This is a genomic window from Planctobacterium sp. R6, assembly GCF_055755215.1.
This window is the reverse complement of record NZ_JBVTQY010000010.1, coordinates 57,672-115,342: the sequence shown is the minus strand read 5'-3', so window position 1 is coordinate 115,342 and position 57,671 is coordinate 57,672. Positions and strand designations below refer to the sequence as shown.

Sequence of the window (57,671 nt, the reverse complement as noted above, 5' to 3'; positions counted from 1 at the left end):
GCCAATGCTGGCTCAGAAATCGCACTGATGCAGGAACTGGAAATTGTTGGAGATACAGTAACGCTTGAAGCGCTAACAGCTCAGGGTATCACGCCATTTCTGTCAGGTGACCGATTTTTGGAGGCAGATAACTGTTTCGTTTTCATGGAAGGTAACGTGCAAATCAGATTGATAAAAAAACCGGAGCACGACTGGCAAGTTGAATGGCTACAGGATGATCATGCACACGATACACAAGCTCAAAACGACCTCAATACAGCGGCACACTTTTGCCAGCATGGCAGCAACTGGAAACCCGTAACGGGTGACCCGCATTAAACGGTCCGCAACCTTAGAGAAATTATGAAACACAAGCTTCTGATATTATTGCTTTGTTTTTTCTGTCGCCAGGGTTTAGCACAAGAAGACTCAGAGAAATTAACCATTGGGGTGAGTTTACACCCCTACTATTCTTATGTTGCAAACGTTGTAGCAGATAAAGCCACCGTATTGCCGCTGATAAAAACCGGATTCAACCCGCACAATTACGCCCTCAACCCGGCGGACATTGCCCGGCTGAATACGCTTGATGCGCTAGTGGTGAACGGTATTGGTCACGATGATTTTGCGATAGAAGCGGTAGAGCGAATCAATCCGCCTGATTTAACGGTGGTATATGCCAACAAAGACGTTCCGTTGTTGGGTAATGAATCAAAATCAAATCCGCATACATTTGTGTCGATAGATGCGGCAATTCGACAAGTCTACAGTATCGCCAAAGCGCTGGGTGATTTGTCGCCCCAAAATGCAAAGTATTTCAGTAAAAACGCCTTTCTGTACGCCAGAAAGCTCAGGAATTTAAAACAGCCATTGCAACAATTGTTGCTGACCGGAGATGTCAGCAATCTGAAAATCGCGAGTACCCATAACGCTTATGGCTACTTGTTGCAGGAGTTTGGTCTGACCGTTTCCGCTGTCGTGGAGCCTGCTCATGGCGTCAAACCCACCGCATCACAATTGCAACAAACCATTGATGAAATTCGAAAAACAGACATAGATGTGTTGTTCACCGAGTTAAACATGAGCAATGACTACATTGATGTCATTGAAAAAGAAACCGGCATCAAAGTGTTCCACTTTTCCCATATGACGCACGGCGAATACACCACAGAGATGGTGGAAAATGAAATGCGCCACAATATAGAAAGTTTGACGGCGGCCATAGAATTCGCGCGCGCAAAGGTACGGTAATCGCCATGAATATTCCGGTATCTGCAAAAGCTATAACACAAAAAGAAACCACGACACCGCACATTGCCTTTGACAAGGTAAGTGTCAAAGTCAATCAGAGTGTTTTGTTGTCAGATGTCTCTCTGACTATCGATCCTGGCACCTGGGTTGGCGTTGTTGGCCCCAATGGCGGCGGTAAATCAACGCTGATCAAAGCGCTATTGGGAATAGTGCCACACCGGGGCACCATCAGTTATACCTGGCCCGGAAAGCACAAAGGAAACATCGGCTACGTGCCACAATTAGCGCCATTTGAATCAACGCTGCCGGTGACTGTGCTGGATTATTTACGCATGGTTTTGGAAGACCGTCCGGTGTGGTGGCGGCGCAAACCCAACCAGCGCATCCAGCAAGGCATGGAAAATTTTGATATCCGAGATTTTGCCGACAAACGACTGGGCACCCTGTCTACCGGAGAACGACAACGGGTTTTGATCTGTGGCGCCCTGCTGCAATCACCTGATGTTTTGTTGCTGGATGAGCCTCTGGCCGGTGTGGACAAGTCAGGTCAACAACGCTTGTTGGAAATTCTGAAGCAGTACCACGCACAGGGCAATACCATCATCATGGTGGAGCATCACTGGCACATTGTCGAACAATATTGTCAACGCGCAGCGTTAATTGACGGCACACTCGTCGCTGTCGATACGCCACAGAAAGTGCTGCTATCACTGCAGGAACACGCCGATCCGTTGACTTTATCCTACAGGCAGTAACTTCTATGCTGGATTTGATTCATACACTATTTTCGCAACTGGTTACGGCTGGTTGGTTACCAGAAATGTTCTCCTACGGGTTTTTAATTAACGCCTTTCTTGCCACCCTGATGATAGGACCACTATTGGGAGCACTCGGCACTTTGGTGGTGGTTAAGCGACTGGCCTTTTTATCTGAAGCCGTGGGACACTCGGCACTGACCGGGGTTTCCATCGGTATTCTTTTGGGAGAACCAATATCCGCCCCCTGGATAAGTCTGTTTGCCTTTTCAATTCTATTCGCAATGACTTTACAGTGGGTTAAAGGCCGAACTGCCGTGCCATATGACGCATTGATTGGCGTGTTTCTCTCATTTGCGCTGGCCGTAGGCGCCGCACTTTTGATGTTTGTGGCAAAACAGGTCAATGCCCACCTCGTAGAGCAGGTGTTATTTGGTTCTATTTTAACCGCCAATGAGCAGGATATCGTGATCCTGGCGGTAATGTTTATGCTTACACTGGGCTTGGCACTGCGTTTTTCTAACAAAGCTTTTCTGGCTGCACTTTCACCCGAAATTGCCCATAGTTTAAGAGTGAAAACCAAATTGCATGACTATGTTTTTGTGCTGCTCATCGCCTTAATGACCGTCGCGGCTGTAAAAATAATCGGTGCAGTACTGGTAGGAGCCTTGTTGCTTATTCCCGCAGCCAGTGCCCGCCTGCTGGCAACGAATCTGCAAACCATGTTGCTCTGGTCAATCTTGATTGCTACAAGCAGTGCACTTGCCGGGGTATTGTTACCCATGTATCTGCAATGGGCTGTACCCACCGGGCCGGCCATTATTCTGTGTGCTTGTCTGTGGTTTATTGTGGCCATTACCCGGTTTTCACTTTCCAAAGCAGCGGTGAGGTAGATTTATGAACAAGTGTGCATTTAACAGCCGATTTTTCGGATTGGTAATTACCTTGCTGTATTGTGCAACAAGCTATGCTCAAGAAATCAAAATTGCCACAGTGACCCCAATTAGTCATAGCATGACACAGGCGTTGGTGGCTAACACCCCTATCGCAGTCGCCTATTTGCCGCCTAAACGTCTGCCAATAAATCGAATCGCAAGTTGGCTGGAAAAGCATAGAAGCGACTCTTTTGGTGTGTATCAGGCGGTTGTTAATATTAGTTCTGTCATGCCGGAACTGGACATCTATGCAACGTTGCGAACCGACAACATACGCATCGTCCCGATAGACATTGCCCGCGCGATTATGCCTGCTGGTGAGAAAGTCGTATTGGCAAATACAACTGAATATTTTTGGTTAAATACTAACAATAGCCTGGTAATGCTGGGCATTTTACGTCGTGATTTAGTGGCATTGTGGCCACAATTTGCGAGCGTCATAAACGCAAACTATCAGTCTGTTAGCAATGAAATCCGCAAGTCTAATATGGGCATTGACGAATTACTGATGAATGCAGAGATTTTTATCATCACAACTTCAAACGATGCCCTGTCGCCGATGATTGCCAGCTTATCTACAGACTGGACATCACCGGAAGAAGCCAGTGAGTTGGGTCTGAAATCGATTGCCATGACAAACCGGAAATCCAAAGCCTTGTCTACTGAATGGTTAATTGATGATTTTTCACGCCCCGGCAATCAGACTTTTACGCAACGCCTTATCCAGCAACGACTCAATCTGGAACAGGCGTTGCAACAACTGAAAGCCCCTTAAACTATGATCAGAATAACCACATGGTCAAAGCAATGGTTGTGGGTGCAATGAGTAAATTTTATATCATGGCGAGACTTTAACTATGCGTTTTTCGCTGGGTACAGCCCGACAATGGCACTGGATCAGTGCTGCCGTTTCCATGGTAGGCATGTTGTTATTTGCCGTTACTGGCATTACCTTAAACCACGCCTCGCAGATCCCGGGCAATACACACGTACACACTATTGAAAGTGAATTTCCGCAGCACTTCGTGACACCTATTCAAACATTGCCCGCAGAGCAAGCCATCCTGCCTGATACAGTGCGCCACTGGTTAATGGAAACGCACTTTATTGAGATCCCAGGCAATGTTTCCGGCAACTTTGACGGTAGCGAATACTATATTGCCTGGCCGGGTCCCGGCATAGATCGCTGGTTGGCAATGGATATCGAGATGGCAGAGTTTGTTTACGAGTCCACAGACAGAGGCTGGGTTGCCTACTTTAATGATTTACACAAAGGACGACATACAGGCACGGTCTGGGCCGGATTTATCGATGTTATCGCAGTAGCTATTGTGGTTTTTACCTTAACCGGGCTTTGGCTGCTGATAAAGCAAGCATCGTACAAGCCTTCTACCTGGCCAGCTACTGCGCTGGGCTTTTTGGTACCGGTTGTCATTGTATTAATTTTTATTCACTAATTGATTGAATTACAGCGTATTTTATGACCAATCATGAGCAGTTAATATTAGCGATTTCTCTGAGTGCAGGTTACTGTGTTTGGATAGTTTGCCTGGCCATCAGGCAGTGGAGCAAAAAACAACAGCAAAATCATATTCCGGAAAACGGATATCTTATTGCCTATGCCAGCCAAACCGGCACGGCAAAACAACTGGCGGAGCAACAGGCACATCAACTTGCTGATAAATATCCCATAAAACTGGCTTCCCTGGATGAAATCAGTTTGGACATTTTAAGCAAGGTAACGCAGGCTATGTTTATTGTCAGTACCTATGGCAACGGAGAGCCCCCGGACAATGGCCGCCGCTTTAGCCTTGCCTTAAAACGCTTTCTGCAGGACAAAAAAGACCACCTACTCACTTCCCTGTCTTATCGTGTTATTGCACTCGGGGATAGCCAGTATCCGCAGTTTTGCCAATTTGGCGATGAATTAAACACCACGCTTCATGCGCTCGGTGCAAGACGGGTGCAAAGGTTACAACGCATCGACCGCGCCGACTCCCAGGCACTTATTCGCAGTGCCGCTGAACATTCTGAGCAACAGCGCAGCCCATCTGTTTGGCGTGTTATTGCACGAAAACAGCTCAACCAGGGTCAGGGCAGAGAGTTAGTGGAAGTCACACTTGCCGCAGAGCACTCGCTACCGCACTGGCAGGCAGGCGACATTCTGGACGTGCAGCCTCATAACTCACGTCAGGCTATCGCCGACTGGCTGAAAAGCCATCAGATAGCCCCTCACACGCCTATTGTCATAAACGGCATGCCACAACCTATTGAACAGGTGTTGCAGGTCAGAAAACTTGATAAATTAGCAGATTCTCAGGGCCTGTCAGACCAGGTCCGAAATCTACCTTTGCTGCCACTGCGCAGCTATAGCGTTGCCTCTGTTCCGGCAGAAAACGCACTAAAACTGATTGTCAGAAAACAATATTCCGGGCACGGCACCCCAGGGCTGGGTTCGGGTTGGCTTACAACCTTTGCACAAAGTGATGACCTGTTTTGTGGTTACCTCAAAGACAACCCCTCCTGTCATATTACAGCAAATGAAACCCCTTTATTGCTCATCGGTGCAGGCAGTGGACTGGCTGGCTTACGAGCACAAATTTTACAGCGCATCAGCAGAAACAGTGACGCCGATATCTGGCTAATCTTTGGCGAACAAACATCGCAAAGCGATGATGTGCTGGCTTCGAGCATGGCTGACTGGCCCAGTACATCACTGCAGCTAACCATCAATAAAGCCTTTTCGCGTACCGAGCAAGGCCAGTATGTGCAGCACATTCTGACTGAACAGGCCGATCATATCCGCAACTTCGTCGACAGAGGCGCGCAAATATACGTGTGCGGCAGCTTTAAGGGGATGGGCGAAGCCGTGCACAGCACCTTGCAACAGGTACTGGGAGAAGATTTGTTCGATGACCTTTTAGCGCAACACCGATACCATCGCGATACCTATTAGCCATTATTGCTGAGCCAGCAAAATCCGCTTTAATCCGTTGATATTGTGTTGTATGTCTTTGTTGTGTGGGTCCAGTTTGCTCAAAGCAACGAGATTTTCCAATGCCGCGTCATAATTCAGTTGCGCCAGAAAAGTTTGTGCCAACCCCAGATAACCTTGCTGTTTAACCGTATCTAAAACCGTGGCTCTGGCGTAATAGTGTTCGGCAGCAGTGTAATTTTTGTCTTCCAAATACACACCGGCTAATTCCAGAAGCGCTTTGCCATTTGCCGGATCAGCCTGCAATGCTGCAGTTAATGCCTGGGTGACCTGTTTGGGTTGGTTGTTGATTTTTGCTAACTGCGCCTGATACAAATGAAAACGACTTTTCTCAATCCCGACCAACTGCTCCAATTCCGGCTGATAGCTTTGCAATAATGTTTCCAGCAATTGCCATTGTTCAAACCTGACTAGCATAGGTAGCAGTTGTACTATCTGCTGTTGCTCAAACCGGACACTTCCCGATAACAAGTCGTTGGCGCGTGTAAAGTTGCCCTTTTGCAAATGAAATTGTGCGGTCATGATGTAGTTGCCAGGTTCTTTATCTCCCAACCGAATCGCCGTTTCCAGACTGGATAAAGCCATGTTGATATCATCCATGCTGAGCGCGAGGTTGGCGCGTTGTAACCACAATCCGGTGTTTTCTGGTTCAAGTTCCAGCAGACTGGCAATTAAATTCAGTGCACTGTGTGTTTGTCCGGTTTTCACCAATGCTGATAACAGTCCAAAACGCAGCGACGTGCTATCCGGATCTAACATCAACGCATGTTGAAAGGCAGACAAGGCACTCCAGGCATCATTCGCCTGTAAATTGATATAGGCTAATTGCGTATAGGCATCGATATCATTGAGCCCCAGTTGGATGGCTTTGGTGAGAGCATGTTGTGCTGCTTCATAGCGTTTTTGCAACAGCAGGATAATCGCCCTGCCCTGATGAGCCTGCATTAACTCTGGCATCTCTTTGAGTACGTCGTCATAAGTTGCCAGCGCTTCGGCAAATTGATTTTGTTGAGCTAACAACTGGGCTTTAACCAGCGACAATGCCGGACTGAGTTCTGCGCGTTGGCTAAGCAGTTCCAATGCCTGATTGTAGCGGCTGTCATCCAGTAACGGTCGTAACGCTTGTGCCAGTGCAAACTCCTGCGGCGTCGGTTTTGCTTCGGTGGCCTGCAAAGCGGCAGAAACCGGCGGCAATGTGATCACGTCAGGCGGGAGTGTTACCGTTGCCTGAGACGACAAAGCCGCGGTGCTACACAGCGCGCTTAAACAAAAGGCCAGTTTCACACTGCCAGCGATACGTTTTAAAATCATTTTGAAAACTCCAAAGGCCAGATAAATGCCGCCCGCACGGCTACGCCATCTTTTAGCGGTGCGGTAAAGCGTGCTTTTTTTATCAGGGATTTAAGTGGCGCAATAATCTCTGTTGGCGGCGTGCCTAAAATCTGACGCAAAATCACATTTCCGGATTCGTCAATCATCACATCCACCTCCAGGTTGACTTTGTTTACCCCCCTACGAGACAACGCGCTGGGATATTCAATATTGAGGTTGCTCAGTAACCTCGGTGCTGAATCCAGTTGTTCTAAGCCAACCGTATTCCAATCTGGTTGCAGCAGATTATCCCAATTGGGCGTCAATGTGGGTGGCTCAGGCGGAGCTAATTCTTCTATAGCGGTAACACCTTTAATTTCGATATGAGTGGTCATTAATGTTGGCCCATCGCCGCTTAACGCAATATCCAATGCCGGAGCTTCAGCTGTCGGTTGGCTGGTAGTCGGCGGTGGCGGAGGTGGTGGTGGCGGAATGGCGAATTGAACCTGCCGCACCAACAACTTCTCCGGTTGCAACAACTCGCTGTCCGAGATCAATATCAACAGAGCCAATAACCCTGAGGCCATCAGAACGGCACCACTGACAGGCCGCCACTTTTTTTGCCACTGGCTACCAGGCCATTCAAAACTCAATAGCATGTTTGTTATTACCTCAGGGGCTTGTCGTAGCGATGCTCACCTGCTCGGCACCGGCGAGTTTAGCCTGATCTAACACCTTAACCAGCAGGTCTGTGGGAACACTTTTATCAGCCTGGATCACAACTGGTTTCGCTTGCTGGCGCAACAACTGCGCTACCGTTGAGCGCACGCCCACAACGCCAATATTGTTGCTATCGTACATCACTTCGCCCTGGTCAGTGATTGCGATCAACACCACATTGCGCTCCAGATCCTGAGTTGAAACGGCCTGAGGTTTATTTACATCTACACCACTTTCCCGAACAAACACTGTGGTAACAATGAAAAAAATCAACAGAATAAAAACCACATCTAACAAGGGTGACAAATCAATATCGCGGCCTTGTTGTTGTTCGAAGCGCTGTTCAAGGTTACGCCGCATCGGCGGGCCCCTGCATATCGATGATGGCTTTGTGCACCTGTCTGGCACTCACGGTTTTGCGTTGCTGAAACAACAACAGCCAACCTGGGATAACCATTAACAGACCAATTTCAGTGGTAAACATGGCATCAGCAATACCTGAACTCATAAGTTCCGCCTGATTACCCACTCCCTGCGCCATCGCTGAGAAGGTTTGTAGTAAACCAATGATAGTGCCCAGCAATCCCAATAACGGTAAGCTGTTTAACAGCGATTGCGTCTGGTCCAGTTGCACCAAGCGCAGGGTTGAATCTGACTCGGAGGCTTGTTGCGATATCCCGGAAAACAGGTTGCTGTAACAGAGTATTGCTACAGCAACAATTGCCCAGACAACTGGATTGATAAGTAACGACAGAGTATCTGGCATCAGGCGGCCTGCTCTTTGTAAGTTTGCGGAGTTGTAGCGTTAACCTGTATCTGGCTGAGTTGCGTAGCCTGGGCTTCCAGCGTCAGACACCGGCTTTTTACCCGGCGATTGAGAATGGCATGCACGATGAGTGCAGGAATTGCCACGATCAACCCTAACTCAGTAGTTACAAGCGCTTCTGAAATTCCACCAGAGACAGCAGCGGCATCACCTGCGCCAAACAAAGTCATCATTCTGAAGGTTTTGATCATGCCGGAAACGGTACCCAATAACCCCAGCAAAGGTGAAATAGAGGCCACCAGGGCTATGGCACCGATACCTCTTTCCAGACGATGTCGATAGGCCAGCAAATAAGCGAATAATTGATCATCACGTTGCTGGGAGACATCATGCTTTAAGATGATGTTCAACAAATCGCGCTGAGCTTCTTTCACCTGCTGTTGTACCCCGGCAACATCCGCCGGAGTGGCACCTTTTTGGTCAATTAACGCCAGGCGCTCGCTGAACGCCGGTAAAAGGCGTGGCAAACGCAGCAGCATCAACGCTTTAAACAAACCAATAAGCAGTGCCAGCAAGGCAAACATTAAAATAGGAATGGCCCAGGTTCCGCCTTTTTGCAGGTGCTGCAATATACTCTCGCTGCTTTGTGTTTGTTTCAGCAGTTTTTCCATCGTAGGGTCAAACAAAAGCGCGCCCCGCTGACTGACAAACACCTCGCGGACTTGTTTGTGTTGTGACCCGGTATACTGGATTTGGGCAGTGGGTATGGCCGTTGTGCTGTCTAACAGACCAGAGATTTCCTGCGACGGTAAGTAAAACCAGGCCAGTGGACCTAAACGCAGGGTTTGGGCATTAACCACTTCTCCATCCAACAAGACCACCTCTTGCGCAGACACCGCAGGCTGTAACGCAGATCGTTGCACAAGTACATATTCATTGAGCCGCGCGAGTCCCGAGTCAAAGGCAGTTTCATTGGCACTTTGCTGTGGATTCGCTGACACCATTATTTGTTGCAAGTCTTGTAAAATCTGATGTTGATAATTGGACTGTGTTCGCCACTCTTTGAGCCGCGCATTAAGCTGTTGTAAATCCAGTAATTGTTCGTCACGCAATCGGGTGGCATTGGCGGCAGACTCTCGCAGTTCTTTTATTTCACTAACCTGTTGGTGGACCTTACCCACCAATGACGACTGTTGTCGCTGTAACTGCGCCTGCTCCTGCTCCAGGTTTTTCTGCGCTTGCTGAATGTCACGCACCAGGGAGGCCGTCACATCGTCTAATGTGGTATTGCTCAGACCTACCGTTGGTATGCACGACAATAACAAAAAGGTAAAAATTTTGATGTTCATTGACGGCCGCCTGGTACAGATGAAATATCAACGGGTAAGCTGATCCATTCAGCGCGCGACGGCTGCTCCAGCGAATCAACCAGGGCTGATAAGGTGTCAGCTAACACGCTGTCGGTATTTTGTAATACCTCCCAATGCCAGCCACTGGGAGTCGTTTGGCCTTTGCCCCAATACTGTTGGTCATTGCTGATATACCAACCTGTGGCAGCGCCGAGAAACACCTGCTGCACCTGAATCGATTTTTCACCATCATTTGTGGGAAGTTGCATGACGGTTTGATGCAGAACGATTCGGCTATTAAAACTGTGTAGTTTTTTCAATGCTTCTGCAATGTGGTTGAGCATTTCACTGGCAGGTAAATCCGCCTCATTAAGTTTTTCTACATGAGTTTGCCAACTGTTTTGCAATACCGGGGGCAACTGACTATTAATGGCCAAAATCTGCCCGGTAGCCCGGTTTAACTCAGATAGCAGGCTTGCTTGTTGCGCTTCTAATTCCGACTGTTGCAGCAACAGGCTTTTCCGCTCTGTCGCAGCTTCACTGCTGGCAAGATGTTTTTGTTCAAGCAATTCGGTTAAGGTAGCGCGCTCATCAGCCAGCAACTGCAATTGTTGTTCGAGCAGTTGCTGGCGCAATTGCCAGTTACCTTTGATTTGGGTACGTTGAGCTTCAATTTGCTGCCATTGCAATAACAGGTTATCAATACTCTGGGCTTTACTATCAGCAAAAGTGACAGACATTGGTGTCATTGCCAACAACAGAATCCAGCGACAAGATGCCAGTATGGAGGGCTTTTTATTGAGGACAGTGTTATTCATGAGATCCGGAAAAGATACTTTTCGTAATGTTAATGCAAACCATTTCTATTTGCAATTTATAGCACAGTGTCCCTACCGTGCTATATAAGCGTTACTGATTTAGAAGGTATAAGTCAGATAAGCACTAAACGAGCGACCAGGTTGGGAATAGCGTTGATAGCCATCACCCACAACACTGATGGCAAAACCACCTGTGCCACCCGAGTTATTGACGCTATTAACGGATTCCCAAAGGTAATACTCTTTGTCTGTCAGATTATAAATAGCCCCGGTTAATTTGAGATTCTCGGTAAACTCGTAGTATGCGGTTAAATCCAGCACGGTAAATGAATCCGGGAAGTGAATAATGCCGCCGCGATTCGCCAGGTCAAAACTGGTTTGCCCCTGCACCAACACATTGCCTTCGTCATCATAGACGCTGCCGCGATTGTCAACGTCTGCCCGGTGAATAGCGTACAATTCAACGCCCCAATTCCCGGCGTCTGGACGGTAAGACAGGCCAACTGTCGTGGTATCTGGCGCTGCGGTAACCAGGTCATCACCAATGTCATTGATTGAAGAAGCCGTTTGATACTCACCGTCAATGGCAGAATAGCTCATACGACCGGTAATATTCGCAGTAAAATCGTAGCTGGCTTCAAATTCAAATCCGGTAATTTCAATCTCACCGACATTTTCGGGCTGTTGATAGGTGTCCTCTGTTACGATTTTTGTACCTGAATCATCACAGACATCAAAGAATCCACAAGCTACCGTGACATCGGCACCATAGGGGTTGCTCAGCGTAGAATCCTGAATTAAATCAGTGTAATCGGTTCTGAACACGGCAAGTTTTACAGCGCCCTTATCGAACTGAGCCTGATAAGAAAGTTCGTAGTTGGTGGACCGTTCTGCGTCCAACTCAGGGTTTGCCACTTTGCTCAGGTCTTCGTAAACCAACCCTGTTACCAGGTCGGTGATATCGCCACCTGAGTTAGTGCTGAGATAAACATCTTGCAATGTCGGCGCCTGATAACCTTGTGCGATTTTGGCCATTAAAGTATGGCCGCTGGCAAATTCATAACTCAGACCAACTTCGCCCACTACAGCAGAAAAGTCAGCATCCGAGACACTTTTACCGGTAGGATCTTCAAAGGTGTCATCGATGGTGGGATCATATTCGGTATTGTCATAACGCACACCAACATTCGCATTTAGTTGGTCGTTAATTTGAATCAAGTCTGCAACATAAACGCTGAATGCGGTTTTGTCTGATTCTGGAATGAATGCCGGATCACGGATCGGATAACCTTGACGAAATCCGGAGCTGGTTGAGGTATCGTTGTAGCGAATATCATACATAACATTGAGAAACGACGATGATTGGTAACTGGCACCGTAAAGTAGCTCATGGTTGTCAATGGTTTTACCAAAATCAATAGAAAAGCTGGTAGTTTCCTGGGTCAGTTCGCGATCTTCAACACGTAAAAATGGCGCAGAACCACCGGCACTATATGAAAATGCGGTGACACCGGAGGTATACAACTCCTGATAATTCAACGCAACATCAACTGAATCATAAAAGCCGTTGCTGGCATTTTGTTGTTTGTAAAACAAACCGTAACGTTCTTTATCGTTATTATCTATGGAATAAAAATCAAAGTAGGTTGCACTGCCTTCACGAGACAATGGTGTGCCATTATTTTCCCGATCGCTTTTTTCAAAAACCACACCCAGTTGTGCGTCTGGCGACAGATTATAAGCGACTTTAGCCAAAACAGATTTTGCGGATTTATCCATCAAATCAGCCTGACCGCGCCCTGCCCCCAGGATATCTGCGCCATTGTCGTGAGCTTCGGTTTCATTGCCGTCTCTTTGGGTGTACTGAATTAGTGTTTCCCAGTTACCACTGCGATTGGCCAACGCTGTGCTGATCAGCCATTCATCCGAACGGGTATCAAATCCGGTTTTTACCCGACCGCCAAAAGCATCCCCGGAGGCAGGTAAAAAGTCAGCCGCGTCATTAGTAACATACGCAACCGAACCCGCCAGCGCATTAGCACCGGAGGTAACACTGCTGGGCCCCTTTAAAATAGTGACGGTTTTAACATGTTCTATTTCGGCCTGCCCGCGGCTGGAACCGTACATACCATAAGCTGCAAATGTAGAAGGATTCAGTGTCTCCCCTTGTGAAACACCGTCAACTGTCACAGCAACCGCATCACCACCCAATCCTCGAATGTTAAAACCATCGTCCCCAAATCGCGTACCGGCGTTGTTTACCTGTACACCGGAAATATATCGCGTTGTATCTTCAATGTTGGTAATCGACTGATTGGTAAGCGCGTCGCTATCCAATACCACTGCATTTTGCTGAGATTTTTCACTTTCTTCGTTGTTTACTTTAGTGGCTTCCAGACGTGTTTGCTGTGCATAAGCGTTAGCGCTCAATACACTGGTTAAAGCAATACATATTAGCGAGTACTTGAAGTTCATGTTCTTACCTTATTCGTTGAGTGAACCTTGCATTAGATATTAATGATAATCATTATCAATTGAAATTTGAGGAGCACATACTATTGATAATGATTTGCATTTGCAATAATATCTGGCAAATATTTTTACATTCAGGAATTTTCAATGCGCTCATTTATCGCTTTAACGCTTTTACTGAACGCCGGATTCGCATCCTCAGTTAACGCACACACCCCCTATTTAAAACCCTTTAGTTTCGAATTGCAGAATGCTAAAGCCGTTACACTGGATGCTTCGTTTGCAGAGCAATTCTTTGTACCGGAATCGGCAATCAGCAATGCTGACTTCGACATTGTTGGTCCCGATGGCGTCACTCAGAAGATTGAGACAGTCGTAAACCTGGAAACAAGAAATGTGCTGGAACACAAGATTAAGGAAGATGGCACCTATAAAATTTCGACTGGTAACAGGCTTGGCCCGATTTTTCGTATTTATGAGCTGAATGGTGAGCGCGGATCTCTGCGAGGCGACGAAAAACCCTTACCTGAAGGCGCGACATTAACCGCCAAATTCAGACCGGCTACCAGTGCCATTACTTACGTTTCAAAAAATGCCCCTACCCGGCAAGCACTTAAGGCCACTCAACAAGGTTTTGAAGTGTTATTCAGTACGCATCCCAATAGCCTGTTCCACAACGAACCGGTTGCATTTTCAGTGCATATGAACGGTCAGCCCGTTGCGGAACAAGCGGTCACTATCTATCACGCAAAAGACCAGTTTAGTGAAGAATCAGATCAGGTCTCAGTGCTCACAGACAGTACCGGAAATACCCAATTTACCCCCACTGCGGCTGGCCTGTATTTGCTTAAAACACGGCTACGTGCAGATGCGCCCGCTGGTGCTGACGTAGCACAATACAGTTACACCACAACCGTTACTTTCGAAGTTTATTAAAAAGAGGAAAAACTTATGAGAACCCGCGCCAGTCTATTAATTCTAACGGCCTTAACCGCGCCACAAGCGCTTCTGGCGGCTCCACATAGCGCCAGTGGCATTATTCTGACGTACGATTTAAATCAGGATCAGAAATTACCGCTGGAAGAATTCGTTGCGGCGAGACGTGATCGCTTTGCAGCGACAGATACGGACAATAATGGCATTGTCGATGAGAGCGAATATGTTTATGAGTGGGAAGGAAAAATCACGCAACGTTTCGCTGAAGATCGCAAAGCTTCAGTAAAACAAACACATGTTCGTTTTAAAGCTATTGATAAAGATGAAGATGGCTTTATTTCCCCGGAAGAATTAAACGCAATTGGGCAACGCGGATTTGACTATATGGATGCCGACAAAGACGGGCTTATTCTGGCCAGTGACCCGGAACCTAAACGCCGGGGGGAATCTGATAAAAAGGACAAAAAAGCCGATGAAAAGCCACAACGAACATTAGCACAACGACCACTTTTGCGTATGCCAACAACGCATTCCATAAAAGGTTTTATGGACCTTTACGATAGTAATGGTGATGAAAAAGTAACTCAGGAAGAGTTTCAAAATGTTCGGGATGAGCACTTTAAGCGCAGTGATGAAAACAACGATGGATTGCTGACCGAACAGGAATATGTACTTGAGTTTGAAGACCGACTGGATAAACAAATTGAGAAAAGTTACGAAGCTCAGGTAAAACAAGCCTACGTGCGTTTCGGGGTTTTGGATAAAAATGAAGACAAAGCCATGACGTTCTCTGAGTACATGCAGTCTGGTTTCAGAAGTTTTACGCGACATGACACCAATGAAGATGGTCTGATTTCACTGGAAGATCCGATTTATAAAAGAAAGCCTAAAAGCGAGAGTAAAAAAGACGAAGACAAACAAGGTGATACCGCTACGGTTATTGCTAAGGCGACGCGATAGTGGCCAACAAGTATCTGACTGCAGCGCTATGCGCTGCAACACTTTGCATTTTTATCAATAAAGCATTCGCACAATCGTCAAGCTCGTTTTCACTGAACAATGGTGAGCAACTGACCATCACAACAAACCCACTCAATGAGCTAAACAGGACAGCCATTCAAAATATAGTCGACGACACCGTCTTCAACCTGAACAACCGTGCCCCTGAATCGTTAGTTAACCAACTAAATAGCACTACAGATTTCGCGGCGCCAGAATGGTTGTTTTCAGCTATTGCGCAGTGTGAAAGATGGCACCAGAAAACTGAAAGTCGATTTTCCTGTCGAAATGGTAACCTGAAACAATACTGGCATGACTATGTACATGGACAAGGCTTACTGGAACGACGAGAGGCCCGAAAACTGGCGCGCAGCGCTCGCGTTGCGAAAGTGACGTTATCTGCTGACACCAGACAAGTGGTCACAGATAGCGAGTTAGTTTGGGATTTTGGCGATTTGACTCAGGCCATTATCCTGCAACGAATTATCGATTATTTAGCCTCACAGGATATTACCGCATATCACCTTCAAATCGGCTTACTGAACGCGTTTTCAGGGCATGATACAACCTGGCCGCACCAAACCAGTTTGGCGGGAAATCAGCAATCCCTGACATTGCGTAATACCATCAGTTATGAAATTGCGCCATGGCAACAATCCGCTTACCAGGGCAGCACCGAACAGGGTATTATAAGCCACAATGATGGCTGGCCCGCATCCATGTTTGCATCTCATGTACTGAGTGAAACCCCGATAGACGCTGTCGTCCTTGGTTATCTCGCAGCATCCAATACCAGCCGGTTTGTGTTAAGCCTGGTAGATTCAGAAAAACATCATCTCGCCCTTAGGGATCAACAACAGCGAGTCTATTACAGTAAACACTACCAGGCCTTTACGGGAGTATCCCCGGCATCGATGCAACAGGTGAAAATTCGCGTCCGTTTGCCTGAATTTGACATTGCTGATTATCAGGGGCCTTATGCGGCTGTCTGGATTACAGATACAGAAAATAAGTTGCTCAGAAACCTCCATATCCGTGGTACGGGTGAAAATTGGCTGAAAGATCTCCGTACCTGGTGGCGTAAAATAGCGCGCAAAGATGACTCCCTGATTGATGCCATGTCAGGCGCTACGATGGGGAATAAACCCATTGAGGTAAACTGGGATGGATTAGATCAATACGGTAAGGATGTGCACTTAGACAACTTATTATTGCATGTTGAAATCGCCCGGGAGCATGGCGGCAGAACCTACAAAAAGATTCCACTAAGTATTCGCACAGATAAGTCACCGCTTAACGTGGAAGGTGAAAATGAGTTGCACAGTGTGCAGATCGCGTTTTAGTGTCTGTGTATGTGTCTGCACAGAAACAATAATCGCTGATACATAGCGAAGCAAAACCAGAACGGGTTTTCCTGTTTTTCCCAGGAACAGTGAAAACCCAAATCCTTTGCCCCAGGGCTACTGTTTGTTAACAAATCCTTAATATTTTTGACATTGCATAACTATTGCAGATTGCCCCTCTGTGAGGGTGTTCTTCTATAGATTTATTTACCCGGACAGCATATCTATTCATCGCATCTCACAAAAACAAAAGATTTTTATTAACAGGCTATTTACCGCGAGCCTGATTTACGGTATTTATTTAAATAGCAAATACTCATTCTGGGTTTTGTTTAGACTAAATTGATTAAATTTTGAGTAGCAATTAACAACAACCTTATGTTGAAAAAAGCAGTTTCGTTATCTCAATATACCTACACACCGTGGTACTTGTCAGAGTGGTTTGACGAGTAGGCCTTCGGCTGTCTCCTATGACGAGTCTTTTATTAAGACTTGCTCAGCTTCTGTAAAAAAACAAAAACCGTAGACACACAAAGCAACTTCACTGTTGTAGGAATTTTTGATCATGAACAAAACTTTGCATATGCTTTTGGGGCTTACCTGTGCCCTGACGCCAGTGGCTGCCGCCATTGCACAAGAAACAACCACGAACGAAGAAAAAGCTGTTGAACGCATTCAGGTTACCGGCTCCAACATCCGCGGTGTCGATTTAGAAGGCACTCAACCACTACAAATCATCAGTGCTGAAGATATCGCGCAATCCGGTGCCAATTCTGTATTTGAACTGTTACAAAACCTGGGACAAACCCGCGGTGGTAGTGGCACGTTCAGTACCACTGAATCGGGCAGTACTTCCAACTCAACCCCGGCAGGCCAGGCCGCCGCCTCATTACGAGGTCTGGGCCCATCTTCTACGCTGACATTAATTAACGGCCGCCGTGTAGCACCAAGTTCTTTTGCTGCCGGCACAGAAAACTTTGTCGATGTTAATAGTATTCCATTGGCTGCCATTGAAAGTATTGAGGTACTGGCAACCGGTGCGTCGGCAATTTATGGTGCCGATGCTGTCGCCGGGGTTATCAATTACATTCTCAAAAAAGATTATCAGGGTGCGGAGCTAAATGTTTCGTTTGAGGATAGCGTGCAAAGCTCTGACGAATCGAAAAAGGGTGTCAATATCGTATGGGGCGGCGCCGTTGCGGGTGGTAACCTGACGTTATTTGCAGACTTGTATGACAAAAATGCTTTTGAAGCCAGTGACAGACCCATTTCTGCAGAGCCTTTATTAGTAAACAGCTATTCTTATCTACCTAAACTCCCCTATCCCAACATTTATTATTTTTCTTCACGGGATGGCAATGAATTGCCCAACCCTGACTGCCCTTACCCCACCACCGTAACGGAGTTTGGCGAAGATATTTGCGCGTATTATTCAAATGGAGATAGTTTGCTAGATTCTGAATTAGAATCTCAATCCGTAGGGGCGATATACAGCCGGGATATCGGTGACGTGCAGTGGAATACAGACTTCTTTTTCAGTCGCTCTGAATCAGTAGCGACCTCAACTCCAGCTCCCATTAACGATGAATTTGATGGTGAAGGTCCGTTTGCCCCTTACAGTGCGCTGGATATTTATTCGGAAGCAGATTTACAAGCCTGGCAAGGGGTATCCAGCCCTTATGACATCATCTGGGACGACCCATTTACAACTCAGGCGGGTCAGGATCTGTATGGCTTTCGCTATGATGCCCGCTTTCAGGACCCGCGAACTATAGAGAATGAAACACAATCTTTCCGTTTGGTTTCGTCACTGGCCGGTGAAATCGGCGACTGGCAATGGGAAACGGCGGTCACTTACTCTGAATCTGAATCTGAGCAGGAAGCAATCTCGGGTATCTATAACAGATACAAATATAACGCCGCTGTCCATGGCGAGTTGTGTGCCGATGGCAGTATTGCTGACTACGACGGTGATTCAGACACACTTAACTGTGGCAGCGCGGGTTTATTAGGGGCATTCAATCCCTTCATTATCAACGATGCAAATAACGATGCTATTTTAGCAGTTGCACAGGAGCGCCCTACCCGTAATGGTAAGAGTTCGGTATTTGGCATAGATGCACGTTTCAATGGCGAGCTAATGGAATTTGGTGATGACTATATTCGCGCCGCCTTTGGCGTAGAATACCGTCAGGAAGACCTGGAAGATATCCCGTCAGCAAACTCCAGAGCAAACTTTGATAATGAGTATCTGGTGGATGTCTTCGGTTTCGGTTCCAGCCTGGCAAGAGCTGATCGTACCCAATATGGCGCCTTTGCAGAACTCTATATCCCACTACACGAAACCGTCGATATGCAACTCGCCGGCCGATACGATCACTACGATGATTTTGGGAGCACGTTTAACCCAAAGGTGGGTATTTCATGGAGACCAACCGACCAACTCATCATACGTGGTAGCTTTGCCTCTTCTTTTCGCGCCCCCTCATTAACCCAGGCGGGTATTGAACTAAGAACCACAACGTCCACATTTGACTGTGCTGCCAACGCGCAGGTTTCAGACCTGTATTGCAGTGGCGATGGTCGTGAAGTCACCGAGAATACCCTGGAATTGGGCAGTCGAAGTTTAAGAGCGGAAGAGTCAGATTCTGTCAGTATCGGATTCGCCTGGAGTCCTGGCGATGACACCACAATTACCGCTGACTACTGGTCGTTTGAACACAAAAATATTGTTGATACCAACATGACCGGCGTTTTGGCCGAAGCTGTTACTGACGACTCTTTGCGTCACTGTGGATTAGTGCCAACCGGAAGTACGGGTATTTCCTATGGAGATGAAGTTTGTATAGACACCTACGCTGATGCAATCCGTGGAGACGATGGCAATAAATATCTGGTGAATGCACAAGGTACTGTGATCACTGATGTTAATGGCGATTATTTACCTGGCTACAGTGATGATGATCTGCACTATGTTCAGGTATTAGGTCCTGACGGACTACTGGTTGATCAAACCAATGACCTGTTTGGCTTGTTGGATCGCTATGTATTACTGGCAGAACCACGTGATCCGGAACTGCCATTCAACCGTGACCATGTTATTCCGTTAGAAAACACCGGAACTCAGGATGTCTCAGGTTTAGATGTTAAGATTGCACACGATATGGCCTTGTGGGATGGCGTACTGTCCCTTGATTTAGACTGGACACATTACCTCAGCTTTGACAGAAACAAACCAGGTTCAGACGAAATTGAAGAGTTGATCGGTACCTATCGCTATCCGGAAAACATTGCCAACCTGTCGATGGTTTGGGGCAATGATGACTATTATGGCGGAGTCACATTGCGTTATGTGGATGGCTACGAAGATGACATTGAGGGCATGCGCGGACGAGAAATTGATGAGCTGGTGGCGATGGGTGTTTTACCCGATGCCGACAGTATCCGCAATGTTTCCTCCTGGACCACCGTCGATGCCCGGTTTGGTATCATTCTTAAGAATGCCACCATCAAGCTAAATATCGACAATCTGTTTGACCGCGATCCACCTGTAGTTTACGGCTCAAGTCGTGGGTTCGACACCATCAACCACAACGCTTACGGTACCACCTACCGTATTTCGTACACGCACTTCTTTTAAAATCTAAAAAAAGGCGCTTTGCAATTCATTGCAGGCGCCTGCTTTTACAAATTGAGAATACTGTCACTTCTGTCGTGATTTATCCCTGAACGTTTAATTGCGTTTTAAAACGCTGCGCATTTTGCACATAGTGAGCGGCTGAAAGTTCCAGCTGTGCACGTTGTTTATCAGATAGCGACTTAATGACTTTACCGGGTGACCCCACCACCAATGAACCGTCCGGAATTTCCATGCCTTCGGTGATGAGTGCATTGGCACCAATAACACAATGCTTACCGATTTTAGCGCCATTGAGCACCACCGCATTGATACCAATTAAAGAATAATCACCAATTGTGCAACCGTGCAGCATCACCTTGTGTCCCACGGTAACCCCTTCGCCAATAGTCAAAGGAACACCTTCATCCGTGTGCAACACACTGCCATCCTGAATATTGCTGTTTTTGCCGACAGTGATCTTGTCACAGTCCCCTCTAATCACCGCATTAAACCAGACACTGCTATTTTCTTGTAGCTCGACATCACCGACGACATGTGCGCCGGGTGCAATAAACACGGAATCATGTTGGCTAACCGTTAAATCGCCGAGTGAATAAATCATTTTTTGGTCTCCTGTTTAAGCCGCAATAACCCTTCCTGAGTCGTTGATGCGATTAAATCCCCGTTACTGGAAAACAATTGTCCTCTGACATAGGCCCGGCCACTGGCGCTGGTAGGGCTTTCAGAAACATATAACACCCAGTCATTAAAATCGAAACCGCGATGAAACCAGATGGCGTGATCTATCGTGGCCAGACGCAAATTACTGTCCGACGGTGACAGACCATGTTTACGCACTGCACTCATCAAAAAGTAGTAGTCAGAGGCGTAACACAGAGCGCGCTGATGAAAGGGAAGCTTATCTTCAACTTCGCTGTGTTCCCGCAAACGCATCCAGACAAATTGTTGTGCACTATCCTCATCAGATTTAACACTGCGTATTTCAATTGGTTTGTGGAAAGGAATAGCGGTTTTTAGCTTTTCCGACACCTGCATGCTGGGAGATTCGTATTTTTCAATATCATTATTCAGGGATTCAGGCCCGGGTACCTTTGGCATTTTAGGGGTTTGGTGATTAAACCCGTTCTCAGGTAACTGAAACGAGCACATACAATCAAAAATAATGTTGCCCTTTTGAATCGCCTTAACCCGACGAGTCGCAAAACTACGCCCATCTCTTACTCTTTCCACCTGACAAAACACCGGCAGTTTTGCATCGCCGGGCAACAGAAAGTAACAGTGTAAAGAATGCACCACAAAAGGGGCTTCCACTGTTTGTTGAGCGGCACTGAGCGCCTGAGCCATCACCTGACCACCGTACAAGGCTCTGAAGCCTAAATCCCAACTTGGAAAAAGAAAAAAATCTTCTTCAATTTTATCAGGGCTTAATAACTCATTGATTTTTGGTAACTTACTCATTGGATATTGTGTGATTCCATTTACTGAATGACATTCAGAAACCTAATTGAAAGCGGTTCAATTATTTCGCGATTAATGATTTTGGTTTCCTCTTGGATCTTTCGGATAGTATTTATCCGGCAGATGATCATGATGTTCAAAAAATCGGGTATCTTTATAGGGTAATTTCATAAAACCGGAAATCCCTTCGCCTTCGATTTTCGGTATTAATGCAACAATTTGCTGCAAACATTCACGAAATTCGTTTTCTTTACTGTGATCCAGTAATTTGTAATAACTGTGCACTTTTAAATGCAGTGTTAGTGCCTCGAAAATAATGCAACCGGTATGATGGATATTATTTAACCGTTTAATCACTTCCAGCATAGGCTCCGGGAGTCGTAATAATTCATCCGGATCATCGCCATCCTCAAAGTAACTATGGGTTCTTCCTTCTTCTTCCAAGGCTGAAATCAAACTTTTTTCATAAAAAATCGCGTCATCAGCTGCCGGAATAAAGGGCTGTTCAACTGAGGTTCTTTCGACATGCAAGGTATCTCTGGCATTGAACATACAACTTTTAAATATACCTACCCGGTGAATGGCTCGTGCCAGACGCACGACGTTATTAACCGACGCAATAAAGGAAGGCAGCAGCGCAGGCCGGTTAATATTCAAAGAAGAATCGATATAGACGCCATCTGCCTGCCAGCGAACCACAATACCACCCAACACCGGAAACTTACCCAGTCGTGAAACTGCGCTGACAAAGGCTTTTTCATTTTCGCCCATGCCCTGCATATAATTTTTGTAGTAGCGTTCAAATTGCGCATCATTCAGGTAACGCAATTCACTACTGTCTCCCTCTTCCCGCAGGAACGATTTTCTTGAGCTGTAAACCACAGTGTCTATTTCTTTTTGATCTTCGTGGTGCCAGCAGGGAATTAACGCCTGTTCGGGGGCGATTTTTGGGTCGCCAAAAACCAGGTTGGCCATGTAATGCATGTTCCGCAGAAAATAATCCCCGGCTTCCCGTTTAAGATGAACATCGTCACTTAACATGGCTGTCAGGGTTTGTGCCATTTCTTTAGGAAGCCCTACGGAATTGGGGGTGATAACCCGTTTACCAAAACGACAGGATTGCCCTGAGGCCAAGGCATAGAGTGTACTGGCTAACCCCTGTTCATCAAATCTGGGAGATGACAACTCACCGTTTAGCTGCTCTTCACCTATAAAATAGACATCGCCTAAGCGCGCATTGGTTTGTTGTAAATCACCGGACATCAGGTCCATTACATTATTGCTGACATACTGCCCGGAGGCGTCCACCTGAGCAAAAACCGAAGACCCCCAGTCAATTAGACCAACATCGCCATTTTCAGGGTTATAAACAATATTTGATGGCTTGATGTCACCGTGCACTATGGGTTTATCCTGGCCCTGATGCTTAAAAGCGCGCAAGCTGTTGAGGATATCGGTCATTTGTAAAGCAATATGAATCAGTTTAGGCACCGCTAATGGCCCTTCCTGTAAACTCAGTTGCTCTAAATCCAGGCCTAATGCACGTTCCATGACCAAAATAGCCTGTTTGCCTACGCGCTGAAATTCCACCAGAGGTGGTACATTGGGATGCTCCACATGATTCAGCATAAAGGCTTCTTCTTCCAGTCTGTCCTGAACATGTTGGGGTAAATTAGCTCGTGAAAACTTAAACACTAACTGCTGTCCCTCAGGCGAAATACCGGCAAAGGCAAAACCAAACGCGCCCTTGCCTATCAGCTCAATGTGCTCATAACCCAGCAACTGCAATTGCTCTTTACAGAGTTGCAACCAGTCTTTTAATTTTTGTGCATCCTGATGCGACAAAAGATAAATTGACTGTTCTTCCGGGATATAAAAGTGTTTTAAGTTAGAGGTGGTCATGTATCGCGCTATTTAACCGACTCAGTATTGACGGAGGGCTACAAGGTAAGCGAAAGCGCAATCTGCATCAACTTATTTAGGCCCGGACTTAACGTTAAGTGCCGGACCTTTAAGCATTTTACAGGAAGGGCATTCAGCGCGGAAACAGGACAACAGCGGTTCGCAATCTGGCTTTACCGTAGCGTGACAACTGCACAAAATCCTCCAGAGCAATCGGGATATGTTGGCAATCAATTGCCTGTTCTTTGTCGTCATCCAGATCCGGATCATGCAGATACAAACACTGTTGATCAATGCCCGTGACCGTAACCCAATGAGGAACTTTATTACCATTAAATTGGTAAGTGCTGATCAGGCATAAAACTCTGCCACCAAGCTGATACACTTCAGCTATATCCTCCTGAGATAATTCAGCAAGACACACTTCAATATTCGCTTGTCTGGCTTGCTCCAGAAATTGTTCCTCAACCGAATTTAGAATGCGTTTATTGTTCTCATTCCTGACCCCATCGGTAAACAACGGAACTTGCTGGTTCATGTAAACTTTGGCCTCAAAGCCTCGTTTCGCAGCAGCTAACGCCAATCCCAACGGATGACATCCACCGTGACCAGAGGTCATAAATATTGTGGTGGCCTCTCGCCAGATGTCCAGTTCAGTAAGTTGTGATAACTGAAAGTCGGACTCCATTGATGCCATGGCCATCATTAGCGCAGATGGCCCACAGGTAAACTCAGTCGTTTGCTGATACCAGGGGAAAGCCTTTGTTACCTTGGCACTGTATGCCTGGCGTATGGACTTTTGCATACGCAGTGCGTCTGATTCATCTTCGTAATACTTTTGATAGACGCCAAACACCTTATACCCTTGCTTTTGGTAAAGCTGAATTGCAGCCTGATTGTTATTGGCGACTTCCAGGCGCATGAAGAATTTACCCATGTCTACCGAACCTTGCTCCAGTGCGGTTAACAAGCGTCCGGACAATCCGGTTCCCCTTGCAGACTGACTCAGAGCAATAGAATACAAGCGGGCCAGTCGTGTTCCTTTGCGCATGATAACCAGCCCGTAGCCCAATAAATCCCCGTTTCCGGCTTTGGCCACCAGAAACACTCTGTTTTTAGCTTTTAACCAGTGCTGGAACTGCCGTTTGCTCAACCTGTCAGTGGCAAAGCATTGGGCTTCCAATGCAACAAGCGCCTGAATATCAGAGCTTTTAGCTTCCTGAATCAATTCCGCTGTTGCCATTTTTACTGCTGTATTCACTCTTTGCCCCTGGCTTCCAGGCGATCTGCAAACTCCTGCATTACCTGCATGTATAGTTCATCGCCCAGATATTTATCTTCCACTTTACTCTCAATACTGGGGTTATCATTCACTTCAATAACGTACACCTTGTCTTCAATCTGCTTAAGATCTACGCCATACAAGCTATTACCAATAAAGCTACAGGCTTTTATTGCCGCATCTAACACCATCTTGGGAACTTCGAAGGTTGGCATAGTATCAAAGCCACCAGAGGTACTGCGCTTCGCACCATGGTTGTAGATTTGCCAGTGATTGCGAGCCATGTGATATCGACAGGCATATAGGGCTCTGCCATTTAGTACGCCAATTCGCCAGTCAAACTCGGTATAGAGGTATTCCTGAACCAACACCAACGCAGATTCACTCAGTAACTTCGATAAATACTCTTCCAGCTCTTTGCGTTCTTTTGCTTTAAAAACCCCAAGAGAAAACGAGCTTTCGGGTAGTTTCAGCACCATGGGATAGCCAAAGTCCAGTTCCAGTTGATTCAGAATCTCAGGCGTGTAACGGGTAACAAACTGGGTTTTCGGTGCGGGCACCTTGTTATAGCTAAAGGCGTCCTGTAAAAACACTTTATTGCAACAACGCAATATCGATGTCGGGTCATCCATCACCACTAAGCCTTCCTGCTCAGCCCTGCGAGATAACGCGTATGTGTGGTTCTGGATTGCGGTGGTTTCCCGAATAAACAAGGCATCGTATCGGTTCAGTAAGTCGATTTGTTCATGGGTTACCAGTTCAGCACGAATCCCATGCTGCTCTGCTGCCCGAACAAATTTACTCAGAGCCACTTTATCACTGGGCGGTGTTCTTTCATTAGGGTTTACCAAGATGGCCATATCCCAGCGATACTTTTTACGGCTTTGACTACGCCAGACCTTGCGGGTAAACAGATCCAGTTGTTTGAAAAACAATTGTTGCTGAGGCTGGCTCAGATTTTGAAAATAGACATCCTGCACCACAACCTGCCACTGACCGTCTTTTTGATCAAGCAATACTCGCAATATAGGACTTGGGAACTTCACAAATAAGTACGTAGCAAGACGGCTTGCGGATTCCTCTTCACACCAACCAAAATACACCATAATCGGTTTATCGGTGATCACTTCCTGGGGCTTAATTAACCCTCTTGGCAAGGTCAACACGACGCGCCCCGCCTTGTTATCCACATAGGCTAAATCATTTATGGTGCTCACCGAAGGCATTACTTTGTGCTGCCGGGCTTCCGCCAGCAATGAACAATGATAGCCCTGACTCAGATAAGCCTCGGTGTTGCACAGGTTGATCACCCGGGTTTTTCCCTCGTTGAGTTTAGGAAACTCAGCCAGGTAATGAGCAAAATCCACAACGGTGGCATCCAATGTGGGCAAATGATTGATGTCGTCGGCGACAACGATGGTCTTAGCCATTGTTTAATAGTTACCTTGTTTAACAGTGAATTTAATAGTCAGGCGCTTTTTACAGCTCTTGTTACGGGAGTTAAAACGACATTTTTTTATCGTTACGAACAAATTTATTCGTTTCCACATTGTTTATTATTACATCACTATGAACATTGCCAATCATTAACCAGAGAGGAAAATGGCAACTTCAAAGATGACGTTTGATTCTGCGGATGACAACGAACAATGGACCCGTAAAAACAACGCTAACTTATATTTGTTAGACAGAAGTCTGTCTCGTATAAGAAGTAAAGACGGTCGAACCAAAATACGCAAAATGCGCAAAGAAAAAAATTAACTGTTGAACTGGAAAATAAATGAAACTTAAAACGTTGTTAATCGCATCGTTGTTGGCAGTACAAACTAATGCCAGCGCCAATGAAGCAGAAAAAGCCCCGAAAGAATTGCTCAATGAGATCATAGGATACTGTAAAGATATCGCTGCAGATGAAGGTATTGGCAGTGCACTATTGTCCGCCTACCTGCTGGAATGTGTTAATGCAGAACTGGAATCCGAGGGCTACGCCCCGGTAACTCAACTGCCTAAAAGCTAAGCAGTTAACCACAAATTCATAGTGAAATGGGTGTCTATGACACCCATTTTGTTTGTTCAACTTGTAATTTCAACCAATCCGAGGTATCAACGCATGAAAAGGTTCGAGATGTTTGATGCAATGGATATACGCTTTTTAAACACCTTTATTGAAGTGGCGAGAACACGGCATTTTGGCAAAGCTGCCGAAAACCTATATCTTACTCAGTCAGCCGTGAGTGCCCGTATAAAGCAATTAGAAGAGTACTTCAATACAGCGCTATTTGTGCGGCAGCGCAATAGTATTAAGCTAACCCTGGCTGGCGAAAAGCTGCTGCCCTTTGCCGAAAATTTGAGTCATACCCTGGGCGAAGCCAGGCGATCCCTGAAAGACACTGAAATTCAACACATTGTTATTGCAGGTACTCCTAATGCCTGGGAATTGTATTTACAAGATGAGTTGCCCGGGATTCAAAACCAGTTTACCGACCTGACTGTACGCGCAGAGGTGATCAATAATGAATCTATGGTGCGCCTGCTTCACGAACGCCTGATAGACCTGGCTTTTAGCCTTGAGCCAATTAAATCTGATGAAGTGGTAAGCGACTGTATCCTGACATCGTCTTTGGCCCTGTATAGCAGTAATCAGCAAGATATAGAGCAAGCATTAGAGCAATATATCCATATTGACTGGGGAGTAAAATCCAGCGAAGCCATTGAGAAGCAATATCCCAAAACGCGACAGGCAAACTTTCGAACGGGTTCCATCCAGGTCGCCTTGTCATATTTTGCCAAAAATGGCGGTAGTCTTATTCTGCCGGACAAAATTGCCGACTCATTTTCGGGTAACATGGATCGGCTGGAGACCGTCCCCATTGAAATCAAAACCTATATCCATTACCTGGCCGACACTAATAAGCGAGGCATGCAGGAAGTTATCGATTATTTGTCGGGTGAATAATCCCGGCAATTCCGCTGTTTTAATCCCTCATTTATTCGCCAATATTTTTTGCTACACTGAATATAATTACAAACAATCCTTGCTGTAACTTGCATGAACTTTGAAATGTTGGGTAATTTTGGTGATTTTGTCGGCGGTATCGCCGTGGTTATCACCCTGTTATATTTGTCTTATCAGATACGCCAAAACACCAAAGAGGTCCGCAATAACTCAATCCAGGCGTTGCTGGAACGCAGCATTCATCTTTTTGAAGACAATATAAATTCCTCATTACCGGAAATACTGGACAAATTAGACAATGGTGCCAGCATCAGCCAACCCGACAAATGGCGCGTGGAAATGTTTGTCAGGCGTAACTTTCAGCTCTATGAACTGGTTTATCTGAAACACAAAGAGTGTCGAATTTCGCAACAGGTTATGGAAGCCTACGAAAGACGCATGCTGGCCACCATGCAAAGAGACTACTTTGCTCAGTGCTGGTCACAAGTGAGTCAATTCTACACCGATGACTTTGTTAACTATGTTAACCAATTACAAAGTAAATAAATCCCCCCGCAAAAACTTAATCAGGACACCCATCGTAACCTCAATTCAAATTTAACCAAGACAGCCATCAAAACTGTACTTCGGTACAGTTTTCAAACTCAGCGATTTGTGCAAAATAGAAGTGGTTCTTATCAGACTCAGGAGGAGTCCAGATGCCAAAAGCCAGGAAGGCGCAAATCAGCCTTGAAGATACCCCCTATTACCATTGTGTTTCCCGCTGTGTGCGCAGGGCCTATTTGTGTGGTCAGGATAAATTCACCGGTATCAGCGGGTTTATGCGCTCATTAAACGAATACATTGCCAAAGAAGTCAACAGGGAAGATGAGTACACAGACCGCCTTTAACCGCCCCCTTCTCCGGTACTCACCCTTCGAGCCAACTAACGCTGTTCAAATTTTTCCATAAATATTTTGGAAAGGACGTTTGAAGTCCCAGGCCTTACTGCATGAAGCGGCACTTGCTGCCTATATGGTTTTATGGGTTTGACCCCCGTCAGGGCCGGAATAGCTAAAACATCCAGGTTAACCTGTATTCTTATACTATGGTCCAATACAGCGCCGTTTCTAATTCTTCTAAACTGACAAGTTAATAGCAATTAACCAGCCAGGGTGACACTTGCTAAAACGTAGACTTTGTTCGCTAAAATACAGTGCACACCAGAATGAAGGCAAGCGATGAACTTTCAGCGCGTTGTGTTATTTTTGCTACTTCTATACTTTGGTCTCGTCTCCAAAGGAGTTGCCTGCGACATTGACGAAAATGGGACCCCGGTACTGGTATTTCCTCCCAAGTTTGATTCCAAAACCCCTGAAAACGACTATGTTTTTCAGCTAATTCAACTTATTTTAAAAAAGTCGGAAGGCAGATTCGGACCATGCCAGGCTAAGTTGCTGGAATATAAATTATCCGTAAAACGCATGGAATATTATCTTGAAAAGCAAAAAGACATTCACGTCATCGCCCTAACGGTAAATACTCAGCGGGACAAGCGCTTTCTGCCGGTGCCCATTCCCATAAAAAAAGGATTAATGGGGTACCGGTTATTGATCATCAGGAAAGGGGAAGAAGAACGATTTGCTGGCGTAAAAAATCTGCGCGACCTTAGTCGTATGATCGCTGGGCAAGGCGTCGGCTGGTCTGATGCGGAAATATTGGGTCACAATAATCTCAATGTACTCACTGCTGGCAATGTAGGTACCTTAATGGATATGTTGATACATAGTCGATTCGACTACTTTCCCCGTGGTGCCCTGCAAATATCAACCGAGTTAGAAACACATCAGAACAAACCCGTTGTGATGGAGCAAGGACTGCTACTCAGATACCCAAACATGACTGCCCTGTATGTCAACGCACATAACCTGCCACTGGCAGAGAGGCTCAGATATGGCCTGAAAACGGCCTTTCAGGATGGTAGTTTTGAGCAGTTTTTCAATTCACATCCGTCATCTATTGCGGCAATGCAAAATATCAACCTGGATAAACGAAAAGTATTAAATATTTGCAATCCCATTCTGCCTGGTTGGGTACCGGTTAACAATGGGAAATTTTGGCTGGAGCCCTGGCCCGACAAATACCAGGAAGACGCCTGCCACAAAAGCGAATAAGACATGGCTCATGTGAGCACAGGTTAGCACAGATTACAGGGTTTCAGTCAAACTCGGGTCTGTGTGGTAATCTGCTTAGCTGATGCGGCAGTCAGGATTTGCTGCGGGCGGGTTCAAATTCGTCATAGCGCGGAAGCGGCGCATCCATATCATCCCAACAGGCTTTAGAACCCATAAAATTATGAGAGCCGGGTCGCTCATTGATATCGCTATCTAAGATACCCAAACGCAAGCGCAATTTCCCGGGGTTATCTGCGTTGGAGCTGTACACCGGGGAGGCACACTGGCCGCAAAAATGGCGTTTTTTACCTGGTTTAACTTCATAACTCGCCATTTTGTTTTGAGCATCAACAAGTTTAAAATCTGCCGTATTGATAAAACCATTGGTGGCATAAGCAGTACCACTGTTCTTACGACACAATGAACAGTGACAGTGAATGATATCGCTAATCTTGCCTGTTAATTCTATTTTAATTGCGCCACACAGGCAGCTACCATGATACATATTTTTTTCCGTTTCAAATTCCGTGATGACGACGAATATGGGTCACTAACCCCTTCTCATTAAACTCCAGCGACATTAAATTAACTGTCGAGTATTCGATAAACTGCTCGAGATGTGCCGGTTTCCCTTTCGCGTGCTCTTTGTACTTCACAAAAACGACATTGCGTCCCACCATCATATCCAAAATTTCCATGTGGCTAAATTCAATTTCATCGCTTAGTTTTGCCAACATTCCCTTTTTAAGTTCTGTTTTATCCGTCACAGTAACGTTAAATTTGACATGCTCATCCACAAACTCATCAGCAATCAACGCGATAAAGCGGTCAATATCCTTTTCTGAAGAATCGGGTTGCTGGCGGGCATTCTTGGCAGCAATAAAAGCTTGAGCTTTTGCAATCAACTCCTGTTCTGAGAGCGGCTCAGCGCTAGTACCCACTGTAATAAAGCCCAGTAAAATCAGGCATATCCGGATTTTTTTCATGACTTACCCTCTTGAGCAATACTAACTTGATGCTGATACATACCCCGCAACGCGTTATATAAACCCGCCGGAAACGTTAAACCATGGCTGTCATAGTTAAAAGACTCTGAAAGCAGGGACAAATCCAACGGGCGGTTCTTGCGAATTGCGGCTTCAAACTGGTTATAAACATCTCGCATTTCACCGGCTTCATTGCCAATATTGAGATACAAAAATCCGGGCTTAACCTCACCAGACACTATATAATCTTGTGCAGCCACAGAGGTTTCTCTCGCTCCCCACCACACTGCCGGGCTAAACGCCAAATGCGCCTGAAAAAGCTCAGGGTAAGCATGAAAACTATGCACCACTAATAAGCCTGCTACAGAATGTCCGGCAATGGTATTGTAGGTATTAGTTCGGTAATCCACATTTATGGCTGGCATTAATTCAGTTTTTAAAAACTGTAGAAACTTATCGCCGCCCCCACCTTCACCAAGAGGGCCTCTGGGATCCCGATTCACAGTAGGTGCATAATCCCTGATGCGATCTGTGCTGTGAATAGCCACCACCAGTTGCTCATTAGCACCACCTGAGATCGCCATTCTCCGATTTACTTCGGCCACCAGTGCGCCATTGCTCTCGCCGTCTAACACGTAAATAACAGGATATTTTTTGGCAGTATCTACACCATAAGACGCCGGCAAGTAAACGGTTATGCTGCGAGTCTCGTTGAGAATGTCTGATTGAAGTTCAAAACTTGTATCTGTTTTTGAAGGTTGTTTGTTTTCCGCCAGGCTAATAAAAGCAAACGCAGTAAAACTGAACAATAGAATCCATCTCACTATAATTTTTTCCTTTTTTATTGTTTTTTTATTGTTTTAAAACCAGGGCTGAAACGCTTGCAGATGTTGCTTTCCCGGGCCAGCAATATACTCCCAGGGAGCTTTGCTATCAACGAAGAGATGATGTTTAACCTGCAACTCCTCATAGCCGCTGTCCAGCAAACTCACCGGCACATATGTATGTAACTCGTCATTCTTACCCGGCAATGGCGATCCACAATACTGGCAAAAATTACACAACCAGTCATGATTTGGCTTTGTCCATTGACGAACGGCATCGCTGCCGCTGACAACTCTGAATAAAGTATTGGGAACGATAGTCACAGCGATACCACCACTGCCGGTTGCTTTGCGACAAATTGAGCAATGACATACAAAAACATCAGTTAAAGCTTGAAGAAGTTCAAATTTAACCTTGCCACAATTGCAAGAACCGATTGATTTGATTTCAGAATTATTATCTTTATTCATGGTCGGTAGTTTAACTACAAAAGGCCGCAATATGCTAAAAGATTTACACCTTATGGGTTAACGCGTCTCTTCGCAGCTACAGGGCTAATCTTAACCCAGACAAATAAATAGATAATGATGAGTTTGGTCATCGCACTGGTAGTGGCTAAAAGTATCAGTGGCCAACTATCTGTTACCGGCATAGTCAACGCAAAGGCGATGGTTGAGAAATCCATTGCCAAAATAAACTGGCTCATTTTCAGGTTTATTGCCCCGGTATGCCCTGAATCAATCACCAGTTTTATCTGATGCCAATATCCCTGTGCCAATAAAAAAGAAACGATACAGAAAATCATAGTAGAGACAACTTTTCCTTCATCGACAAAAGTTCCAGCTGACAAAAGGCCCAGGAGCGCCACAACTAAACTGACTGCGCAGCTAATGAAACTCCAGGCTGATGTTCTGGTATTTCGGCCAACCCATATTTCATACAAAATCAAAAGTACCAGAATAGCGGCAAGTAATCGTGGCCAAACAATATAGTGATTAAAAGGCTCTACAGAGAAGCCGTAGATAAAAAAGGCCAGATAGGCAAAATAACTTACAGTAAACTGATTCAACGACAACAGTGAGGTACTCTCGCTTCTGAGTTTGGCTGTGCTCTTGCGTTGCCAAACCGTGTTTAGCTGTGCATAAATTCCATAAACACTAACAACTATCAATAGCGAATTTAAAGTTCCGAAAAACACATACCAGTCCATTACCCTTCCTTATAAGCCCTTAATGTCGACAATATTAAGCTATAACATTATATTAAACGAATAAATATCCTAAATATTCAATATATTGTCGACATTAAAGTGATGGAATTTCACTCTTGCTCAGGAGGCTCACCACCGTCTTCTTTGCGTTTACGCTGTTCTTGTTTGGCTTTCTCTACATTTTTAAATTGCGGTGGTGGGATTGGAAATATGGAAAAGAGAGGAAACAGTGCCAAAAACAAATAGGCGCCTTTAGGCATCTTACGCCCCCATTTTACCAGGTACCGCATTCCAGCAATCAACAGAGCCTTTAACAGTAGTAAGACTAACACCAACAACCAGACATATCCGGTTTGCAGGACAGAGGTGATTTCCATGAGCCACTTTTTAAAGATTGAAACTCTGTATTTAGGCTTGTGGCTGGAATTATCAATAGATAACGCAAAGCTAATTTACTTAGCTCGCGTGGTATTGCTGAAAGGGTATAGGGAATAAATAGTCTGGTGTTTCTCGAGATGAAGGTGAGCTTTTCTTTTTTATGGAGATCGCTGAAAAAGTTACCACTGTTCCCCCTTAATTGCGTCTTCTGCGAAATCCGCTACGTTGTTAACCACAACTTAGATAGACTATGGTGATTCAATATTGGTTGTGACTTTTTCCCCAAATTAAACACCTTAAGCTCTCAATGATCTTTTCACATGAATACGGACTTCCTGGTTTACTTTTTTTATAGTTAACCCTTGGGTTGAATCTGCGCCAAAACATTTGTTTTCACTGCCCGATATTGCCTGACAACAAAAGCCAGATACGCAAAACCACCAAAAGGTATTTAAAAAAATCCCCGCGAGTGCGGGGATTTAAACATAAACTTTAATCAAGTGATTACTTCATTTCGGCCAACAACAAATAGGGATTCTCCAGGTAGGATTTCCAAAGGTTATTGAAGCGAACCATAGTAGCGCCATCGATGATGCGGTGATCACCAGACCAGCTTACCGTCATGATATTTACTGCTTTTACATTGTCGTTCTCATCAAAACGAGGCAGACGCTGCATTTTGCCCAGAGCAACAATAGCGGCTTCCGGCTTATTAATTACCGGCGTTGCCGTGGTGCCACCCAGTACGCCAATATTAGAAATACTGATAGTACCGCCCTTCAGGTCTTCCTGAGACAAGCGCCCTGCTCTGGCCTGGTCAACAATGCGGTTAACGTCCTGTGCCACTTCAAACAATGACTTATTTTGTACCTGCTTGATGTTAGGCACTAACAAACCAATTTTAGAGTCTACCGCCATGCCAATATTGTGATCATCGAAATAGGTGACCTCAGTGCAAGCATCATTCACCTGAGCATTGATGATGGGGAACTGTTTTAAGGCCATCGACAAGGCTTTTATGAAGATGGGCATAAATGTCAGCTTCACATCCTGCTTCTCAAATTGTGGTTTGAGTTGCTGTCTCAGTGCAATCAAGGCATCCATTTCGATTTCTTCGCTGACGCTGAAATGCGGAATGGTAAATACCGAATCCGTCATTTGCTTGGCCATAGCGGCTTTAACGCCGCGAATAGGCTCTACCCGTGTGCCACCAGACGACGGCGCAGCAGCAGTTGCTGTAGTGTCAGCAGCCTTAGCCTGATTAGCGCCTCCCTCAAGATAAGCTTTAACATCTTCTTTCATGACCCGGCCTTTTTTGCCAGAACCAGGAACCTTAGCGATATCAATGTTCGCTTCACGAGCCAGGCGACGTACAGCCGGACTGGCCAGGGCTTTACCCTGTCTGACAGGGGCATCATTGTTACTCGCAGTTGCAGTATTCGCGGTTGCAGTAACATTTGCAGAGGAACTGGTCTCCACTTTTGCCACAGGCGCAGCGCCAGATGAAGCGCCCTCAGTCTGAATAGCATACAGAGGTTCATGTACCTTGGCGATTTCGCCTTTGGCGTAATACAACTTAACCACAGTACCGGCATCTTTGGCCGGGATCTGCACCAGTGCTTTGTCCGTCATAACATCAGCGACAGGCTGATCTTCTGCAACAATATCACCTTCGCTTACCAACCATTCAACCAGCTCACATTCAACAATACCTTCGCCAATATCAGGCAGGATAAAGTCAATCACTGCACCGCCTGTGGTTGCAGCACCTGAAGATGCGACTTCCTGTTTTGGCTCTGGTTGGCTTTGTGCAGCAGGTGCGCTTGCCTCACTTGCCGCGCCGTCTACTGTCATAGCAAACAGAGGCTCGTGAACTTTGGCAATATCGCCTTTTTGATAATGCAGCTTTTCCACTACGCCATCGTGCATAGCGGGGATCTGCACTACGGCTTTGTCTGTCATCACTTCCGCCACCGGCTGATCTTCAGCAATACGGTCGCCTTCTTTAACGAGCCATTCAAGCAGCTCACACTCTACAATGCCTTCGCCGATATCAGGTAAAATAAATTCTGTCGTCATAGTCTTCCCCGATTAAAAGTGCATAGTACGCATGATGGCTTCATAGGTTTTCAGGTGATCTGGCATATATTCTTTTTCATGTGCCAAAGGATACGGAGTATCCAAACCACAGACACGCGCAATAGGTGATTCCAGATTCAGGAAGCAACGCTCCTGCACTGTCGCAGCCACTTCAGCAGCAAAGCCACCGGTTAACGGAGCTTCGTGGTTGATTAACAATCTGCCGGTTTTTTCTACTGACTGACAAATAGTATCAGCATCCCAGGGCTGAATACTGCGCAAATCGATAATTTCGCTGGAAACGCCATCTTTTTCCGCCATTTCAGCGGCTTTTTCGATGATTTCCATCTGTGCACCCCAGGCCAGCAAGGTGATATCAGAACCTTCTTTGACCACTTCAGCTTTACCTAATGGCAACTGATAATCTTCTTCCGGCACTTCGCCAACAGAAGCGCGATATAGGCGCTTAGGCTCCATGAACAATACCGGGTTGTCGTCGCGAATAGAGGCTAACAACAAACCTTTGGCCTGATAGGGATTACGAGGAATAACAATTTTAATCCCCGGACAGTGGGCAAAAAACGCTTCCGGAGATTGCGAGTGATAATGACCGCCCGCAATACCACCACCATAAGGTGTGCGGATTGTCAGGCTGCCTACTGAAAACTGTCCACCAGAACGATAGCGGAACTTAGCGGTTTCATTAACGATCTGATCGAAAGCCGGGAAGATGTAATCGCCAAACTGAATCTCAGCAACGGGAACAGAGCCCTGAGAGGCCAAACCATTAGCAAAACCTATGATGCCCTGCTCTACCAGTGGCGTGTTAAATACTCTGTCGCGTCCGAATTTTTCCTGCAGGTTACTGGTAGCCCGGAATACGCCACCAAAATGGCCGACATCCTCACCAAACACCATGACTTTTTCATTGTCTTCCATGGCGATATGCAAGGCATTGTTTACCGCCTGTAAAATATTCATTTTAGCCATTAGTCAATTCTCCCTGCGGTTTTAGGATAAGCTTCCGGATACTTCTTAATATGAGCTTTTAATTCGCTGAGTTGTTTTTGCAGTATTGGCGGCACTTCGGCGTATACGTCGGTAACTAACTCATCGATTTTACAAATTGGCACCTGCTCAACGCGCTTCAGCTCCTGCAGTACTTCCTGACGCATTTGTTCCACTTCTTTCTTGTTAGCGTCTTCATCCAACCAGCCTTTGGAAACCAGCCATTTAGCCATACGGGCAATTGGATCTCTTTCCTGCCACTTAGCTTCTTCTTCCTTGGAGCGATAACCGGTGGGATCATCAGAAGTGGAGTGAGCCGCTAAGCGATAGGTCATGGCTTCGATAAGTACCGGGCAATTTTCAGCCAGGGCGATTTCACGGGCTTTTTGCGTTGCCGCATAAACACCTAGTACATCATTACCATCAACCCGGATGGTTTTAACCCCATAACCGATACCGCGAGAAGCAATACCGTCACCGGCAAATTGCTCTTCTGCCGGAGTGGAAATGGCATAGCCATTGTTGCGGCAGAAGAAAATCACCGGGCAATTCAGTACCGCAGCCATGTTAACACCTGCGTGGAAGTCACCTTCCGACGCGGCACCTTCACCAAAATAACAAATGGTTACAGCGGGTTCACCGGCCATTTTCTGACCATAAGCATAGCCTGCTGCCTGCGGAATTTGAGTGCCCAGCGGCGAGGAGATAGTCATGAAGTTCAGTTCTTTGGCACCGTAGTGAATCGGCATCTGACGCCCTTTATTCGGCTCTTTTTCATTGCTGAACATCTGATTCATGAATTGCTCTGTGCTGTACCCACGGTATGCCAGAGAACCTTGTTCACGATATTGCGACATGATCATGTCTTGTGGCTCCAGAGCCGCCGCACTGGCAACCGTTGCACCTTCTTCGCCGGTAGAAGCCAGGTAAAAACTAATGCGTCCCTGTCGCTGAGCCGCCACCATGCGCTCGTCTAATACGCGGGTAAACTGCATAGTGGTATACATTTTTAACGCAGTTTCCTGATCAAGTTCAGGTTCAACAGCTTCTTTATGGACAACACCGTCCTGAGACAGGATTTGCAGCATAGGAATATCAATCAGCCCGTTGCTGATGATATTCACTTCATGTGCAATACCAACATGAGAAAGATGGTTTCTGGTTTTCATATTATCGCCTTATTGTGAGTGTCTCACACGACCTGATTATCAAATTCAGAACGTGCAGAACCAGCGTTATTTGATGGCTGTAAGTGTAGTCTTGTTCGCTTAAAAACGTGTTGCGATTTTTGGGAGAAATTTATCGGGGCAATCAGAATTTGCCCCATGCCTGCGTTATTTTTAGGATATCCATCCTAGTTTTTACAAATTTGTTATAACTCGTCTACAAGTTAACTACAAAGCGACATTATTGATGCAGAATTAGATGTGTTGATCAATCAATACCGGATTACCATCCGGATCGACGAGCATGATACTACCCGGCCCTTTTGAGTCCTCATCAACGGTGTCTAACAGTTCCAGTCCCTTTTCACGCAGCGCCTGCTGAATCTCCCTGACATCCTGATAGTTATCCAACGTACTGCAATCTTGTGCCCAGCCTGGGTTATAGGTCAGCATATTTTTTTCAAACATACCCTGAAACAATCCAATAGTACTGGAGTCATTTTTCAGGATTAAATAACCGTGTTCGATATTACCCGCGAACTCTTCAAACCCTAATGCCTCATAGAAGGCTTTCGATTTATTAATGTCCTTAACTGCCAGACTGACAGAAAATGCGCCTAGTTTCATAAACCACTCCCCTTGTATTGAATCATCAAGTATAGCGGGTAAGTGAAATTAGTGTAGTTGACTAAAAAAAGCGTAGCCAGCCTGCCCCCCATAAGCTACAGCCTTCGTTGAGGTGATACTCAAAACAGGCAACACACTAATGCATCCTTTTGTCTACGACTAAAGTATTAACGGATTACGACTTTAGTCTAATTCGCGAAAACACGCGTTTACCACTTTTGAGAAACCCTTTAAATTTGCCCACATTACAGGTCCAACACAGCACATTACCGCTGAAACGGATAAGCAGTAAAAAAGGAAAACACAATGAAAACATCTTTTGCCGCTCTCATAGCATTATTTAGTATAACTCTTACTGGACAGGCCCGGGCTGCGACAATCGAAACCTGTGCGATGGATTATTCAGGCGCAATCAACGCCGTTTATGTCAATGGTGGCAGAGTCACTGGTATTGCTAAAATTTTTGCCAGCTCATCAACAGATGAGGCGTTTACGCTGATTGCAGAAAACGGCATAGAGCATACCCGTCATGGCACTATTACCACCACCTTGGATCTCACTGATTTTGCGTTAAACGGTACCTGTCAGTTTGTGAATCGCTTCACGCCACTGCATTCTATCGATGAAGACAGCCCATGGAGACAATTTCAGATGCACAGGGCCAGTATTTATGACAGCACTATGTTGGCAAAATACGATCACAATGGTGTTCAGGCCGATCTTTTGATTGCCAATGGCTGGACCTGGGGAGATGACCTGTCATCCATCCATGTCTTTGAAATGGTTAATGGCAAATTCAACCCGGTAAAGTACGACATTGATACGGGAAACGGACAATTACCCCCTTACAAGGCCGGGAACCGTACTATGAGTGTGAGCGGTGACGGTGGGCAATGGCGTTATCGTGCTTCCGCCGTGAGCGCGGATGGTCGTTTAATTGTTGGCTATGCCAAACTGGACGAAACGGTGACTTTTAACAGTGGCGTAAAAATCAAGTCATCTGATAAGTTCGGTATGATGTGGCAGATCACTGAAAGCTGTGCGGTTAATCGGGGAAAGTGTAACAACCAAAACGCCAGTCGCCTCACCAGCGGCAGTTCTAAAACCGGTTCTATCGCGGTTCAATCACTTAGCGACACACAATTGCAAAGAGACTCGTCTGACAAAGCCAGCAATAGTGAGTTACCACAATTCGATAACATCACTTACGACAAAGCGTCTTTGTTGGAAGATGTATACAGTGTTACTGACCTTGGCAACAATAAGTACCTGATCAATGGCCGTTCTGCGTCCGGTAAGGCCATGATAGTGCGCGTTACCTTATAAACCAACTTACCACTGTGCTTTAGCGGCTTTCGGGCCGCTTTTTTTTGTTTTACTCACGACCGTCAGCGACTTTGACTGTACCCCGTTACACATCTTCCTGTATAATCGCGCGCTTTTTAACTAAACTACCGCATTACCACCAAGACTAAAGGCCCTGTATGACCGTAAAACAATTTGATCCCTCGCAAACCACTACAATGGATACCCCTAAAAAGGTTATCGAGCAACAGTCTCAGGAAAATCTGGCGACTGCTGACAGTGGCAACGCGAGAATTGGTTTTGTGAGTCTGGGTTGCCCTAAAAACCTGGTGGATTCAGAACGCATTCTGACCCAGCTTCGCACCGAAGGCTATGATGTGGTGCCGACATACAACGATGCCGATTTGGTTATCGTCAACACCTGCGGTTTTATTGATTCAGCGGTTCAGGAATCATTGGACACCATTGGTGAAGCCCTCGCGGAAAACGGTAAAGTGATTGTTACCGGCTGTCTCGGTGTAAAAGAAGACGAAATTCGCGAAGTTCACCCCAATGTATTGGCAATAACAGGTCCTCATGCCTATGAAACTGTGGTAGAGCAAGTACACGACAACTTGCCCAAGCCAGTTCACAACCCATTCAGCGATTTAATTCCTGAACAAGGGGTTAAACTAACGCCGCGCCATTACGCTTACCTGAAGATATCTGAAGGCTGTAATCACAGATGTACCTTCTGCATCATCCCGTCCATGCGTGGTGACTTGGTGAGTCGTCCTGTTGGTGAAGTACTGAGTGAAGCCGAGAGACTGAGCAACGCTGGTGTCAAAGAACTACTGGTGATTTCTCAGGATACCAGTGCCTACGGTGTAGATGTTAAAAACAAAACCGGATTCTGGGACGGAATGCCGGTAAAAACCGGCATGACAGAATTAGCTGAGCAACTGGGTCACATGGGCATATGGGTGCGATTGCACTATGTTTACCCCTATCCTTCTGTGGATAAAGTGATTCCATTGATGGCACAAGGCAAGATCCTGCCGTATCTGGATATCCCTTTTCAACATGCTAACAAGCGAATTCTGAAACTGATGAAACGCCCTGCCGCGGCTGAGCGCACCTTAGAGCGCATCAAAAAATGGCGTGAAATGTGTCCGGAACTGGTGATCCGTTCCACTTTCATTGTGGGTTTCCCTGGCGAAACCGAAGAGGAATTCCAGGAGCTGCTGGAATTTCTGGATGAAGCGCAATTAGATCGGGTTGGCTGTTTTAAATATTCAGAAGTAGAAGGCGCCACCGCCAACGATTTACCGGATCAAATCGATGAAGCCACAAAACAAGATCGTTACGAGCGCTTTATGCTAAAACAGCAAAAAATCAGTGCCGACAGATTGCAACAGCGCGTTGGTTTGATTATGCAGGTGTTGATTGACGAGGTAGACGAAGAAGGCGCAATTGGCCGAACCTATGCCGATGCACCGGAAATAGACGGTGTGGTCTATCTCAATGGCGATACTCAGGTGCAACCGGGCGATTTTGTCGACGTATTAATTGAACACGCCGATGAATATGACTTGTGGGGCAGTCGCGTAGAAGACTAACTTGCACTACACTCAGGGCATCTGAAAATATAGATGCCCTGAATTGATCACTTCTACACATCAGAACAACACCAGTTTCATCACGCTACTTTGCCTTTTACAGCTGTTACTGTCCGGCTGTAGTAGCAATCGCTTTATTGATTGGCACAGGCAAACAGATAAGATTGTCGCAATCCCCTCGCTTTCCGACTCGCAAATAAAACAACTGCATCAAGTCTCCGTACAATCACAGACACAATCACAGACACAGTTATTCAGCATGTGCACTGCACCGAAAAAGAATACGCCGATTCAAATGACCTTATTTAGCTGTCATCAATGGCTTAAGCACAATGCCGAAACACGTTATACAGAATCAAAAAGTAAAATAATTCCGCACTATAACGCAGCGCTGCTGCAAATCCTGACATCACAATCAGATTTAATCAGTTTCACCGCACCACATATACAAGTGCAAACAGAACCAGACCGGCTTGGTCAGGTTTTTGAGGAGATTTACCTCACAGCCAACATGCAAAACAAAGAGGCCCTTTTACAGCCTGAGGTGTTTTCAGGAATTGGCATTACCGCCGTTGCTTATCGACGGAACACCTATGAGATAGATGACCATGAATATCCGCTGGAAGGTATATATCGCCCAATCACCTTTTACGTCCATAAGGTAAGCATTTCAGCCCAGGATCTGCTCATTCATATTAAAGGCAAGCGGATGACCTCTCACAACCGCAACACCCTTTATCAATCTCAATTAGCCTATGCACCGGCTGCGGCATTTCTCACCCTTATCAACAAAGCTGATATTGATAAATCTTCCTTTATTGGCTTGCTTACCGCTGAACGGGCTGAGCATCGTTTTGGCATATTTGCTATTCAGGAATTTTCCCCAAATAAAACGCCGTTGTTGATGATCCACGGTTTAAATTCCAGCCCGCTGATTTGGCGCAAACTCACCATGGCTGTCATGAATGATGAAGCATTGAACAAGCGCTATCAGATTTGGCATGCCTTTTATCCATCAGGCCCACCTCCTTTTTACAACGCCATGCGACTGAGAAAGCGATTAAAAACCATGATGGGGAGATTTCACCAATCGGATTATGCGGGTCAAAGCCTCAGTATCATTGGCCACAGTATGGGCGGCATCATTGCCAAAACCTTTGCCGTTGATACCGGGCAACAACTGTGGGATACCGCATTTTCAAAGTCACCGCAAGACATGGCCAGTGTCTTAGAAAGCAATCCGCAAATGCAGGATATCTTTATTTTTAGCCCGCCTGCCCGGCTGAACAATGTGTTTTTCCTGGATACGCCTCATCGCGGCAGTGAAATGGCCAGCTCCTGGATAGGCAGACTGGGCGCAGGATTAATTAATCTTCCCAGCAATTTCACCAACATGTTTGCTGATGTGGTAGAAAAGTTTGGAATTGAGACCATCACCCCACCAATGCGTCCATTTCTGGCTACTCATGGCCCAAACAGTATTGAAGTGCTGCGCCCCGACCATCCACTGATGAACAAATTAAATAGATTCCCGCTACCAGAACGTACCTGGTCGATAGTAGGCTCAGACAATGAATTACATTGCGCAGGCCATACCTGTCTGACAATTTCGGACGGTGTTGTATCATGGACCAGTGCCACCCTGAATCAACAAGCCAACGAAGAGATCATCGTTGCCAGCAATCACGACTCCTTTAACAACGACACCGCCATTGAATTTATCCTGGCTAAGCTAAGGGATTGATTAAAATTCAAGATATTAGCGGGACAGCCATCACAAAATAGCAAAGTAGTCCTGGTATTTGGGTTTAGTTGTGTGGTTTGAAATGTCGAATTTAGAATGGGTGTCCGTGCTAATTATTAAACCTCTATAGTTTTCCAAGTCAGTAAAAATTGGCAGGAAGCAATAGACAGGACAGGCTCATATTTAAATTCAAATTGATGGTTTTAAAATGATGTTTTTAGCATGAGTGTCCACGTAGTTTTCTGAAGTAAATGACACGCAATCGCGCATGTAGAATTACCGTGACACCCACCTGAAATTTACCCAAATAGCCACCAATAACGGTATACCTTCGCTACTATTTATTTTTGCGCCCGGGCAATCGGTTTTCGGCTTCGGCTTCATAGTCGGCTATCCGGGTGTTCAGCCGATCCATTTCATCTTCCTGCTTGATGAGTTTTTCATTCAACAGCATGGTTCTGTCCACCAGACCGGAAATAATCTTGTCTTTGATGGATTCCCGTATTCTTACCGGTATTTTGCGAAACGCTTCGTAATCCACCTTCATCACCACCATTTCATCTTCGGCAATAACGGAGGCTGAACGAGGCTCTTTACAGATGAAGCCTACTTCACCGATAAACTGACCTGGAATTAAGGTGCCGATATTACGGCCCCGGTGGGTAACTGTGGCTTTACCAGCCAGGATAATGTAGAACCAGGGTTCATGTGCGCCTTCTTTGATAAAGCACTCTTTGGATTTAATCGGCGTAAATACCGCGCGCATTTTGAGTACAGATTCTCTTTCGATGGGCTGCAGATCCTTAAACAAAGGGACCCGTGAAAGAATTTCCATTAACTTTAAATTATTCATAATTCCTGCGACTTCCAGCCACTAAAACCTTTCTGTCTGAGTTGATTGTAGGCCACCTGAACAATTAAGCCTAGCGGAAATTTTAATTCATGTTGCGCATCCCTTGTGCTACCGATGTCGGATACTTGTTTCGACTACGCAACAACATTAAGGATTGATTGCCATCACTCAACCTGGCGATCAGACCGGCAATAATACGGTCTTTCACTGCTTCCCTTATGGCACCTGGCAGTTTGGAAAAGTTTGCGGCATCCAGCTTCATTGCCATGACCTGCTCTTTGGCAATCACAGTGGCAATACGCGGTTCATTGCAAATAAAGCCCACTTCACCAACAAATTGTGGCGGACGCAATGTGGCCAATTCCTGTCCATTGAGAAATACTTTGGCGATTCCCGTCAGTAAAATATAAAAACAGGCTTCTTTTTCGCCTTCTCTGACGATGACATCACCGGCAGAAAAAACGTCAAATGCTTTCGGCATTGCTACAATTACCTTACGATCGGACTCAGACAAATCATTGAACAGCGGAATGCGACCCAGAATATCCAGTAATTTAACGTTATCCATAGATGCAACCTGTTTGCGATAGTTACTTTCTATATCGGTAGTAAATCTTAGTAAGCACAGGTTTAAATTGTGAAGTGGCTCACAAATCAGCGTTTTTCAGCATGTTTTCTGTTAATTTTTTGGATGGCTGCACCCCCAAAGACTGAAACTCTTCGGCTTTTTTGATGAGGTTACCACGCCCTTCATAGAGTTTGCTGTTGGCGTCATTGAATCGTTTTTGCACCGAATTGATTGCCTCGCCCAGCTTTTCCATATCCACCACAAAACCATAAAACTTGTCATACAGATCGGCTGCTTTTTTAGCAATGTTACGGGCATTTTGATTTTGGTATTCATATTGCCAGATATTGTGGATGGTGCGCAGGGCCACCAGTAAATTGGTAGGACTCACCAGCAATACATTGTAATCCATGGCTAGTTTAACCAGCTCAGGGGATTCGTCGAGCGCCAGCATAAACGCGCCCTCTACCGGAATAAACATCAAAACGTATTCCAGACTTCGTTCGCCCAGCAGATCGTGATATTCCTTGCGACCCAGTTCTCTAATGTGCCCTTTAACCGACTGGATATGCTCCTTGAGGTAGCGTTGTTGCTCCTGTTGCGAGCCAGCGTTATAAAAGCGTTCATAAGCATTCAAAGAGACTTTGGAATCAATGATCACCTCTTTGTTTTCCGGTAAGTGTACCAACACATCTGGCTGCAGTAACTTGCCATCTTCTCGTCTTTTGCTCACCTGAGTATCATATTCATGGCCTTCGCGCAGGCCACTCTCTTCCAGAATTTTTTGCAAAACCATTTCGCCCCAATTCCCCTGTTTTTTATTGTCCCCCTTCAGGGCACGGGTCAGTGCTGAGGCTTCTTCGGTTATCTTCTTGTTGAGTTGTTGCAAATTGATAATTTCAGTTTTCAGTGAGGCTCTTTCCTGTCCTTCCCGTATCGCCTGTTGACTTACCTGATTGCGAAAGCCTTCGATTTGCTGTTTCAGCGGATCTAACAACAACGCCAGTTTTTGTTGGCTGTGTTTTTCGAACTCTGATGAGTGGTTTTTAAAGATTTGATTTGCCAGGTTTTCAAACTGTTTTTGCAGTTGCTGTTCGGCGTTTTGCAAAATCTGTAACTTTTCCTGGGCGCCTTTATTTTCGTGTTCTCGGGCGGTTTTTTCTGATTCCAGGTTGTTACGCGTATCCGCATAAAGACTTTTTAAATTATCCAATTGTTCCTGTAATTCGTCATTCTCTTCTTCCAGCCCGGTCAGTTGCTGTAACTGCTGTTCCATTCGGGCGTTGCGCATTTTGTATTGGCTCAGTGATTCAGACTGCTCTATAAACTGCCGATTCAGCAGTTCATTTTGTTGTTTGAGCTGCATTGCTTCCTGGCGCAATACCTCATCCTGTTGTTTTAAAAACCCCAGTTGTTCGTTCAAGGTTTGCAATTGCATCTGGTGGGTTATCTGAGTTTGCTGTGCCAACTGCACCTGATTATTGAAGCGCATTTTAAGCAATATGAACACCACAGTCGCAGCCACCAGTGCACCGGATATTGCCCACAAAACAGGATCTAAGGCCATTGGATTCCTTGTTAAAATAGTTCGATACGTCAGTTATAAAAAAGGCTGGTTACAAAAGCAACCAGCCTTTCAAAACACCTAATGCATTCTATGCCATACCGGCTGGAACATTAGCTCAGTGCTTTATCCAGGTCGGCAATTTTCGCTTTCCAGATGGCTGGGCCATCAGCGTGGGCGTTGTTGCCTTTGCTGTCTACCGCCACAGTTACCGGCATATCTTCCACTTCAAATTCGTAGATGGCTTCCATACCCAAATCTTCAAAAGCAACCACGCGCGCCTTTTTAATGGCTTTGGATACCAGATAAGCAGCACCACCTACGGCCATCAGATATACCGCATGGTTTTTGGCAATGCTTTCTACCGTTGAAGGCCCGCGTTCTGCTTTACCAACCATACCAATCAGGCCAGTTTGTTCCAGCATCATGTCAGTGAATTTATCCATGCGGGTCGCCGTAGTTGGACCTGCCGGACCGACAGCTTCATCACCCACCGCATCGACCGGACCAACGTAATAGATAAAACGATTGTTCAGATCAACTCCGTCTGGCAGGCCTTCTCCGTTTTCCAGCATACCCTGGATACGCTTATGAGCAGCATCACGACCGGTTAATAACTTTCCAGACAATAAAACAGTTTCGCCCATTTTCCAGTCCTGGATGGATTCTTTGGTCAGTTCATCGAGATTAACCCGGCGGGTATTTTCACCCACTTCCCAGGTGACTTCTGGCCAGTCTTCCAGTTTCGGGGCTTTTAATTCCGCCGGACCCGACCCATCCAGATAAAAATGAGCATGGCGCGTGGCCGCACAATTGGGGATCATGGCCACCGGTTTTGAGGCGGCGTGAGTAGGCATAGATTTAATTTTGATATCAACCACCGTTGTTAAACCGCCCAGTCCCTGAGCACCAATACCCAGCCTGTTAACCCTGTCAAAGATTTCCAGGCGCAGTTTTTCTTCGGTGGTTTCTGCGCCGCGTTCCATGAGTTCCTGAATATCAACCGGGTCCATCAGACTTTCTTTTGCCAACACCGCAGCTTTCTCCGCAGTGCCGCCAATGCCAATGCCTAACATTCCCGGCGGACACCATCCTGCGCCCATAGTAGGTAATGTTTTTTCCACCCAGTCTGCAATAGAATCACTGGGGTTTAACATCACCATTTTAGATTTGTTTTCAGAGCCACCACCTTTAGCGGCAATCATGACTTCTATTTTATCGCCTTCCACCATATCCAGGTGAACTACCGCTGGAGTATTGTCTTTAGTGTTCTTACGGGCACCGGCAGGATCAGCAACGATGGAGGCACGCAATGGATTAGACGGGTCAAGGTAAGCACGGCGTGTGCCCTCGTCCACCATTTGCTGCACAGTCATGTCGGTTTTGTCCCAGCTTACGCCCATACCAATTTTAACAAAACAGGTCACAATGCCGGTATCCTGACAAATCGGGCGTTTGCCTTCCGCTGACATTCGTGAATTGATCAGAATCTGTGCCATGGCATCTTTTGCCGCCTGACTTTCTTCTTTCAGATAAGCCTGCTCAACCGCTTTTACATAGTCCAGGGGGTGGTAGTAAGAAATAAATTGCAACGCGTCCTGAATACTATCGATAAAGTCTTGCTGACGGATAACTGCCATGATTACCTCATTGTGGAATAATTAACAAAAACGAGCCACGAAAATGCCGGGGCACAGCTCGATGGTGGCTAAAGTCTAACTTAAATGTGATTTAGTGCTAGCCCTTTTGCCAATTATGCAAAGTCAGCACTACTGTAATCCCCTTAATCTAAGGTAGAATACCACTTTTATGATAACCTGCGCGGCCGGTTATCAGCAATGCTGCACTAGCAATTACCTAAAATCAGAATAAGAATTTCACAGTTTTTAAGACTCACATGCATAACGTTACCGTCGACCGTATAAAATTTAGTCCCTTTCGTTGTTTAACAGACTGGTTTTCAAGCATAGAAAATACCGCCGGTGCGGTCCTGTTGCATTCCGGGGATTCGACTCATGAAAACGCCAAATTTCACATAGCCAGCGGCTCCCCTATTTTCACCTTAAAACTGTTTGCCGATGGCCGCTTAAATTGTCACTACCAGATTGATGACAGCTGGCATATGCCTGACTCAGGGCAAAAAAAATTGCAGGCGGTATACAACGAATTTAACAATGCCACTATCCGTCCGGCAGACATTGTCAACAAAGCTCATGAGATTAAAATCCGGCTGTTTGGCGATACCTCGAAAAACAGTATAGACCTGCCCTTTCAATGTGGTCTGATAGGGTTTGCGGCTTATGATTTTGGTCGCTTCCTGGAAATTCTGCCCGGTAGCGCACTGGACGAGTATCAAACGCCGGTTTTTACCGCCAACTTTTACAGTTGGAGTGTGTTAGAAAACCAGGTAACTAAAAAAGCATATTTATGTTTTAGTGAAGAGTTTGCTTGTCCGAGGTTTAATCTGGTTACGATTCCCTCAGCCGGGCAGCGATTTTATCAGCCATGGCAAAATCAACCCAGACAAACCGCGGAGTTCCGCCTTACCGAAACATGGCAAAGCAATATGGGTGAAGCTGATTATTTGCAAAAGCTGGATAGAATTCACGAATATCTGCTGGCAGGTGATTGTTATCAGGTAAATCTGGCGCAGCGTTTTAAAGCCCCTTATCAGGGTTCAGAATGGGCCGCTTTTGAAGCGCTGACTGAAGTTAATCCGGCACCATTTTCAGCCTTTATTCGCAATGATGAAAGCTGCATTATCAGTTGCTCTCCCGAGCGTTTTTTGTCTGTTAAAGGCGATATTATTGAAACTAAACCGATCAAGGGTACCCGTCCCAGATTTAACGATCCAATTGATGACGAAGACTCCCGGCAGGCACTGATAAATTCAGAAAAAGATCAGGCCGAAAACCTGATGATCGTAGACTTATTGCGCAATGATATCAGTAAAAATGCGGTGGCCAATAGTGTAGAGGTTACCGGGCTTTTTGAAATTGAGTCATTCAGTGCCGTGCATCACATGGTCAGTACTATTCGGGCCCGGTTAAAACCGTCCAGCCACCCTTTACAATTGTTGCAGGATGCCTTTCCCGGCGGCTCGATAACCGGCGCACCTAAAATCCGCGCAATGGAAGTTATCGATGAGTTAGAACCTCATCGGCGCAATATTTATTGCGGTAGCATTTTCTATCTGGGCGTCAGTCAGGATTTTGACAGCAGCATCTGTATCCGCACCTTACTGTTTGAATCAGGCCAGGTATACTGCTGGGCGGGTGGCGGTATCGTTGCTGACTCAGAGCCGCAAGCGGAATATGAAGAAACCTTTCACAAGGTGAGAAAAATCCTGCCTACGATACGTTTTGTCAGAAAGAAGGCCCTATGAAACTGGAGGAATTTAAGCAACGCTTTTACCACGCGCGCAATATTACTCCCGAGCCGGACTATCCGTTGCGTCAAAAAGGCAAGCCTGCTGCCGTACTGATCCCACTGGTCATGCGCGATGAGCTTTCAGTGTTGTTGACCCGCAGGGCCTCTCACCTCAAACACCATGCCGGACAAATCAGTTTCCCGGGTGGCCGTGTTGATGATACGGATATCAATCTCAAGGAAACTGCACTCAGAGAAACTGAAGAAGAAATTGGTCTCAAAAGAGAAAACATCGATATTGTGGGTACACTACCCACCTTCAGAACAATTTCCCGTTATGAGGTCACGCCCTATGTCAGCCTGGTAAAACCGGACTTTGATCTGGTGATTAATCAGGATGAAGTGGATCAGGTATTTGAAGTACCCCTGGCGACAGTGATAAACCATGACAATCATCTGGTGCATACCGTGAAGCGCAATAACAGCGTTTATCCGGTTTATTTTATTCCCTGGCAGGAACACATGATTTGGGGAGCAACCGCAGCATTTATCAGAGCACTTTCCCGGCACCTGACTTGACACTTAGCCACTGTGGATAAGGCTTTACAACAGGTTATCTGGTAAGACCTATACTATGCTTTGCATTCAGCCTAATTCATCAGACAATATCCACTAACAATAAAAAGACCCTACGAGATAATCATGATCAGTGTATTCGATATGTTCAGTATCGGAATTGGCCCGTCCAGTTCACATACTGTCGGCCCCATGCGGGCCGCAAAAGATTTCAACCAATTGTTGAAAGCAAAAAACCTGTTCCAGGAAACTGACGCGGTTGTCACCGAGCTGTTTGGCTCACTTGGTCAGACAGGCAAAGGACACGGCACAGGTAAGGCAGTCATTCTTGGTTTGCTGGGTGAATTACCAGAAACCATTGATGTCGATAACGTTGATGCCATGTTGGCAGAAGTGGATAAAAGCCAAAAACTGATGTTGGATGGCGAAAAACTCACCGCATTTCCGCGCAAAGACGCCATTGTATTTCACCGTCGCAAAACCCTTGAGCACCATGCCAACGGTATGACCTTGCACGCCATGAAAGGCGAAGAGGTACTGTTCAGTCAGTCATACTACTCTATAGGTGGCGGCTTCATCATCAAAGAGCAGGATTTCGAGAAAGAAAAAGTAACGGCACTACTTCACGAAGAACAGGAAGTACCTTACAACTTTGATACCGCAGCAGAGTTACTGCAGAAATGTCGCGACAATGGACTGAGTATCAGCGCACTCATGCTGGAAAACGAAAAAGTGTTTCAGCCAAAACAGGTGATCATCGATAAACTATGGGAAATATGGCAGGTCATGCAGGCTTGCATAAAGCGCGGGATTGAAACCGAAGGCATATTACCCGGTGGTTTGAAAGTAACCCGACGAGCGCCCGGTTTATATCGTCGCCTTAAGTGCGAACACAGTCAGGATCCCATGCTGGCGATGGACTGGGTCAACCTGTTCGCCCTAGCGGTGAATGAAGAAAACGCCGCTGGCGGTAAGGTGGTAACCGCTCCCACAAATGGTGCGGCCGGGATCATTCCTGCAGTCCTGAGTTATTATGACAAGTTTGTGCAAACCGTCGATAAAGACACCGCCTACCGCTATCTGCTGACCGCGGCAGCGATTGGTATATTGTACAAAAAAAATGCGTCTATTTCGGGCGCTGAGGTTGGCTGTCAGGGTGAAGTAGGTGTCGCCTGTTCAATGGCGGCAGGTGCCCTGACCGAAATAATTGGCGGTTCAGTTGCCGCAGTCGAGAATGCCGCTGAAATCGGTATGGAACACAACCTGGGGCTCACCTGTGATCCGGTTGGTGGACTGGTTCAGGTGCCCTGTATTGAACGCAACGCAATGGGAGCGGTAAAAGCCATCAATGCCTCCAGATTAGCGCTTCGTGGTACAGGTGTACAAAAGGTAACACTGGATAAGGTGATTAAAACCATGTGGGACACAGGTAACGACATGAAGTCCAAATACAAAGAAACCGCACGAGGCGGTTTAGCAGTTAACATTGTTGAATGTTAAAAGGTTGCTTCGGCAACCTTTTCTTTGTTTGGTGTGGCGCCCTATCGCACCGGTAACGTCAAATCTTTAAACATACGCTCAATATCATCATTACTTTTTTGCATCATGGCTCGCTCAACCACATCTTTGGTCAGGTGTGGTGCAAATCGCTCGATAAAGTCATACATATAACTGCGTAAAAATGAGCCTTTGCGGAAACCGATTTTGGTGGTGCTGTAATTAAACAGATGGCTGGCGTCAATTTTAACCAGATCAGTATCCAGATTATCATCGATAGCCATAGAAGCGATAACGCCGATACCCACCCCCAACCGTACATACGTTTTAATAACGTCGGCATCAGTGGCAGTAAAGACAATTTTAGGTTCCAGACCGGCCCGACTAAAGGCTTCATCCAACTCAGAACGGCCGGTAAATCCAAAGACATAAGTTACTAACGGATATTGCGCAATGTCTTCGATGCGAATAGTACCCTTTTTCGCCAGTGGGTGTTCCTGATTCACTATGATACTGCGATTCCAGTGATAGCAGGGCAACATCACCAGATCGTTATAGAGGTGCAACGCTTCCGTGGCGATGGCAAAGTCAGCTTCCCCTTTAGCGGCCAGGTCACTGATTTGTGACGGGGTTCCCTGATGCATGTGTAAGCTGACCCTGGGATACTTCTTCATGAAACCTTTTATGACATCGGGTAGTGCATAGCGCGCCTGCGTGTGCGTGGTCGCAATATTCAGTTTGCCCTGATCAGGCAAATTGTGCTCTCTGGCAACAGACTTAATACTTTCAACTTTTGCCAAAATTTCTCTGGCAATATTAATGATGTCATTTCCAGCTTCGGTCACATGTGTCAGGTGTTTACCACTGCGGCCAAAGATCTGCACGCCAAGCTCATCTTCCAGCATTCTGACTTGTTTGCTGATACCGGGCTGGCTTGTGTAGAGACTTTCTGCAGTGGCGGAAACATTAAGATTATTGTTTAGAACTTCAACAATATAACGAAGCTGCTGTAATTTCATGAGGCTGGCAACCTACCTTGTATTTGTTTGCATATGCAAAATATATATACCTTTGGCGACATTAATTCCATAAAATTTTAGAAAAAACCTGAAAAAGTTCTCAGAAAGACTTCACAATAACGCAAAATTTAACTATTAAGCTATTGTTGTACTTTAGGTTTTCTGCTTTTATAGAGCTCTCTACCCAATTTTTGAGAAATTCTCATCGTGAAACAGCGTAACGATAAAATCGACTTTTCTTCCGTACTGGCTTCGGCTGTTCATGATATGAAAAACTCATTGTCTTTAATGATTCAGACCATTGAAGAACTAGAAAGCACGCTCAGGGAGCATGGTGTCGGCATCAAAGAAGCGGCGTCAATTCATTATGAAGCGGCCAGGTTAAATACCGGACTGATTCAATTACTTTCCTTGTATCGCACGCAATTAGACAACCTGCCCCTGAACTTAGATGAGCACTACATTGATGACTTTATTGATGATGTGATTGCCTATAATCAGAATCACATAAACACCCGGGGCATTGAAGTCAGCATTCAGCAGGAAGACGATCTGCACTGGTATTTTGACCAGGACCTGGTCAATGTATTGGTGAGTGATGTCATCGTTAATGGTATTCGCTACGGCAAGCAAAAGTTACATATTGATGTTGCGGAACAAGACAACTTTTTGCGCATTATTATTGAAGATGATGGCCCGGGTTACCCGGATAATATGTTAGCGATTTCTCAAATTGAGATAAGCCAACTCAACATTGGTACCGGGAGAACCGGACTGGGATTGTTTTTTGCGCGATTGATTGCGGAAGCCCATGTAAATGGTGACAACAAGGGATCGATACATCTTTCAAATGGTGGTTCGTTAGGCGGTGGCGTGTTTACGCTACTACTGCCCTGAATAATTTTGCAAAATCCTTAAATGGGTAGATATGGCTTCCCGATTCACCCAAACGGATCGTAAATGCCGAATCGACGCCATTTTTAAAAGATGAAAAATCAGTTTAACTTGCATGATTTAACTCAGTGCATGTAAAGTATTGAGCAGATTTAGAGTTCCCTCGAACAAGATCATGCTTGCTAAATCGGTAAAGGATCTCAATTTTTTGACGTAAAACCTAAAAAACTGAAGCCTGATGAGCTTTACTGTAAAGTAAGAAAAGGCTTTTCACCCGGCTTTGGTACAGAAAAATATAATGAAAAAAGGCAATTTAGGCACATGATTTTTACTATCGTCATTATTTTAATTGTTGCGCTGCTGGTAATAGCCATCATGATTAATGCTATCCAACAGCACAAAGAAAAGATTGAATCCGAGCGTCGGGTTGAACTGGCTAAACAAAAAACCATTCTTGATGAAACTGAAGACGTGATAATGGCCTCGTCCAATGTTCCCACCTCACCGCAATTGATGCAGATTTTGCAAAAGCGCGTGTTAGGTGCATTGAAGGTGATGCACGAAATGGACCCTAAACAGCCAGGTTTAAAGCAGCGTCTGAGGGATGCTGAACAACGAGTCAAAGACATATCACTGGATGGTAACCAGGGTGACGACCTGATCCAGCTGCCCGATTCAGACAAACAGATTATCGTCTTTATTCAGTGCCTGAAAAAACAACGGGCATTGCTGCGTTCAGAACAAGGTCGCGGTAAAGTGGATACGCAAACCTTTGCCACCGAAGACAAACGCCTGGATAAACTGCAATTAAGAGTCAACATTGAAACCCTGAGTCGTCGTGCCGCTGCGGCCATGAATGCCGGCATGATGGGTTCTGCACGTCAATATCTGGAAAAATCTGTGGCGGCACTCAACGCCTTTCCGATGCAAGATGATTATACCCGGGGTCAAACCGCCCGCATCAAAGAACAACTACTTAACATCCAGGAATCACTCACTAAGGCCAATGCCGAAGACCGCGCCAAACGCGCCGAGCAGGAAAGAGACGAGCTGGACGAATTGTTCGCACCAAAGAAAAAGTGGTGATGTAAAGCCCTCCACTCAAAAACTTTCAGTAAGCATTTTCTTTAGTTCTTTGGCCGACGCAGACAAACTGCTGTTGGCCTTTTCAATTACCCCAACATTACGCCTTAACTGTGGATAATCCAGCGGAATACAGACCAGTTCCTTGCGCTGCATTTGTTGCTGACACAGTGCCGGTACAATCGCCAGACCAAGATTGACTTTGACCATTTCTCCCAACGTATCTAACTGCCATGCTTCAGCAGCTATTGAAGCTTGTATTGCCGACTTTGAAAACGCTTCTTCAAGCCACATGCGAATCGAAGAGCCGCGATTCATCATCACTAACGGGTGATCGACAAGTTCCGACAATTGTATCTGGTCTTTACTGACCAACGGATGATCGGCGTGCATCACTGCGACAAAATTATTTTCGAGCAACGGCACAAAGGCTAACTCAGCAAGATTATCCGGCTCAAATACGATACCCAGTTCAGCCTCACCTTTGATGACGGACGCAATCACGGTTTCCATAACGACATCAATCACATCAATTCTGATATTGGGGAAACGTTGATTAAACGCCTTTAGAACCGGTGGCAGACGTGATGATGCAAAAGAAGGCATTGCAGAGATAGTGATACGTCCCTGTTGCAAGGTAAACATCTCGTTGACGGCTTCAAAAGTGGCGAACCAATCCATCAGTAGTTTTCTGGCCTTGGGGAAAAACGCCTGCCCTTCCGGCGTTAAATCAACATTGCGTGTGGTGCGGCTAAACAAGGTGCCCCCCACTTCAGACTCAAGGTTTTTGATGCAAATACTGAGCGCAGGTTGACTGAGATTGAGACGCTCAGATGCTGAGGCATAACTTTTGGTTGAAGCCAGTTCAACAAAGGCGCGAAGTTGTTTTAGGGTAATGTTCATTTATTTATATTTTAAATTTTTCTTTTAATATATTAAATTTTACAAATCAAACAATGTCAACGATACTTTGTTAACATTTAGTTAACTCAGGAACGAATATGGCAGGTTTTGATAAAGTTGTTAGCAGTTTCGAAGAAGCACTGGATGGTCTGACAGATAATATGACCATCATTGCGGGCGGATTCGGATTGTGTGGCATTCCCGAAGGTGCGATTGCACAAATCCGAAAAATGGGCGTTAGCGGGCTGACCGTTGTGTCTAACAATTGTGGTGTTGACGGCTTCGGATTAGGCGTTTTACTGGAAGATCGCCAGATTAAAAAAATGGTGTCCTCCTACGTGGGTGAAAATGCACTATTTGAACAACAGCTACTGGCTGGTGAATTAGAAGTTGAATTAACACCACAAGGCACGTTAGCAGAAAAAATGCGTGCAGGCGGTGCCGGTATTCCCGCGTTTTATACCGCGACCGGTTACGGCACTCCCGTTGCTGAAGGTAAAGAAACCCGTGAATTTGATGGCCGTGGCTACGTCTTAGAAGAATCCATTACCGGTGACTTTGCGATAGTAAAAGCCTGGAAAGCAGACCGTTACGGCAACTGCGTGTATCGTGACACCGCCATGAATTTTAATCCTATGGCCGCCACCGCAGGCAAAATTACCGTCGTTGAAGTAGAAGAAATCGTAGAGCCAGGGGAAATACCGCCCACTCAAATCCATACGCCTGGCATTTTTGTCAATCGCGTTATCAAAGGCACTTTCGAAAAACGCATTGAGCGCCGTGTAACCCGCAGTCAGGAGCAATAACAATGGCATTAAGCAGAGATCAAATTGCCATGCGCGTGGCAAAAGAATTTAAAGATGGTGACTACGTCAATTTAGGTATTGGTATACCCACTCTGGCGGCAAACTTCGTACCGAATGATATTGAAGTAATGTTGCAGTCAGAAAACGGTTTGCTGGGCATGGGCCCTTACCCTACCGAAGAACAGGTTGATGCAGACATGATCAACGCCGGTAAAGAAACGGTGACAGCCATCACCGGTGCCTCTATTTTCAACTCAGCGGAGAGCTTTGCCATGATCCGTGGTGGTCACGTTGATATCACCGTATTGGGCGCATTTGAAGTTGACGTGAATGGCAATATTGCGTCATGGATGATCCCAGGTAAATTGGTAAAAGGCATGGGTGGCGCAATGGATTTGGTGGCCGGTGCTAAAAATATCATCGTTACAATGACCCACGCCAATAAAAAGGGCGAGTCCAAACTACTGGGAGCCTGCACTCTACCGCTGACCGGTGTAAATTGTATTACCCGAATAATCACCGACCTTGCAGTGCTTGAGGTACACAATGGCGCATTCCATTTGAAAGAACGCGCACCGGGTGTCAGCGTAGATGAGATCCGCGAGAAAACTGCAGGTAAATTAGTCGCTGAAGGCGACATTCCTGAAATGCAGTTTTAATATTAAATCTGTAAGGCGGGAGAACAGAGCGTTAGCCCGCCGCTTCAGTATTGTGATATATTTAGCTCATTAAATTTAAAGTGAGTTACCCCTTTGTTATTCAGCGAATTACCCCTGGATCATCGACTTCAGAAATCAATTCAGATCCAGAATCTGGAAACAGCCACAGATATTCAGGCAAGCGCCATACCTCAGGCACTTTTAGGTAAAGATATTCTTGCGTCTTCGAAAACCGGATCAGGTAAAACTCTGGCCTATTTGATCCCGGCCGTACAGCGCATATACCGGGAAAAAGCCTTCAGTAAACAGGACCCCCGCGTATTGATCGTGGCCCCCACCCGAGAGCTGGCCAAGCAGGTATTGGGCGAACTGAAAAAGCTGTTGCCTCCGCAAGCCGGTAAACCGGTATTGCTGATTGGTGGAGAGAACTTTAACGATCAGGTAAAGCTATTAAAACGCTACCCCAACTTTGTTATTGGCACACCTGGCCGGATAGCCGACCACATCGAAGACAAAAGCTTGTTTCTGGATGGCCTGGAGTTACTCATTTTAGATGAAGCAGACCGCATTCTGGATTTAGGATTCAGTAGTCAACTGACAATTATTGATCAGGCTGCTAATCACAGAAAACGTCAAACCATGTTGTTTTCAGCCACTTTTGATAATGCTGATTTAGCGCAGATATCTGAGTTGGTGCTCAAAGCACCACATCGCATTACCCTGGACAATCAGCACATTGCTCACAGTGATATTGAACAGTCTTTTTATTTTGCGGATCATATTGAGCACAAAGAAGCCCTGCTAAAACACTTTATCAAGGAACAGGCAATTCGCAGTCAGATTATTCTGTTTACCGCAACCCGGGCAGACACCGATCGGGTTGCCAACCTGCTTAATGAAGAAGGACTGAGCAGCCTGGCGATTAACGGCGAAA

At 45.9% G+C, this 57,671-nt stretch carries 55 protein-coding genes and 1 pseudogene (2 of these 56 cut by a window edge); 28 read left to right on the top strand and 28 right to left on the bottom strand.

Annotated elements, in window-relative coordinates; genetic code table 11:
* From AC0J20_RS09000 to AC0J20_RS08970, 7 genes are all read left to right on the top strand, one after another.
* Positions 1-318, top strand: partial view of a hypothetical protein gene (locus tag AC0J20_RS09000; protein ID WP_473021418.1) — the 3' portion only. 171 nt of this gene lie to the left of the window's left edge; only the last 318 of its 489 coding nucleotides appear in the window; its start codon lies beyond the left edge, outside the window; the stop codon is at positions 316-318.
* Between the two features lie 24 nt (positions 319-342).
* Positions 343-1,230, top strand: a complete 888-nt coding sequence (locus AC0J20_RS08995; RefSeq protein ID WP_473021417.1) for a metal ABC transporter solute-binding protein, Zn/Mn family — start codon at positions 343-345, stop codon at positions 1,228-1,230.
* Between the two features lie 5 nt (positions 1,231-1,235).
* Complete coding sequence (locus AC0J20_RS08990; protein WP_473021416.1) at positions 1,236-1,985, top strand: metal ABC transporter ATP-binding protein; 750 nt, start codon at positions 1,236-1,238, stop codon at positions 1,983-1,985.
* A 5-nt stretch (positions 1,986-1,990) separates the two neighbouring features.
* Positions 1,991-2,878, top strand: a complete 888-nt coding sequence (locus AC0J20_RS08985; RefSeq protein WP_473021415.1) for a metal ABC transporter permease — start codon at positions 1,991-1,993, stop codon at positions 2,876-2,878.
* A gap of 4 nt (positions 2,879-2,882) precedes the next feature.
* The gene (locus AC0J20_RS08980) at positions 2,883-3,695 is read left to right on the top strand and encodes a hypothetical protein (protein ID WP_473021414.1); all 813 of its coding nucleotides are present in this window, start codon (positions 2,883-2,885) and stop codon (positions 3,693-3,695) included.
* 82 nt (positions 3,696-3,777) lie between these two features.
* On the top strand, positions 3,778-4,377 hold the full coding sequence (locus tag AC0J20_RS08975; RefSeq protein WP_473021413.1) for a PepSY-associated TM helix domain-containing protein: 600 nt from the start codon (positions 3,778-3,780) through the stop codon (positions 4,375-4,377).
* Positions 4,378-4,400: 23 nt separating this feature from the next.
* Complete coding sequence (locus tag AC0J20_RS08970; RefSeq protein WP_473021412.1) at positions 4,401-5,876, top strand: flavodoxin domain-containing protein; 1,476 nt, start codon at positions 4,401-4,403, stop codon at positions 5,874-5,876.
* A 3-nt stretch (positions 5,877-5,879) separates the two neighbouring features.
* On the opposite strand, the gene AC0J20_RS08965 is transcribed toward AC0J20_RS08970, so the two are convergent.
* The 7 genes from AC0J20_RS08965 to AC0J20_RS08935 all read right to left on the bottom strand — a co-directional run bounded on the left by AC0J20_RS08965 (position 5,880) and on the right by AC0J20_RS08935 (position 13,354).
* Positions 5,880-7,226, bottom strand: coding sequence for a tetratricopeptide repeat protein (locus AC0J20_RS08965; protein WP_473021411.1), 1,347 nt, complete (start codon positions 7,224-7,226; stop codon positions 5,880-5,882).
* Positions 7,223-7,885, bottom strand: a complete 663-nt coding sequence (locus AC0J20_RS08960; protein ID WP_473021410.1) for an energy transducer TonB — start codon at positions 7,883-7,885, stop codon at positions 7,223-7,225. Before AC0J20_RS08960 ends, AC0J20_RS08965 begins: the two co-directional genes overlap by 4 nt.
* Before the next feature lie 13 nt (positions 7,886-7,898).
* The gene (locus tag AC0J20_RS08955) at positions 7,899-8,306 is read right to left on the bottom strand and encodes an ExbD/TolR family protein (protein WP_229527200.1); all 408 of its coding nucleotides are present in this window, start codon (positions 8,304-8,306) and stop codon (positions 7,899-7,901) included.
* Entirely contained in the window at positions 8,296-8,712 is a 417-nt protein-coding gene (locus AC0J20_RS08950; RefSeq protein ID WP_473021409.1) for a MotA/TolQ/ExbB proton channel family protein, read from the bottom strand. The genes AC0J20_RS08955 and AC0J20_RS08950 overlap by 11 nt, the downstream gene beginning before the upstream one ends.
* Complete coding sequence (locus tag AC0J20_RS08945) at positions 8,712-10,061, bottom strand: MotA/TolQ/ExbB proton channel family protein (RefSeq protein ID WP_473021408.1); 1,350 nt, start codon at positions 10,059-10,061, stop codon at positions 8,712-8,714. The genes AC0J20_RS08950 and AC0J20_RS08945 overlap by 1 nt, the downstream gene beginning before the upstream one ends.
* Positions 10,058-10,879 (bottom strand): DUF3450 family protein, encoded by an 822-nt coding sequence (locus AC0J20_RS08940; RefSeq protein WP_473021407.1) that lies wholly within the window; start codon positions 10,877-10,879, stop codon positions 10,058-10,060. Before AC0J20_RS08940 ends, AC0J20_RS08945 begins: the two co-directional genes overlap by 4 nt.
* Positions 10,880-10,978: 99 nt before the next feature.
* Positions 10,979-13,354, bottom strand: a complete 2,376-nt coding sequence (locus tag AC0J20_RS08935) for a TonB-dependent hemoglobin/transferrin/lactoferrin family receptor (protein WP_473021406.1) — start codon at positions 13,352-13,354, stop codon at positions 10,979-10,981.
* A 144-nt stretch (positions 13,355-13,498) separates the two neighbouring features.
* On the opposite strand from AC0J20_RS08935, the gene AC0J20_RS08930 reads away from it, so the two are divergent.
* The 4 genes from AC0J20_RS08930 to AC0J20_RS08915 all read left to right on the top strand — a co-directional run bounded on the left by AC0J20_RS08930 (position 13,499) and on the right by AC0J20_RS08915 (position 20,269).
* Positions 13,499-14,287 (top strand): DUF4198 domain-containing protein, encoded by a 789-nt coding sequence (locus AC0J20_RS08930; protein ID WP_473021405.1) that lies wholly within the window; start codon positions 13,499-13,501, stop codon positions 14,285-14,287.
* A gap of 15 nt (positions 14,288-14,302) precedes the next feature.
* The gene (locus tag AC0J20_RS08925; RefSeq protein WP_229527194.1) at positions 14,303-15,247 is read left to right on the top strand and encodes an EF-hand domain-containing protein; all 945 of its coding nucleotides are present in this window, start codon (positions 14,303-14,305) and stop codon (positions 15,245-15,247) included.
* Positions 15,247-16,629: a DUF2271 domain-containing protein gene (locus AC0J20_RS08920; protein WP_473021404.1), complete on the top strand. Its 1,383-nt coding sequence runs from the start codon at positions 15,247-15,249 to the stop codon at positions 16,627-16,629. Before AC0J20_RS08925 ends, AC0J20_RS08920 begins: the two co-directional genes overlap by 1 nt.
* Positions 16,630-17,194: 565 nt before the next feature.
* On the top strand, positions 17,195-20,269 hold the full coding sequence (locus tag AC0J20_RS08915; RefSeq protein ID WP_473021403.1) for a TonB-dependent receptor domain-containing protein: 3,075 nt from the start codon (positions 17,195-17,197) through the stop codon (positions 20,267-20,269).
* 79 nt (positions 20,270-20,348) lie between these two features.
* Here the strand turns inward: AC0J20_RS08915 and AC0J20_RS08910 are convergent, their stop codons facing one another.
* The 5 genes from AC0J20_RS08910 to AC0J20_RS08890 all read right to left on the bottom strand — a co-directional run bounded on the left by AC0J20_RS08910 (position 20,349) and on the right by AC0J20_RS08890 (position 26,341).
* Positions 20,349-20,870 (bottom strand): gamma carbonic anhydrase family protein, encoded by a 522-nt coding sequence (locus tag AC0J20_RS08910; protein ID WP_473021402.1) that lies wholly within the window; start codon positions 20,868-20,870, stop codon positions 20,349-20,351.
* Positions 20,867-21,727, bottom strand: a complete 861-nt coding sequence (locus tag AC0J20_RS08905; RefSeq protein ID WP_229527190.1) for an acyl-CoA thioesterase — start codon at positions 21,725-21,727, stop codon at positions 20,867-20,869. The genes AC0J20_RS08910 and AC0J20_RS08905 overlap by 4 nt, the downstream gene beginning before the upstream one ends.
* A 72-nt stretch (positions 21,728-21,799) precedes the next feature.
* Entirely contained in the window at positions 21,800-23,629 is a 1,830-nt protein-coding gene (locus tag AC0J20_RS08900; protein ID WP_473021401.1) for a serine/threonine protein kinase, read from the bottom strand.
* A gap of 133 nt (positions 23,630-23,762) precedes the next feature.
* Positions 23,763-24,872, bottom strand: coding sequence for a peptidase C39 family protein (locus tag AC0J20_RS08895; protein WP_473021434.1), 1,110 nt, complete (start codon positions 24,870-24,872; stop codon positions 23,763-23,765).
* A gap of 14 nt (positions 24,873-24,886) precedes the next feature.
* A complete protein-coding gene (locus AC0J20_RS08890) occupies positions 24,887-26,341 on the bottom strand; it encodes a RimK family protein (RefSeq protein ID WP_229527188.1) in 1,455 nt (484 codons plus the stop codon).
* 172 nt (positions 26,342-26,513) lie between these two features.
* On the opposite strand from AC0J20_RS08890, the gene AC0J20_RS08885 reads away from it, so the two are divergent.
* The 6 genes and pseudogenes from AC0J20_RS08885 to AC0J20_RS08860 all read left to right on the top strand — a co-directional run bounded on the left by AC0J20_RS08885 (position 26,514) and on the right by AC0J20_RS08860 (position 30,020).
* Positions 26,514-26,672, top strand: coding sequence for a hypothetical protein (locus AC0J20_RS08885; protein ID WP_229527187.1), 159 nt, complete (start codon positions 26,514-26,516; stop codon positions 26,670-26,672).
* Between the two features lie 19 nt (positions 26,673-26,691).
* Positions 26,692-26,928 (top strand): hypothetical protein, encoded by a 237-nt coding sequence (locus tag AC0J20_RS08880; protein WP_229527186.1) that lies wholly within the window; start codon positions 26,692-26,694, stop codon positions 26,926-26,928.
* 93 nt (positions 26,929-27,021) lie between these two features.
* A complete protein-coding gene (locus AC0J20_RS08875) occupies positions 27,022-27,867 on the top strand; it encodes a LysR family transcriptional regulator (protein ID WP_473021400.1) in 846 nt (281 codons plus the stop codon).
* A gap of 93 nt (positions 27,868-27,960) precedes the next feature.
* The gene (locus tag AC0J20_RS08870; protein ID WP_229527184.1) at positions 27,961-28,413 is read left to right on the top strand and encodes a hypothetical protein; all 453 of its coding nucleotides are present in this window, start codon (positions 27,961-27,963) and stop codon (positions 28,411-28,413) included.
* 152 nt (positions 28,414-28,565) lie between these two features.
* Positions 28,566-28,682 (top strand): annotated as a pseudogene (locus AC0J20_RS08865) (transposase); the annotation flags it as partial.
* A 405-nt stretch (positions 28,683-29,087) separates the two neighbouring features.
* Positions 29,088-30,020 carry a hypothetical protein gene (locus AC0J20_RS08860; protein ID WP_473021399.1) on the top strand — a complete coding sequence of 311 codons (933 nt, stop codon included), beginning with the start codon at positions 29,088-29,090 and terminating at the stop codon, positions 30,018-30,020.
* A gap of 91 nt (positions 30,021-30,111) precedes the next feature.
* On the opposite strand, the gene AC0J20_RS08855 is transcribed toward AC0J20_RS08860, so the two are convergent.
* The 10 genes from AC0J20_RS08855 to AC0J20_RS08810 all read right to left on the bottom strand — a co-directional run bounded on the left by AC0J20_RS08855 (position 30,112) and on the right by AC0J20_RS08810 (position 38,299).
* The gene (locus AC0J20_RS08855; RefSeq protein ID WP_473021398.1) at positions 30,112-30,525 is read right to left on the bottom strand and encodes a GFA family protein; all 414 of its coding nucleotides are present in this window, start codon (positions 30,523-30,525) and stop codon (positions 30,112-30,114) included.
* Between the two features lie 13 nt (positions 30,526-30,538).
* Positions 30,539-31,006: a nuclear transport factor 2 family protein gene (locus AC0J20_RS08850; RefSeq protein WP_473021397.1), complete on the bottom strand. Its 468-nt coding sequence runs from the start codon at positions 31,004-31,006 to the stop codon at positions 30,539-30,541.
* Positions 31,003-31,830 (bottom strand): alpha/beta hydrolase, encoded by an 828-nt coding sequence (locus AC0J20_RS08845; protein WP_473021396.1) that lies wholly within the window; start codon positions 31,828-31,830, stop codon positions 31,003-31,005. The genes AC0J20_RS08850 and AC0J20_RS08845 overlap by 4 nt, the downstream gene beginning before the upstream one ends.
* A 36-nt stretch (positions 31,831-31,866) precedes the next feature.
* Positions 31,867-32,301, bottom strand: coding sequence for a GFA family protein (locus AC0J20_RS08840; RefSeq protein WP_473021395.1), 435 nt, complete (start codon positions 32,299-32,301; stop codon positions 31,867-31,869).
* A 50-nt stretch (positions 32,302-32,351) separates the two neighbouring features.
* On the bottom strand, positions 32,352-33,041 hold the full coding sequence (locus AC0J20_RS08835; protein WP_473021394.1) for a hypothetical protein: 690 nt from the start codon (positions 33,039-33,041) through the stop codon (positions 32,352-32,354).
* 110 nt (positions 33,042-33,151) lie between these two features.
* Positions 33,152-33,418, bottom strand: a complete 267-nt coding sequence (locus tag AC0J20_RS08830; protein WP_473021393.1) for a hypothetical protein — start codon at positions 33,416-33,418, stop codon at positions 33,152-33,154.
* Between the two features lie 505 nt (positions 33,419-33,923).
* Positions 33,924-35,498 carry a dihydrolipoyllysine-residue acetyltransferase gene (locus tag AC0J20_RS08825; RefSeq protein ID WP_229527175.1) on the bottom strand — a complete coding sequence of 525 codons (1,575 nt, stop codon included), beginning with the start codon at positions 35,496-35,498 and terminating at the stop codon, positions 33,924-33,926.
* A gap of 12 nt (positions 35,499-35,510) precedes the next feature.
* On the bottom strand, positions 35,511-36,488 hold the full coding sequence (locus tag AC0J20_RS08820; RefSeq protein ID WP_229527174.1) for an alpha-ketoacid dehydrogenase subunit beta: 978 nt from the start codon (positions 36,486-36,488) through the stop codon (positions 35,511-35,513).
* Positions 36,488-37,675 carry a thiamine pyrophosphate-dependent dehydrogenase E1 component subunit alpha gene (locus AC0J20_RS08815; RefSeq protein ID WP_229527173.1) on the bottom strand — a complete coding sequence of 396 codons (1,188 nt, stop codon included), beginning with the start codon at positions 37,673-37,675 and terminating at the stop codon, positions 36,488-36,490. Before AC0J20_RS08815 ends, AC0J20_RS08820 begins: the two co-directional genes overlap by 1 nt.
* A gap of 252 nt (positions 37,676-37,927) precedes the next feature.
* Positions 37,928-38,299, bottom strand: a complete 372-nt coding sequence (locus AC0J20_RS08810; protein WP_473021392.1) for a VOC family protein — start codon at positions 38,297-38,299, stop codon at positions 37,928-37,930.
* Between the two features lie 306 nt (positions 38,300-38,605).
* Here AC0J20_RS08810 and AC0J20_RS08805 point away from each other — a divergent pair, with 306 nt between their 5' ends.
* The 3 genes from AC0J20_RS08805 (at position 38,606) to AC0J20_RS08795 (ending at position 42,946) form a co-directional block, all read left to right on the top strand.
* Complete coding sequence (locus AC0J20_RS08805) at positions 38,606-39,625, top strand: hypothetical protein (protein WP_473021391.1); 1,020 nt, start codon at positions 38,606-38,608, stop codon at positions 39,623-39,625.
* Positions 39,626-39,783: 158 nt separating this feature from the next.
* Positions 39,784-41,202: a 30S ribosomal protein S12 methylthiotransferase RimO gene (gene rimO / locus AC0J20_RS08800; protein ID WP_473021390.1), complete on the top strand. Its 1,419-nt coding sequence runs from the start codon at positions 39,784-39,786 to the stop codon at positions 41,200-41,202.
* Positions 41,203-41,497: 295 nt separating this feature from the next.
* Positions 41,498-42,946, top strand: a complete 1,449-nt coding sequence (locus tag AC0J20_RS08795; protein ID WP_473021389.1) for an esterase/lipase family protein — start codon at positions 41,498-41,500, stop codon at positions 42,944-42,946.
* A 337-nt stretch (positions 42,947-43,283) separates the two neighbouring features.
* Here the strand turns inward: AC0J20_RS08795 and AC0J20_RS08790 are convergent, their stop codons facing one another.
* The 4 genes from AC0J20_RS08790 to AC0J20_RS08775 form a co-directional block, all read right to left on the bottom strand.
* Positions 43,284-43,799: a cyclic nucleotide-binding domain-containing protein gene (locus AC0J20_RS08790; RefSeq protein ID WP_229527167.1), complete on the bottom strand. Its 516-nt coding sequence runs from the start codon at positions 43,797-43,799 to the stop codon at positions 43,284-43,286.
* Between the two features lie 82 nt (positions 43,800-43,881).
* Positions 43,882-44,367, bottom strand: a complete 486-nt coding sequence (locus tag AC0J20_RS08785) for a cyclic nucleotide-binding domain-containing protein (RefSeq protein WP_229527166.1) — start codon at positions 44,365-44,367, stop codon at positions 43,882-43,884.
* Positions 44,368-44,446: 79 nt separating this feature from the next.
* Positions 44,447-45,934 (bottom strand): DNA recombination protein RmuC, encoded by a 1,488-nt coding sequence (locus AC0J20_RS08780; RefSeq protein WP_473021388.1) that lies wholly within the window; start codon positions 45,932-45,934, stop codon positions 44,447-44,449.
* A 110-nt stretch (positions 45,935-46,044) separates the two neighbouring features.
* Positions 46,045-47,571, bottom strand: coding sequence for a fumarate hydratase (locus AC0J20_RS08775; protein ID WP_229527164.1), 1,527 nt, complete (start codon positions 47,569-47,571; stop codon positions 46,045-46,047).
* 257 nt (positions 47,572-47,828) lie between these two features.
* Between AC0J20_RS08775 and pabB the strand changes: the two genes are divergently transcribed.
* From pabB to AC0J20_RS08760, 3 genes are all read left to right on the top strand, one after another.
* A complete protein-coding gene (pabB, locus tag AC0J20_RS08770) occupies positions 47,829-49,316 on the top strand; it encodes an aminodeoxychorismate synthase component I (protein WP_473021387.1) in 1,488 nt (495 codons plus the stop codon).
* Positions 49,313-49,879 (top strand): CoA pyrophosphatase, encoded by a 567-nt coding sequence (locus AC0J20_RS08765; protein ID WP_473021386.1) that lies wholly within the window; start codon positions 49,313-49,315, stop codon positions 49,877-49,879. The genes pabB and AC0J20_RS08765 overlap by 4 nt, the downstream gene beginning before the upstream one ends.
* Positions 49,880-50,002: 123 nt before the next feature.
* Positions 50,003-51,376 (top strand): L-serine ammonia-lyase, encoded by a 1,374-nt coding sequence (locus AC0J20_RS08760; RefSeq protein ID WP_229527161.1) that lies wholly within the window; start codon positions 50,003-50,005, stop codon positions 51,374-51,376.
* Between the two features lie 41 nt (positions 51,377-51,417).
* Here AC0J20_RS08760 and cysB read toward each other — a convergent pair whose 3' ends face one another.
* Complete coding sequence (gene cysB, locus AC0J20_RS08755) at positions 51,418-52,392, bottom strand: HTH-type transcriptional regulator CysB (protein WP_473021385.1); 975 nt, start codon at positions 52,390-52,392, stop codon at positions 51,418-51,420.
* A 207-nt stretch (positions 52,393-52,599) separates the two neighbouring features.
* On the opposite strand from cysB, the gene AC0J20_RS08750 reads away from it, so the two are divergent.
* Both AC0J20_RS08750 and AC0J20_RS08745 read left to right on the top strand, forming a co-directional pair.
* A complete protein-coding gene (locus AC0J20_RS08750; RefSeq protein ID WP_473021384.1) occupies positions 52,600-53,289 on the top strand; it encodes a sensor histidine kinase in 690 nt (229 codons plus the stop codon).
* Between the two features lie 318 nt (positions 53,290-53,607).
* A complete protein-coding gene (locus AC0J20_RS08745) occupies positions 53,608-54,372 on the top strand; it encodes a hypothetical protein (RefSeq protein WP_267498122.1) in 765 nt (254 codons plus the stop codon).
* 15 nt (positions 54,373-54,387) lie between these two features.
* Here the strand turns inward: AC0J20_RS08745 and AC0J20_RS08740 are convergent, their stop codons facing one another.
* Positions 54,388-55,272 (bottom strand): LysR family transcriptional regulator, encoded by an 885-nt coding sequence (locus tag AC0J20_RS08740; RefSeq protein WP_473021383.1) that lies wholly within the window; start codon positions 55,270-55,272, stop codon positions 54,388-54,390.
* Between the two features lie 98 nt (positions 55,273-55,370).
* On the opposite strand from AC0J20_RS08740, the gene AC0J20_RS08735 reads away from it, so the two are divergent.
* The 3 genes from AC0J20_RS08735 to AC0J20_RS08725 all read left to right on the top strand — a co-directional run.
* Positions 55,371-56,078 carry a CoA transferase subunit A gene (locus AC0J20_RS08735; RefSeq protein ID WP_229527157.1) on the top strand — a complete coding sequence of 236 codons (708 nt, stop codon included), beginning with the start codon at positions 55,371-55,373 and terminating at the stop codon, positions 56,076-56,078.
* A 2-nt stretch (positions 56,079-56,080) separates the two neighbouring features.
* The gene (locus AC0J20_RS08730) at positions 56,081-56,737 is read left to right on the top strand and encodes a CoA transferase subunit B (protein ID WP_473021382.1); all 657 of its coding nucleotides are present in this window, start codon (positions 56,081-56,083) and stop codon (positions 56,735-56,737) included.
* Positions 56,738-56,830: 93 nt separating this feature from the next.
* Positions 56,831-57,671 carry the 5' portion of a DEAD/DEAH box helicase gene (locus AC0J20_RS08725; protein WP_473021381.1) on the top strand. Its footprint extends 479 nt past the window's final position, so only the first 841 of its 1,320 coding nucleotides appear in the window; its start codon is at positions 56,831-56,833; its stop codon lies beyond the right edge, outside the window.

Excerpts from the sequence above, each read along its gene's own strand:
- AC0J20_RS08825 (WP_229527175.1), bottom strand. The coding sequence starts at position 35,498 with ATGACGACAGAATTTATTTTACCTGATATCGGCGAAGGCATTGTAGAG.
- AC0J20_RS08735 (WP_229527157.1), top strand. The coding sequence starts at position 55,371 with ATGGCAGGTTTTGATAAAGTTGTTAGCAGTTTCGAAGAAGCACTGGAT.
- AC0J20_RS08905 (WP_229527190.1), bottom strand. The coding sequence starts at position 21,727 with ATGAGTAAGTTACCAAAAATCAATGAGTTATTAAGCCCTGATAAAATT.
- AC0J20_RS08790 (WP_229527167.1), bottom strand. The coding sequence starts at position 43,799 with ATGAATAATTTAAAGTTAATGGAAATTCTTTCACGGGTCCCTTTGTTT.
- AC0J20_RS08810 (WP_473021392.1), bottom strand. The coding sequence starts at position 38,299 with ATGAAACTAGGCGCATTTTCTGTCAGTCTGGCAGTTAAGGACATTAAT.
- AC0J20_RS08970 (WP_473021412.1), top strand. The coding sequence starts at position 4,401 with ATGACCAATCATGAGCAGTTAATATTAGCGATTTCTCTGAGTGCAGGT.
- AC0J20_RS08925 (WP_229527194.1), top strand. The coding sequence starts at position 14,303 with ATGAGAACCCGCGCCAGTCTATTAATTCTAACGGCCTTAACCGCGCCA.
- AC0J20_RS08815 (WP_229527173.1), bottom strand. The coding sequence starts at position 37,675 with ATGAAAACCAGAAACCATCTTTCTCATGTTGGTATTGCACATGAAGTG.
- AC0J20_RS08980 (WP_473021414.1), top strand. The coding sequence starts at position 2,883 with ATGAACAAGTGTGCATTTAACAGCCGATTTTTCGGATTGGTAATTACC.
- AC0J20_RS08730 (WP_473021382.1), top strand. The coding sequence starts at position 56,081 with ATGGCATTAAGCAGAGATCAAATTGCCATGCGCGTGGCAAAAGAATTT.
- AC0J20_RS08850 (WP_473021397.1), bottom strand. The coding sequence starts at position 31,006 with ATGAAAAAAATCCGGATATGCCTGATTTTACTGGGCTTTATTACAGTG.
- AC0J20_RS08775 (WP_229527164.1), bottom strand. The coding sequence starts at position 47,571 with ATGGCAGTTATCCGTCAGCAAGACTTTATCGATAGTATTCAGGACGCG.
- AC0J20_RS08895 (WP_473021434.1), bottom strand. The coding sequence starts at position 24,872 with ATGGCAACAGCGGAATTGATTCAGGAAGCTAAAAGCTCTGATATTCAG.
- AC0J20_RS08855 (WP_473021398.1), bottom strand. The coding sequence starts at position 30,525 with ATGTATCATGGTAGCTGCCTGTGTGGCGCAATTAAAATAGAATTAACA.
- pabB (WP_473021387.1), top strand. The coding sequence starts at position 47,829 with ATGCATAACGTTACCGTCGACCGTATAAAATTTAGTCCCTTTCGTTGT.
- AC0J20_RS08835 (WP_473021394.1), bottom strand. The coding sequence starts at position 33,041 with ATGGACTGGTATGTGTTTTTCGGAACTTTAAATTCGCTATTGATAGTT.
- AC0J20_RS08915 (WP_473021403.1), top strand. The coding sequence starts at position 17,195 with ATGAACAAAACTTTGCATATGCTTTTGGGGCTTACCTGTGCCCTGACG.
- AC0J20_RS08765 (WP_473021386.1), top strand. The coding sequence starts at position 49,313 with ATGAAACTGGAGGAATTTAAGCAACGCTTTTACCACGCGCGCAATATT.
- AC0J20_RS08935 (WP_473021406.1), bottom strand. The coding sequence starts at position 13,354 with ATGAACTTCAAGTACTCGCTAATATGTATTGCTTTAACCAGTGTATTG.
- AC0J20_RS08955 (WP_229527200.1), bottom strand. The coding sequence starts at position 8,306 with ATGCGGCGTAACCTTGAACAGCGCTTCGAACAACAACAAGGCCGCGAT.
- AC0J20_RS08840 (WP_473021395.1), bottom strand. The coding sequence starts at position 32,301 with ATGAATAAAGATAATAATTCTGAAATCAAATCAATCGGTTCTTGCAAT.
- AC0J20_RS08830 (WP_473021393.1), bottom strand. The coding sequence starts at position 33,418 with ATGGAAATCACCTCTGTCCTGCAAACCGGATATGTCTGGTTGTTGGTG.
- AC0J20_RS08745 (WP_267498122.1), top strand. The coding sequence starts at position 53,608 with ATGATTTTTACTATCGTCATTATTTTAATTGTTGCGCTGCTGGTAATA.
- AC0J20_RS08880 (WP_229527186.1), top strand. The coding sequence starts at position 26,692 with ATGAAACTTAAAACGTTGTTAATCGCATCGTTGTTGGCAGTACAAACT.
- AC0J20_RS08820 (WP_229527174.1), bottom strand. The coding sequence starts at position 36,488 with ATGGCTAAAATGAATATTTTACAGGCGGTAAACAATGCCTTGCATATC.
- AC0J20_RS08930 (WP_473021405.1), top strand. The coding sequence starts at position 13,499 with ATGCGCTCATTTATCGCTTTAACGCTTTTACTGAACGCCGGATTCGCA.
- AC0J20_RS08960 (WP_473021410.1), bottom strand. The coding sequence starts at position 7,885 with ATGCTATTGAGTTTTGAATGGCCTGGTAGCCAGTGGCAAAAAAAGTGG.
- AC0J20_RS08985 (WP_473021415.1), top strand. The coding sequence starts at position 1,991 with ATGCTGGATTTGATTCATACACTATTTTCGCAACTGGTTACGGCTGGT.
- cysB (WP_473021385.1), bottom strand. The coding sequence starts at position 52,392 with ATGAAATTACAGCAGCTTCGTTATATTGTTGAAGTTCTAAACAATAAT.
- AC0J20_RS08885 (WP_229527187.1), top strand. The coding sequence starts at position 26,514 with ATGGCAACTTCAAAGATGACGTTTGATTCTGCGGATGACAACGAACAA.
- AC0J20_RS08805 (WP_473021391.1), top strand. The coding sequence starts at position 38,606 with ATGAAAACATCTTTTGCCGCTCTCATAGCATTATTTAGTATAACTCTT.
- AC0J20_RS08945 (WP_473021408.1), bottom strand. The coding sequence starts at position 10,061 with ATGAACATCAAAATTTTTACCTTTTTGTTATTGTCGTGCATACCAACG.
- AC0J20_RS08740 (WP_473021383.1), bottom strand. The coding sequence starts at position 55,272 with ATGAACATTACCCTAAAACAACTTCGCGCCTTTGTTGAACTGGCTTCA.
- AC0J20_RS08990 (WP_473021416.1), top strand. The coding sequence starts at position 1,236 with ATGAATATTCCGGTATCTGCAAAAGCTATAACACAAAAAGAAACCACG.
- AC0J20_RS08950 (WP_473021409.1), bottom strand. The coding sequence starts at position 8,712 with ATGCCAGATACTCTGTCGTTACTTATCAATCCAGTTGTCTGGGCAATT.
- AC0J20_RS08890 (WP_229527188.1), bottom strand. The coding sequence starts at position 26,341 with ATGGCTAAGACCATCGTTGTCGCCGACGACATCAATCATTTGCCCACA.
- AC0J20_RS08875 (WP_473021400.1), top strand. The coding sequence starts at position 27,022 with ATGAAAAGGTTCGAGATGTTTGATGCAATGGATATACGCTTTTTAAAC.
- AC0J20_RS08900 (WP_473021401.1), bottom strand. The coding sequence starts at position 23,629 with ATGACCACCTCTAACTTAAAACACTTTTATATCCCGGAAGAACAGTCA.
- AC0J20_RS08910 (WP_473021402.1), bottom strand. The coding sequence starts at position 20,870 with ATGATTTATTCACTCGGCGATTTAACGGTTAGCCAACATGATTCCGTG.
- AC0J20_RS08780 (WP_473021388.1), bottom strand. The coding sequence starts at position 45,934 with ATGGCCTTAGATCCTGTTTTGTGGGCAATATCCGGTGCACTGGTGGCT.
- AC0J20_RS08860 (WP_473021399.1), top strand. The coding sequence starts at position 29,088 with ATGAACTTTCAGCGCGTTGTGTTATTTTTGCTACTTCTATACTTTGGT.
- rimO (WP_473021390.1), top strand. The coding sequence starts at position 39,784 with ATGACCGTAAAACAATTTGATCCCTCGCAAACCACTACAATGGATACC.
- AC0J20_RS08995 (WP_473021417.1), top strand. The coding sequence starts at position 343 with ATGAAACACAAGCTTCTGATATTATTGCTTTGTTTTTTCTGTCGCCAG.
- AC0J20_RS08940 (WP_473021407.1), bottom strand. The coding sequence starts at position 10,879 with ATGAATAACACTGTCCTCAATAAAAAGCCCTCCATACTGGCATCTTGT.
- AC0J20_RS08975 (WP_473021413.1), top strand. The coding sequence starts at position 3,778 with ATGCGTTTTTCGCTGGGTACAGCCCGACAATGGCACTGGATCAGTGCT.
- AC0J20_RS08760 (WP_229527161.1), top strand. The coding sequence starts at position 50,003 with ATGATCAGTGTATTCGATATGTTCAGTATCGGAATTGGCCCGTCCAGT.
- AC0J20_RS08795 (WP_473021389.1), top strand. The coding sequence starts at position 41,498 with ATGACCTTATTTAGCTGTCATCAATGGCTTAAGCACAATGCCGAAACA.
- AC0J20_RS08870 (WP_229527184.1), top strand. The coding sequence starts at position 27,961 with ATGAACTTTGAAATGTTGGGTAATTTTGGTGATTTTGTCGGCGGTATC.
- AC0J20_RS08785 (WP_229527166.1), bottom strand. The coding sequence starts at position 44,367 with ATGGATAACGTTAAATTACTGGATATTCTGGGTCGCATTCCGCTGTTC.
- AC0J20_RS08965 (WP_473021411.1), bottom strand. The coding sequence starts at position 7,226 with ATGATTTTAAAACGTATCGCTGGCAGTGTGAAACTGGCCTTTTGTTTA.